Source organism: Janthinobacterium sp. GW821-FHT03A03, assembly GCF_059421435.1.
This window is the reverse complement of record NZ_JBWKUZ010000026.1, coordinates 1-56,708: the sequence shown is the minus strand read 5'-3', so window position 1 is coordinate 56,708 and position 56,708 is coordinate 1. Positions and strand designations below refer to the sequence as shown.

General features: G+C 63.7%; 50 protein-coding genes and 2 tRNA genes (1 of these 52 running past the window's edge). 32 read left to right on the top strand and 20 right to left on the bottom strand.

From position 1 onward, the window contains the following. On the bottom strand, positions 1-539 hold the 5' portion of the coding sequence (locus tag AC07VI_RS27100; protein WP_086146197.1) for an AraC family transcriptional regulator. It extends 529 nt beyond the left edge of the window; only the first 539 of its 1,068 coding nucleotides appear in the window; it begins with the start codon at positions 537-539; the stop codon falls past the left edge of the window. Between the two features lie 126 nt (positions 540-665). On the opposite strand from AC07VI_RS27100, the gene AC07VI_RS27095 reads away from it, so the two are divergent. From AC07VI_RS27095 to AC07VI_RS27075, 5 genes are all read left to right on the top strand, one after another. Continuing rightward, on the top strand, positions 666-2,276 hold the full coding sequence (locus AC07VI_RS27095) for an FAD-binding oxidoreductase (protein ID WP_492993335.1): 1,611 nt from the start codon (positions 666-668) through the stop codon (positions 2,274-2,276). Continuing rightward, on the top strand, positions 2,273-3,841 hold the full coding sequence (locus AC07VI_RS27090) for a glycerol-3-phosphate dehydrogenase/oxidase (RefSeq protein WP_492993337.1): 1,569 nt from the start codon (positions 2,273-2,275) through the stop codon (positions 3,839-3,841). Before AC07VI_RS27095 ends, AC07VI_RS27090 begins: the two co-directional genes overlap by 4 nt. Further along, positions 3,765-4,190, top strand: a complete 426-nt coding sequence (locus tag AC07VI_RS27085; RefSeq protein ID WP_492993339.1) for a hypothetical protein — start codon at positions 3,765-3,767, stop codon at positions 4,188-4,190. The genes AC07VI_RS27090 and AC07VI_RS27085 overlap by 77 nt, the downstream gene beginning before the upstream one ends. 3 nt (positions 4,191-4,193) lie before the next feature. After that, the gene (locus AC07VI_RS27080; protein ID WP_099420903.1) at positions 4,194-5,771 is read left to right on the top strand and encodes an FGGY-family carbohydrate kinase; all 1,578 of its coding nucleotides are present in this window, start codon (positions 4,194-4,196) and stop codon (positions 5,769-5,771) included. A gap of 249 nt (positions 5,772-6,020) precedes the next feature. Next, positions 6,021-8,285 carry a TonB-dependent hemoglobin/transferrin/lactoferrin family receptor gene (locus AC07VI_RS27075; protein WP_492993341.1) on the top strand — a complete coding sequence of 755 codons (2,265 nt, stop codon included), beginning with the start codon at positions 6,021-6,023 and terminating at the stop codon, positions 8,283-8,285. 210 nt (positions 8,286-8,495) lie between these two features. Here AC07VI_RS27075 and AC07VI_RS27070 read toward each other — a convergent pair whose 3' ends face one another. From AC07VI_RS27070 to AC07VI_RS27060, 3 genes are all read right to left on the bottom strand, one after another. Further along, on the bottom strand, positions 8,496-9,854 hold the full coding sequence (locus AC07VI_RS27070; RefSeq protein ID WP_086146192.1) for a diguanylate cyclase: 1,359 nt from the start codon (positions 9,852-9,854) through the stop codon (positions 8,496-8,498). A 409-nt stretch (positions 9,855-10,263) separates the two neighbouring features. Further along, a complete protein-coding gene (locus AC07VI_RS27065; RefSeq protein ID WP_086146191.1) occupies positions 10,264-11,457 on the bottom strand; it encodes an aminotransferase-like domain-containing protein in 1,194 nt (397 codons plus the stop codon). Between the two features lie 191 nt (positions 11,458-11,648). After that, complete coding sequence (locus tag AC07VI_RS27060; protein ID WP_492993344.1) at positions 11,649-12,566, bottom strand: DMT family transporter; 918 nt, start codon at positions 12,564-12,566, stop codon at positions 11,649-11,651. A 127-nt stretch (positions 12,567-12,693) separates the two neighbouring features. Between AC07VI_RS27060 and AC07VI_RS27055 the strand changes: the two genes are divergently transcribed. Beyond that, positions 12,694-14,133, top strand: a complete 1,440-nt coding sequence (locus tag AC07VI_RS27055; protein ID WP_492993346.1) for an aminotransferase-like domain-containing protein — start codon at positions 12,694-12,696, stop codon at positions 14,131-14,133. Positions 14,134-14,207: 74 nt separating this feature from the next. On the opposite strand, the gene AC07VI_RS27050 is transcribed toward AC07VI_RS27055, so the two are convergent. Next, positions 14,208-15,041 (bottom strand): PEP-CTERM sorting domain-containing protein, encoded by an 834-nt coding sequence (locus AC07VI_RS27050; RefSeq protein WP_139842516.1) that lies wholly within the window; start codon positions 15,039-15,041, stop codon positions 14,208-14,210. Positions 15,042-15,266: 225 nt separating this feature from the next. Here AC07VI_RS27050 and htpG point away from each other — a divergent pair, with 225 nt between their 5' ends. The 3 genes from htpG to AC07VI_RS27035 all read left to right on the top strand — a co-directional run bounded on the left by htpG (position 15,267) and on the right by AC07VI_RS27035 (position 18,086). Further along, positions 15,267-17,186, top strand: a complete 1,920-nt coding sequence (gene htpG / locus AC07VI_RS27045; RefSeq protein ID WP_099420954.1) for a molecular chaperone HtpG — start codon at positions 15,267-15,269, stop codon at positions 17,184-17,186. Between the two features lie 100 nt (positions 17,187-17,286). Further along, positions 17,287-17,724 (top strand): hypothetical protein, encoded by a 438-nt coding sequence (locus AC07VI_RS27040; protein ID WP_139842515.1) that lies wholly within the window; start codon positions 17,287-17,289, stop codon positions 17,722-17,724. After that, complete coding sequence (locus tag AC07VI_RS27035; protein ID WP_086146185.1) at positions 17,721-18,086, top strand: hypothetical protein; 366 nt, start codon at positions 17,721-17,723, stop codon at positions 18,084-18,086. Before AC07VI_RS27040 ends, AC07VI_RS27035 begins: the two co-directional genes overlap by 4 nt. Here AC07VI_RS27035 and AC07VI_RS27030 read toward each other — a convergent pair. Continuing rightward, positions 18,063-18,794, bottom strand: a complete 732-nt coding sequence (locus tag AC07VI_RS27030; protein WP_226936421.1) for an alpha/beta fold hydrolase — start codon at positions 18,792-18,794, stop codon at positions 18,063-18,065. The two genes, AC07VI_RS27035 and AC07VI_RS27030, sit on opposite strands and share 24 nt — an antisense overlap. A gap of 141 nt (positions 18,795-18,935) precedes the next feature. Here AC07VI_RS27030 and AC07VI_RS27025 point away from each other — a divergent pair, with 141 nt between their 5' ends. Beyond that, positions 18,936-19,973, top strand: coding sequence for a hypothetical protein (locus tag AC07VI_RS27025; protein ID WP_086146184.1), 1,038 nt, complete (start codon positions 18,936-18,938; stop codon positions 19,971-19,973). A gap of 28 nt (positions 19,974-20,001) precedes the next feature. Here AC07VI_RS27025 and AC07VI_RS27020 read toward each other — a convergent pair whose 3' ends face one another. The 6 genes from AC07VI_RS27020 to kynU form a co-directional block, all read right to left on the bottom strand. Then, positions 20,002-21,027 carry a hypothetical protein gene (locus AC07VI_RS27020; RefSeq protein WP_492993350.1) on the bottom strand — a complete coding sequence of 342 codons (1,026 nt, stop codon included), beginning with the start codon at positions 21,025-21,027 and terminating at the stop codon, positions 20,002-20,004. A 44-nt stretch (positions 21,028-21,071) separates the two neighbouring features. Beyond that, positions 21,072-22,091, bottom strand: a complete 1,020-nt coding sequence (locus AC07VI_RS27015; protein ID WP_099375529.1) for a leucine-rich repeat domain-containing protein — start codon at positions 22,089-22,091, stop codon at positions 21,072-21,074. Between the two features lie 2 nt (positions 22,092-22,093). Next, on the bottom strand, positions 22,094-24,160 hold the full coding sequence (locus tag AC07VI_RS27010) for a toxin-antitoxin system YwqK family antitoxin (RefSeq protein ID WP_139842513.1): 2,067 nt from the start codon (positions 24,158-24,160) through the stop codon (positions 22,094-22,096). Positions 24,161-24,268: 108 nt separating this feature from the next. Beyond that, the gene (locus tag AC07VI_RS27005) at positions 24,269-24,814 is read right to left on the bottom strand and encodes an RBBP9/YdeN family alpha/beta hydrolase (RefSeq protein WP_099420304.1); all 546 of its coding nucleotides are present in this window, start codon (positions 24,812-24,814) and stop codon (positions 24,269-24,271) included. A gap of 136 nt (positions 24,815-24,950) precedes the next feature. Further along, positions 24,951-25,838 carry a tryptophan 2,3-dioxygenase gene (gene kynA / locus AC07VI_RS27000; protein ID WP_099375531.1) on the bottom strand — a complete coding sequence of 296 codons (888 nt, stop codon included), beginning with the start codon at positions 25,836-25,838 and terminating at the stop codon, positions 24,951-24,953. Positions 25,839-25,846: 8 nt separating this feature from the next. Beyond that, positions 25,847-27,097, bottom strand: coding sequence for a kynureninase (kynU, locus tag AC07VI_RS26995; protein ID WP_099420297.1), 1,251 nt, complete (start codon positions 27,095-27,097; stop codon positions 25,847-25,849). 604 nt (positions 27,098-27,701) lie between these two features. Here kynU and flhD point away from each other — a divergent pair. The 14 genes from flhD (at position 27,702) to cheY (ending at position 40,737) form a co-directional block, all read left to right on the top strand. Next, positions 27,702-28,019, top strand: coding sequence for a flagellar transcriptional regulator FlhD (flhD, locus tag AC07VI_RS26990; RefSeq protein ID WP_076570756.1), 318 nt, complete (start codon positions 27,702-27,704; stop codon positions 28,017-28,019). 147 nt (positions 28,020-28,166) lie between these two features. Next, positions 28,167-28,727 (top strand): flagellar transcriptional regulator FlhC, encoded by a 561-nt coding sequence (gene flhC, locus AC07VI_RS26985; protein WP_086146180.1) that lies wholly within the window; start codon positions 28,167-28,169, stop codon positions 28,725-28,727. 113 nt (positions 28,728-28,840) lie between these two features. Beyond that, on the top strand, positions 28,841-29,602 hold the full coding sequence (locus tag AC07VI_RS26980; protein ID WP_099420303.1) for a class I SAM-dependent methyltransferase: 762 nt from the start codon (positions 28,841-28,843) through the stop codon (positions 29,600-29,602). A gap of 219 nt (positions 29,603-29,821) precedes the next feature. Continuing rightward, the gene (gene motA, locus AC07VI_RS26975) at positions 29,822-30,682 is read left to right on the top strand and encodes a flagellar motor stator protein MotA (protein ID WP_076570761.1); all 861 of its coding nucleotides are present in this window, start codon (positions 29,822-29,824) and stop codon (positions 30,680-30,682) included. 58 nt (positions 30,683-30,740) lie between these two features. Then, a complete protein-coding gene (gene motB / locus AC07VI_RS26970) occupies positions 30,741-31,718 on the top strand; it encodes a flagellar motor protein MotB (protein ID WP_492993355.1) in 978 nt (325 codons plus the stop codon). Between the two features lie 47 nt (positions 31,719-31,765). After that, on the top strand, positions 31,766-32,314 hold the full coding sequence (locus tag AC07VI_RS26965; protein WP_086146178.1) for a chemotaxis protein: 549 nt from the start codon (positions 31,766-31,768) through the stop codon (positions 32,312-32,314). An 83-nt stretch (positions 32,315-32,397) separates the two neighbouring features. Next, a complete protein-coding gene (locus AC07VI_RS26960; protein ID WP_034758362.1) occupies positions 32,398-32,763 on the top strand; it encodes a response regulator in 366 nt (121 codons plus the stop codon). 43 nt (positions 32,764-32,806) lie between these two features. Then, the gene (cheA, locus tag AC07VI_RS26955) at positions 32,807-35,032 is read left to right on the top strand and encodes a chemotaxis protein CheA (protein WP_086146177.1); all 2,226 of its coding nucleotides are present in this window, start codon (positions 32,807-32,809) and stop codon (positions 35,030-35,032) included. A gap of 17 nt (positions 35,033-35,049) precedes the next feature. Beyond that, on the top strand, positions 35,050-35,556 hold the full coding sequence (locus AC07VI_RS26950; protein WP_071324468.1) for a chemotaxis protein CheW: 507 nt from the start codon (positions 35,050-35,052) through the stop codon (positions 35,554-35,556). Positions 35,557-35,733: 177 nt separating this feature from the next. Next, positions 35,734-37,449 carry a methyl-accepting chemotaxis protein gene (locus AC07VI_RS26945; protein ID WP_492993358.1) on the top strand — a complete coding sequence of 572 codons (1,716 nt, stop codon included), beginning with the start codon at positions 35,734-35,736 and terminating at the stop codon, positions 37,447-37,449. A 71-nt stretch (positions 37,450-37,520) separates the two neighbouring features. Then, positions 37,521-38,393, top strand: coding sequence for a CheR family methyltransferase (locus AC07VI_RS26940; protein WP_086146175.1), 873 nt, complete (start codon positions 37,521-37,523; stop codon positions 38,391-38,393). A 9-nt stretch (positions 38,394-38,402) separates the two neighbouring features. Then, positions 38,403-39,011 carry a chemoreceptor glutamine deamidase CheD gene (gene cheD / locus AC07VI_RS26935; protein ID WP_076570770.1) on the top strand — a complete coding sequence of 203 codons (609 nt, stop codon included), beginning with the start codon at positions 38,403-38,405 and terminating at the stop codon, positions 39,009-39,011. Between the two features lie 109 nt (positions 39,012-39,120). Then, positions 39,121-40,191: a protein-glutamate methylesterase/protein-glutamine glutaminase gene (locus tag AC07VI_RS26930; RefSeq protein ID WP_086146174.1), complete on the top strand. Its 1,071-nt coding sequence runs from the start codon at positions 39,121-39,123 to the stop codon at positions 40,189-40,191. Positions 40,192-40,338: 147 nt separating this feature from the next. Next, positions 40,339-40,737 carry a chemotaxis response regulator CheY gene (gene cheY, locus AC07VI_RS26925; RefSeq protein ID WP_026132837.1) on the top strand — a complete coding sequence of 133 codons (399 nt, stop codon included), beginning with the start codon at positions 40,339-40,341 and terminating at the stop codon, positions 40,735-40,737. 76 nt (positions 40,738-40,813) lie between these two features. Here the strand turns inward: cheY and AC07VI_RS26920 are convergent, their stop codons facing one another. Beyond that, positions 40,814-41,566, bottom strand: a complete 753-nt coding sequence (locus AC07VI_RS26920; RefSeq protein WP_099420296.1) for a glucose 1-dehydrogenase — start codon at positions 41,564-41,566, stop codon at positions 40,814-40,816. Positions 41,567-41,907: 341 nt separating this feature from the next. On the opposite strand from AC07VI_RS26920, the gene AC07VI_RS26915 reads away from it, so the two are divergent. Then, the gene (locus tag AC07VI_RS26915; RefSeq protein WP_139842512.1) at positions 41,908-42,384 is read left to right on the top strand and encodes a hypothetical protein; all 477 of its coding nucleotides are present in this window, start codon (positions 41,908-41,910) and stop codon (positions 42,382-42,384) included. A gap of 40 nt (positions 42,385-42,424) precedes the next feature. On the opposite strand, the gene panC is transcribed toward AC07VI_RS26915, so the two are convergent. From panC to metG, 5 genes are all read right to left on the bottom strand, one after another. Then, positions 42,425-43,264 carry a pantoate--beta-alanine ligase gene (gene panC / locus AC07VI_RS26910; RefSeq protein WP_086146171.1) on the bottom strand — a complete coding sequence of 280 codons (840 nt, stop codon included), beginning with the start codon at positions 43,262-43,264 and terminating at the stop codon, positions 42,425-42,427. A gap of 54 nt (positions 43,265-43,318) precedes the next feature. Further along, positions 43,319-44,251 (bottom strand): segregation and condensation protein A, encoded by a 933-nt coding sequence (locus tag AC07VI_RS26905; protein WP_086146170.1) that lies wholly within the window; start codon positions 44,249-44,251, stop codon positions 43,319-43,321. 17 nt (positions 44,252-44,268) lie between these two features. Further along, positions 44,269-44,478 carry a DUF3460 family protein gene (locus AC07VI_RS26900; protein WP_086146169.1) on the bottom strand — a complete coding sequence of 70 codons (210 nt, stop codon included), beginning with the start codon at positions 44,476-44,478 and terminating at the stop codon, positions 44,269-44,271. Positions 44,479-44,585: 107 nt separating this feature from the next. After that, on the bottom strand, positions 44,586-45,065 hold the full coding sequence (locus tag AC07VI_RS26895; RefSeq protein ID WP_086146208.1) for a GNAT family N-acetyltransferase: 480 nt from the start codon (positions 45,063-45,065) through the stop codon (positions 44,586-44,588). A gap of 18 nt (positions 45,066-45,083) precedes the next feature. Then, positions 45,084-47,237, bottom strand: coding sequence for a methionine--tRNA ligase (gene metG / locus AC07VI_RS26890; protein ID WP_099375534.1), 2,154 nt, complete (start codon positions 47,235-47,237; stop codon positions 45,084-45,086). Positions 47,238-47,397: 160 nt separating this feature from the next. On the opposite strand from metG, the gene apbC reads away from it, so the two are divergent. The 3 genes from apbC to AC07VI_RS26875 all read left to right on the top strand — a co-directional run bounded on the left by apbC (position 47,398) and on the right by AC07VI_RS26875 (position 50,882). Continuing rightward, positions 47,398-48,486: an iron-sulfur cluster carrier protein ApbC gene (apbC, locus tag AC07VI_RS26885; RefSeq protein WP_086146167.1), complete on the top strand. Its 1,089-nt coding sequence runs from the start codon at positions 47,398-47,400 to the stop codon at positions 48,484-48,486. A gap of 136 nt (positions 48,487-48,622) precedes the next feature. After that, complete coding sequence (locus AC07VI_RS26880) at positions 48,623-49,030, top strand: DUF4399 domain-containing protein (protein WP_099375535.1); 408 nt, start codon at positions 48,623-48,625, stop codon at positions 49,028-49,030. Between the two features lie 175 nt (positions 49,031-49,205). Beyond that, positions 49,206-50,882 carry an alkaline phosphatase family protein gene (locus AC07VI_RS26875; protein ID WP_086146165.1) on the top strand — a complete coding sequence of 559 codons (1,677 nt, stop codon included), beginning with the start codon at positions 49,206-49,208 and terminating at the stop codon, positions 50,880-50,882. Positions 50,883-50,936: 54 nt separating this feature from the next. Here the strand turns inward: AC07VI_RS26875 and AC07VI_RS26870 are convergent, their stop codons facing one another. Both AC07VI_RS26870 and lysA read right to left on the bottom strand, forming a co-directional pair. Beyond that, complete coding sequence (locus AC07VI_RS26870; RefSeq protein ID WP_086146164.1) at positions 50,937-52,499, bottom strand: phospholipase D family protein; 1,563 nt, start codon at positions 52,497-52,499, stop codon at positions 50,937-50,939. Between the two features lie 62 nt (positions 52,500-52,561). Then, on the bottom strand, positions 52,562-53,812 hold the full coding sequence (gene lysA / locus AC07VI_RS26865) for a diaminopimelate decarboxylase (RefSeq protein WP_492993364.1): 1,251 nt from the start codon (positions 53,810-53,812) through the stop codon (positions 52,562-52,564). A gap of 144 nt (positions 53,813-53,956) precedes the next feature. On the opposite strand from lysA, the gene AC07VI_RS26860 reads away from it, so the two are divergent. The 4 genes from AC07VI_RS26860 to AC07VI_RS26845 all read left to right on the top strand — a co-directional run bounded on the left by AC07VI_RS26860 (position 53,957) and on the right by AC07VI_RS26845 (position 56,707). Beyond that, positions 53,957-54,868, top strand: coding sequence for a LysR family transcriptional regulator (locus AC07VI_RS26860; protein ID WP_086146162.1), 912 nt, complete (start codon positions 53,957-53,959; stop codon positions 54,866-54,868). A gap of 90 nt (positions 54,869-54,958) precedes the next feature. Continuing rightward, entirely contained in the window at positions 54,959-56,365 is a 1,407-nt protein-coding gene (gltX, locus tag AC07VI_RS26855) for a glutamate--tRNA ligase (protein WP_492993366.1), read from the top strand. Positions 56,366-56,489: 124 nt separating this feature from the next. Beyond that, positions 56,490-56,565, top strand: a tRNA-Ala gene (locus tag AC07VI_RS26850). Positions 56,566-56,631: 66 nt separating this feature from the next. Continuing rightward, positions 56,632-56,707, top strand: a tRNA-Glu gene (locus AC07VI_RS26845). Position 56,708: the final 1 nt, after the last annotated feature.

Genomic DNA, 56,708 nt, shown 5'->3' with positions numbered 1-56,708 from the left:
AGCAGCTCGCCGCCGCCGTCATGGGCAAATGCCAGCCGGGCCGGCGGCAGCGGCATGCCGGCCAGCCATTCGCCGCACACCTTGACGCCGGCAAAGACGCTGTCGACCAGGTGCCGGCTGGCGCCCGGGTAGTTGCTGGCCCAGCGGTAATGCGCGACGGCGCCGTCACGCTGCAGGGTCGAGCGTCCCAGGTCGTGCGCCAGCCGCTCGTAGCGGGCCGTCTGTTCCAGCGCCTGGCCCACGTTCTGGCAACTGAGCAAAATCAAGCCATACGCGCTGTACGTGCCCATGCGCACGCGCTGGCCCACGTGCAGGCCGAAATGCGCGTCGCCCGCCAGGCTGGCGCCCGCATCGAGCAGGCGCACGTAGTCGCGCGCGGCCAGGCCGGGCGCTGTCGCTTCCAGGCTGTGCGGCGGCACGCCGGCCGCCCGCGCCAGGGCGGCGGCAGCGATGCCGTGCGCGCCGGCCGCTTCCAGCAGCGGCTGCAGATAGGCGCCGGCGACCCGGCCGTCCGCGTGGTGGCTGTCAGTGCTTGTCATGATGGAACAATGCGATTGTCATGAAAAACCAATACCCGTCGTTTCTGGCGGCATATGCTGTTGAACAGGCAAGAACAGTATAGCAAGCCGCCGTGGCGCGCAACTGGCCCAACACAGGGGATGTCGATGCAACGCTGGAATGGCTGGGGTGACGAAAGCATCGTGTATGCGCTGGGCGCGGAGGCGCTGGCCTTCCTGGGCGAACGGCTGGGGCCGGGCACCGCCATTGCTGACGCCAGCTTCGAGGATGCCTGCGCGCAAGTTCCTGCCTCGCGCCTGGCGCCGCATCCGCTCATCGATACTACGCCGGCTGCGCGCGTGCGCCATGCGCTCGGTCAAAGCCTGCCCGACTGGTTCAAATTGCGCCACGGCCGCATCGGCGCGGTGCCCGATGGCGTGGCTTTTCCCGACAGCGGCCTGCAGGTGCGCCAGCTGCTCGATTACGCGCGCCAGGCCTGCGTGGCCGTCATCGCGCATGGCGGCGGCACCAGCGTGGCCGGACACCTGACGGTGGCGCCGGGCCCGCGCCCCGTGCTGTCGATCAACCTCACGCACCTGTGCGCGCTGGGCCACCTGGACGGCGAGGCGCTGCTGGCCACGTTCGGCGCGGGCGTGTACGGCCCTGACCTGGAAGCCCAGCTGCGCGCGCAGGGCTATACCCTGGGCCACTATCCGCAGTCGTTCGAGTATTCCACTTTGGGCGGCTGGATCGCCACGCGCTCGTCGGGCCAGCAATCGCTGCGCTATGGCCGCATCGAGCAGCTGTTCGCCGGCGGCGTGGTGGAAACGCCGGCCGGCACCCTGACGATTCCAACTTTCCCCGCGTCGGCGGCCGGCATCGACCTGCGCGAAATGGTGCTCGGCTCGGAGGGCCGCATCGGCATCGTGACGCAGGCCACCGTGCGCATTTCTCCGCTGCCGCCGTACGAAGCGTTCCACGCCGTGTTCTTCGCCGCCTGGGAAGAGGCGCAGGCCGCCGTGCGCGCGCTGGCGCAGGCAAAACTGCCGCTGTCGCTGCTGCGCCTGTCGAACGGACCGGAAACGCAAACCATGCTGACCCTGGCCGGGCACAAGAAACTGGTGGGATTATTGGAACGCTATCTGTCCCTGCGCGGCTGCGGGGAAGGCAAGTGCATGCTGATGGTGGGCGTCAGCGGAGAGGAAAAGCCGGCGCGCGCGGCCCTGCGCGGCGCCCTGGCGCTGGCGCGGCGGCACAAGGGCGTGCACGTGGGACGGCACATGGGCGAAAAATGGAAGCAGGGACGCTTTCGCAATGTCTACCTGCGCAACGGCGCCTGGGAACACGGCTATGTCATCGACACGGTGGAGACGGCCGTCGACTGGCCCCGCGTGGCGCCCATGATGGCGGCGCTGGAGCAGGCGGGCCGCACCGCGCTGGCCGCGCACGGCGAGCAGGTGCACGCCTACACGCATTTGTCGCACCTGTACCCGCAGGGCGCCAGCGTCTACACCACGTATGTGTACCGGCTGGCGCCCACGTTCGAGGAAAACATGGCGCGCTGGCGTACCTTGAAAGACGCGGCCGGCGCCGCCATCGTCGCCAACGGCGGCACCATCAGCCACCAGCACGGCGTCGGCACGGACCACGCGCCGTGGCTGATGGCCGAAAAGGGGGAACTGGGCATCGCCGCCATGCGCGCGCTGCTGCGCCAGATGGACCCGCAGGGCATGATGAATCCCGGTAAACTGCTGCCCGACGCCGGCGGTCCGTCATGAACAGGGCAGAGCTGCCTGGCCTCCTGGCGCGCGAGTGGGATGTGCTGATCGTCGGCGGCGGCATCACGGGCGCCGGCATCCTGCTCGAAGCATCGCGGCGCGGCTTGACGGCGCTGCTGGTGGAGCAGCGCGATTTCGCCTGGGGCACGTCGAGCCGTTCGTCGAAGCTGGTGCACGGCGGCTTGCGCTACCTCAAGCAGGGACAGTTCGCGCTGACGCGCGAGTCGGTGCATGAGCGGCAAGCCTTGCTGACGGATGCGGCGGGGCTGGTCGAGCCGCAGGGCTTTGCCTTTGGCGACTACGTAGGCCGCCGGCCGGGGCGGCGCCAGTTCATGCTGGGCCTGGCCATCTACGACGTGATGGCGGGCAAGCGCGCGCGCCGCTATGTCGCCGCAGACGATTTTGCCATGCTGGCGCCGCACGTCCGGCGCGACGGCCTGCGCGGCGGCATGCTGTACCAGGACGCCAAGACCGATGATGCGCGCCTGGTGCTGCGGGTGCTGCAGGAGGCGCGGCGCCATGGCGGCGTGGCCGTCAATTACCTGGGCGTGGCATCGCTGCTGCGTGAAAATGAACAGGTCGTCGGCGCCACGCTGAAGGATGCCGTCGGCGGCGGCACGCCGGCCGTGCGCGCGCGCCTGGTGATCAGCGCCACGGGCGCCTGGGCCGACGCCTTGCGCGGCCAGGTGGGCGAGCAGCCGAAACTGCGGCCCCTGCGCGGCAGCCATCTGCTGCTGCCCGCCTGGCGTTTGCCGCTGGCGCAGGCCGTCAGCCTGATGCACCCGCACGATGGCCGCCCCGTCTTCGCCTATCCGTGGGAGGGCGTAACCCTGGTCGGCACCACCGATGTCGACCACGCCGGCGGCCTGGAAAGCGAGGCGGCCATCACGCGCGGCGAGCTCGATTACCTGCTGGCCGCGCTGCGCTGGCAGTTCCCGCAGCTGGCGCTGGGCGAAGACGACGTGCTGGCCACGTTTGCCGGCGTGCGTCCCGTCATCGACAGCGGCCAGCTTGACCCGTCGAAGGAAGCGCGCGAACATGCGCTGTGGCTGGAAAACGGCTTGCTGACGGTGGCGGGCGGCAAGCTGACGACGTTTCGCGTGATCGCCCTCGATGCGTTGCGCCGCGCGGCGCCGCTGCTGCCGGGCTGGCAGGCGGACCTGCGCCCGCTGCCTGTTTTTGACGCAGTGCCGGCCCTGTCGGGCAAGGCCTTGCGGCTCGATGGCGAACAGCGCGCGCGCCTGCTGGGCCGCCACGGCGCGGCCGCGCAGGCGCTGTGCGATGCGGCGCTGGACGGCGAACTGGCGCCGGTGCCCGGCACGCAGACCCTGTGGGCGCAGCTGCGCTGGGGCGCGCGCAGCGAGGACGTACAGCACCTGGACGACCTGCTGCTGCGGCGCACGCGCCTCGGTTTGCAGCTGGCCGGCGGCGCGCTTGCTATCATGCCGCGCTTGCGCGCCATCTGCCAGCATGAGCTGGGGTGGAGTGATGCGCGCTGGGAGGAAGAACAGCAGCGCTACCTGGCCCTGTGGCGCCGCCATTACAGCGTGCCGCAGGGCGATTGAAAACCATAAGAATAAACAAGAGGAGAGCATCATCGACACCACCCTGTTTGGCCAGCCTCTGGCGCTGGGCGACGCGCGCATCACCTACGACAGCCTGTCGCCGCTGGACCTGCGCCAGCCGTTGGCTACCCTCGTCGACGAGCTGGGCGAAGACCTGCTGCAAATCACGTGCGCAAACGGCGCTATCGTCGACCTGGGCTGGTATCCGGCATGGAGCGTAGAGGGGCGCCTGCGCGTGGTGGCCGTGCGGGATCAGGACTGGGAAGCGCCCGTCTTCAGCGCCCGGCCGGAGCTGACGCCGCAAGCGCTGCTGCATGCGCTGCGCGCCGCGCTGGCCAGCGTGGCGTAAGCCATGGCCTCCGCGGCGGGCAATGGCCCGTATATCCTCGCCATCGACAATGGCACGCAAAGCGTGCGCGCGCTGCTGTTCGACCGCGAGGGGACGCTGGCGGCCAAGGCGCAGGTTTTCCTGGAAGCGTATTATTCCGACCACCCCGGCTGGGCCGAGCACGACGCCGACGGCTACTGGCTAGCCGTGTGCGCAGCGTGCCAGCAGCTGTGGCGCGGCACGGACATTGCCAAATCCGCGGTGGCCGGCGTGGCCGTCACCACGCAGCGCGGCACGGTGGTCAACGTGGATGCACACGGCGCGCCGCTGCGCCCCGCCATCACCTGGCTGGACCAGCGCAGCACGCGCGATATTCCCCGCCTGGCGCCGTGGTGGCGCGCCCTGTTCCGCGCCACGCGCCTCGATGGCACGATCACGTACTTCCGCCGCGAGGCCGAGATCAACTGGATTGCGGCGCAACAGCCCGACATCTGGCGCCGCACGCACAAATTCCTGCTGCTGTCGGGCTTTTTGAATCACCGCCTCTGCGGAAAATACATCGATTCAACGGGCTCGCAAGTGGCCTACATCCCGTTCGACTACAAGCGCCACGCCTGGGCCGGGCGCTTCGACTGGAAATGGCAGGCGCTGGCGATACGACGTTCCATGCTGCCCGAGCTGGTGGCGCCGGGCGCGCGCATGGGCGCCATCACGGCATCGGCCGCCGCGGCGACGGGCATCCCGGAGGGCACGCCGCTGCTGGCGGCGGCCGCCGACAAGGCGTGCGAGGTGCTGGGCGCCGGCTGCGTCGAGCCGCACGTGGCGTGCCTGAGCTACGGCACCACGGCCACCATCAACACGACCAGCCGCAAATACGTGGAAGTGACGCGTTTTATCCCGCCGTACCCGGCCGCCATGCCGGGCGCCTACAGCACGGAAGTGCAGATTTTCCGCGGCTACTGGATGGTCAACTGGTTCAAGGAGCAGTTCGGCGACCGCGAACGGGCGGCGGCCGCCGAGGATGGCACGGGCCTCTCGGCCGAAGCGCTGTTCGACCGCCTGGTCGACGCCGTGCCGCCCGGCTCCATGGGCCTGATGCTGCAGCCGTACTGGAGTCCCGGCATCAAGGTGCCGGGGCCGGAAGCGAAGGGCGCCATGATCGGCTTTGGCGACGTGCATACGCGCGCGCACATCTACCGCGCCATCCTCGAAGGCCTGGCGTATGCGCTGCGCGAAGGCAAGGAGCGCATCGAGCAGCGCAGCGGCGTGGCGATTACGGAGCTGCGCATCGCGGGCGGCGGCTCGCAAAGCGACGCCGCCATGCAGCTGACGGCCGATATCTTCGGCTTGCCGGCCGCGCGCGCCCACGTGTATGAAAGCTCGGGCCTGGGCGCGGCCATCGCCGCCGCCGTGGGCCTGGGCTGGCATGCGGACTTTCCCGCCGCCGTGCAAGCCATGACGCGCAAGGGCAAGGTGTTCCAGCCCCATCCCGAGCACCGCAAAATCTATGAACAGCTGTACCGGCGCGTCTACCGCAAGATGTATGCGCGGCTGCAGCCCTTGTACCGCGAGATCGCCGACATCACCGGCTATCCGGAATAGCTACTCCTTAAATGCTATTGCGAATCATTCGCATCTAATATATGATGTGTTCCGCATTTCACTAAGGCAACTTATCCCGGTGACTGCAGCGTGCCGCCGGCCATGCGCCGGCGGCACGTTCGTGCGGGCAGAGCTCCGCCGCAACGCTTCCGTCAACGCCGCCGCTTGATCGTGCGCCGCCTGTCCTCTGCCCTGCGTTTTTTCATTCCAGCAGCATCAAGTTGCAAGCAAACCCAGGCAAGGATAGCGATGAAGAGCAGCAGCAAACAAGGATTGACCCCGCTGGCCGCCGCGCTGGCGCTGGCATTGGGGGGCGCGCAGGGCCATGCGTGGGCGGCAGCGAAGGCGGACAAGGCCGATGCGGTACAGATGCCGGCCATCAGCGTCTTTGGCGACGCCATCAGCGCCGGCACGGCCGGCCGCTCGTATATCAACAGCGCCGACATCGAACGCCAGCAGGCCGACAATGTCGCCTCCTTGCTCGACACCTTGCCCGGCGTGGACCTGGCCGGCACGGCCCGTCCCAGCGGCCAGAGCCTCAATATCTGGGGCTTCAATAAAGTGCAGGACGTGAAAGTCATCCTCGACGGCGTGCCCAAGGGCTTCGAGAAGTACCGCCAGGGTTCCATCTTCATCGAGCCGGAGCTGATCAAGCAGATCGAAGTGAACAAGGGCGCGCATACGAGCTTGTACGGCAATGGCGGCTTCGGCGGCGTCATCACGGTCGAGACCAAGGATGCGCAGGACTTGCTGGAAGGCGGCGAGAGCGCGGGCGCCATGCTCAAGTATTCGCGCCACTCGAACAATGGCGAAAACGACGCCACCGTGGCCGTCTACGGCCGCACGCAAGACGGTCGCTTCGACGCCATGGCTTTCACCACGCAGCGCAAGTCGGACGACTTGCGCAAACCCGATGGCAAGCCATTCCGCTTTTCCGCCATCGACGCGCCATCGAGCCTGGCCAAGCTGAATATCCGGCTGACGCCGGAGCAGCTGCTGACCCTGACGGCGATGAAGAGCGGTAGTTCGGGCTGGGGGCCGTTCGCCGCCATGGGCGAGGACGTGCCCACGCCGACCGAGGCGGAAATCAAAAAATATGGACTGGAGGAGGCGTGGCAGCGCAAGGCCGTGTACCGCGACCAGGACGACGACACCTATTCCGTGAAGTGGCAGTACGCGCCGCAGGATAATCCATGGATCAAGCTGACGGCCAGCGCCGGCTACTCGCACACGGACCAGCATGACAAGCGTCTGCCATCGGCTTCGCCGGGTTCCTACCTGGGCTCCCTGGGCAACGAGAGCTGGGCCTCGTACGTCGACCGCATTGCCGAGGTGCGCAACGAGAGCGTGTTTGTCACGGGCGCCGTGTCGCACGTGCTGCAAACGGGCCTGCAATGGCACAAGAACGTGCGCGACACCCTGATGTACTACCCGTCGTCGACGGCGCTGAAGGACCCCAGCTACAACTACGGCTACTTCCAGCCCTACTACATGCCGGCCGGGCGCCAGGAAACCACGGGGTTGTATCTGCAGGATGCCATCACCTATGGCAGCGTGACGCTGACGGCGGCGCTGCGCCACGACCGCGTCGTCTCCGAGGGCGTGCCGAACAAGGCGTCGCGCTACAACAGCCCGCTGCCGGCCGCAGGCCACGATTTCAGCGAAAAGGTGCACGCGGACTGGTCGCCCCGGCTGGGGCTGTTCTGGAAGGCGTCGGACAGCATGGCGCTGTTCGGCGACTTGAGCCGTACGTGGCGCGCGCCGACCATCGACGAGATGTATTCGAATGAATACTATATGTCGCCGCGCGTCGGTTCATCGACGCCGGCCACCAGCCGCACCCTGGCCGTCGAGCGCGTGACGGCCGTGCGCGCCGGCGCCATGCTGCACCGCCAGAACGTGTTCATGGAGCGCGACGACGCGCAGCTGCGCCTGACGGTCTACCGCAACCGCGTCAGCGACAATATCGGCCCGCGCCTGGGCGTGCTGGTCGAAGGCTACGAGCCGGGATCAGGCAAGGTGCCGCCGGCCCTGTCCGACTACCGCAACCTGGCCGGTTTCCATACGCAGGGCGTGGAAGTGGAGTCCTATTACAACTCGCCGCGCCTGTTTGCCAGCGCCTCGCTGTCGAAGCAGCGCGGCACCCGCACGGGATCGCAGCGCGACCCGTGGGGCGCGGATGAACCCGTGTCGACCATTGCGCCGGACAAGCTGATGGCGGGACTGGGCTGGCGCTTCCCCGACCTGGGCGCCAGCGTGGGCTGGCAGGGCCGTTTCGTGGCGAAGCAGGAGCGCGTGCTGCCGGTGGGGAGCGTGTACCGCTTGCCGCCGTCGAAGGGCTATGCGCTGCACACGCTGTTCGCATCGTGGAATGGCAGGCAAGGCGTCTGGCGCGGCACGGAAGTGCGCCTGACGGTCGATAATGTCTTCAACCGCAATTACATGCCTTACCTGAGCGAGGCGGTCACCGGCGTGGGGCGCAATGCGAAGTTGAGCGTGTCGAGAAAGTTCTGATTCACTTTAAGAACGGCGGGCCGGAGACGCGGGCCTGAGAAAATGCCGATGGCGGCGTTGCAGCTTCCTTGCCGTACATGCGTACTGTCTGCGTCGCTGCGCCTTGCCCTCGACATTTTTCAGGCCCGCTTGGCCCGGAGTGCCTTTTTTTTGTGACTTGGGCCTACTCCCGGTCCGTTGCATGTTCCGTTGAACTTCCAACTTCAAACGTCAACGTAAAATGATCGCCTTGACCGTTTCCCAGGCCGCGCTGCCCGACTGCGTGGCGCGCACCTGGTTGCGGCCCCCTTCCTTGGCCACGTACAGGGCGCGGTCGGCGGCGACGAACAGCGCTTCGCGGTCGTCCAGCTGGTGCGGGTGGATGGTTGCCACGCCGATGCTGACGGTAATCCACGGCGAGGTGCTTGACCGCGGATGCGGCAGTTGCAGCGCTTCGATGCTGGCGCGAATGGCCTCGGCCAGGTGCAGGGCGCTGTCGGCATCCGTGTCGGCAAACAGCAGGACGAATTCCTCGCCGCCGTAGCGGGCCGCCAGGTCGCCGGAGCGGCTGGCGTGCGCATCGATGGCTTGCGCCACCCGCTGCAGGCAGCTGTCGCCGGCGGGGTGTCCCAGGCTGTCGTTGTACAGTTTGAAATGGTCGACGTCGAGTACTACCAGCGACAGGGCGCCGCCGCCGCGCACGGCGCGTTGCCACTCTTTTTCCAGGAAACTGTCGAAATGCCGGCGGTTGGCGATTTTCGTCAGCGGATCGAGGTAGGCGGCGCGCTGCAATGCGTCTTCCGACTGCTTGTGGTGCGTGATGTCGTGCAGCAGGCCGATATACAGGGGCTGGCGCAGATACATGGGCGTCAGGGTCAGATCCATGCTCAGCGTCGCGCCGTTGCGGTGGCGGATCGCCACTTCGCGCGTGCCGTGGTTGTGCGCCGTCTCCGGATTGGCCGCGTACATGGCGAAGTAATCGAGGTATTCCTGTGTCACCAGGGGGCTGAGCAGCTCGCCGATGGAGCGCCCGGCCAGCTCGTTTTCGCGGTAGCCCAGGTACTGGTCGCAGGCGGGATTGGTGTACTGGATGCGGCCGTCGGCCTCGATGATCAGCAGGCCTTCGGCCATGTTGTTGACGATGGTGCGCAGGCGTTCGGCCTGTTCCTGCTGGGTTTCATTGTTGCTGCGGATTTGCAGCTGGGCGCGCACGCGCGCGCACACTTCGGCCATGCGCAGCGGCTTGCTGATGTAATCGACGGCGCCGCAGTCGAAGCCGGCCACCACGTCTTCCGTTTCCGTCTTGGCGCTCATGAAGATGACGGGGATGCGCTGCGTCAGCGGATGCTGCTTGAGGCGGCGGCAGGTTTCGATGCCGTCCATGTCGGGCATCAGCACGTCGAGCAGGATCAGGTCGGGATGGGCGCGCTGGGCGATCGCCAGCGCCCGTTCGCCGGACGTGGCGACATAGGTTTGATACCCCTGTTCGCTCATCAGCTTGCGCAGCAGCTCAAGATTGGCCGGCGCATCATCGACAATCAAAATGGCGGCTTCATGCCGCTGGGAATATCCCACACTGCCTGGACTCATTGCTACCGGCCTTCTCGGATGTGCTGCGCGAGGCCAGCGTTTGCTGCACTTTCGGCGGCGCCGAAGCCCGCCAAGCCGCTGCCGCCACGCCTGATGGGCGGGCAGGGGCGTGCCGGGAGTGTTGTCCTGGCCGCCAACTGCGGACCCTGGGCGCGACACGTGTAGTCAAAGGCTGACCGGAGTCAAAACTGACGCTGTGGGCGAATCATACCGCCTTGTTAATTTATTGGGTAAAAAATGATGGTCGACGAGCGGGTAAAATATTATTTTTATGATACTTTTAAAAATAAATACACGAAGTTGCCGCCGTAAACGCTGTTTTTGGAAGACGAAGACGCGTGCCCGGCAGTGGGGTGCTGGGGCGGTGTGGCGGAAACGCCCCGCGCAAGGCGGGGCGTGAAGCGCGGATTTATACTTTGGCGGCGATCAGCTTGCCCAGAATGGCGATGCCCTCGCGGATGCGTTCCGGCGGCACCGTCACGAAGGACAGGCGCAGGGTGTGCGTGTCCGGCGTGTTGGCGTAGAACGGCGCGCCCGGCACGAAGGCCACCTTGTTGGCGATGGCTTCATCGAGCAGTTGCATGGCGTCGATGTGCTTCGGCAGGGTGACCCAGATGAACATGCCGCCTTCCGGCCTGGTCCAGGTGACGCCGGCCGGAAAGTGCTCTTCCAGGGCCGACAGCATGGCCTGGCACTGGTTGCCGTACAGGCTGCGGATGCTGGGGATATGCCGCTCCAGGAAGCCATCCTTGATCACTTCATGCACGACCATCTGCGTCAGCTGCGAGGTGTGCAGGTCGGCTGCCTGCTTGGCCAGCTCCAGGCGGCGCACCAGCGGCATCGGCGCCACCACGTAGCCGAGGCGGATGCCGGGCGTGAGCACCTTGGAGAACGAACCCATGTAGATGACGCCGTCCGGATTCATGTTGATCATCTTCGGGTACGGTTCGCCGCTGTAGCTGAGGGCGCCGTACGGATCATCCTCGATCAGCGGCAGGCCGTGGCGGGCGCAGGTTTCCACCAGTTCCACGCGGCGCGCCACGGACAGGCTGCGTCCCGTCGGGTTCTGGAAGTTCGGCAGCGCGTACAGCAGGCGCGCGCCGTCGGCGACGGGGTTGATCGACGACGGCACCAGGCCTTCGTCATCGGTATCGACGGACACGAATTGGGGGCGGTAGACGGAGAACGCCTGCAGCGCGCCCAGGTAGCTGGGGGTTTCCACCAATACCTTGCTGCCTTCGTCGATGAGGACCTTGCCCAGCAAGTCCAGCGCCTGCTGCGAGCCGGACGTCATCAGCACCTGTTCCGGCAGGATGGTGCTGCCATTGCCGGAGAGTGAGTCGGCGATCCACTGGCGCAGCGGCAGGTAGCCGTCGGTGGGGCCGTACTGCAGGGCCACTTTGCCATTGCTGGACAGGACCTTGTCGAAGGCCGTCTTCATTTCCTCGACGGGGAAGGTGGCGGGCGAGGGCAGGCCGCCGGCAAACGAAATGATCTCAGGGCGCTGCGTGATCTTCAGGATTTCGCGGATGAACGAGCTTTGCAGCTGTTCCGCGCGTTCGGCAAAGCGCCATTGGATCGGATTCGGATTTTCAATTTTCATACGAGTCTCACGGAAGATGCCGAGCTGCGCCGGCTGGATTTGTTGGCCCGCTTGTGGCGGTGCTTGAGCAAGCGGCGCCGGGTAGGCGCCGCCAAAGTGCTGCTGTATTGTACGGCTTGTACGCCACTCTGCCCATCCGCACGCGGCGCGGCGTTGCAAACGGGCCTCAGCAGCGCCGTATTCATGGCGCTTTATTTCAGCTTGCGCCCGGCCGCCACCACGGCGATCACGGCGCCGGCAAACAGCAGGCTGGAACCCGTCAGTGGCTCGCCCAGCAGCACGGCGGCGCCCAGCAGGGTGAGGAAGGGCTGCAGCAGCTGCGTCTGTCCGACGCGGGCCACGCCGCCCAGCGCCATGCCCCGGTACCAGAAAAAGAAGCCGATGAACATGGAAATCACGGAAATATAGGCAAAGCCCAGCCAGGCGGCGGCGCTGGCCTGCGCCATCAGCGCGCGCTGCGGCCAGGCGCTCCACAGCACCACGGGCAGGACAAAGGGCACGGCCAGCAGCAGGGCCCAGGAAATGACGTGCTGGCCCGGCATGGCTTGCGCCAGGCGCCCCCCTTCCGCATAGCCGAGTGCGCCGAGCAGCACGGCGGCGAACATCAGCACGTCGGCCAGGTGAAAGCTGCCGCCGCCCTGGCGTAGCGCGAACACCACCACCAGCGCCGTGCCGAGCAGGGCCATCAGCCAGAAGCCCGCAGACGGACGTTCCTTGCCGCGCAGCACGGCAAACGCGGCCGTCGCCAGCGGCAGGATGCCGACCAGGACGGCGCCGTGCGAGGCGGGCAGGCTGCGCATGGCGATCGACGTCAGCCAGGGAAAGCCCAGCACGCAGCCCAGCGACACCAGGGCCAGCGGCAGCCATTGTTCACGGCGCGGCAACGGCGCCCGCGCATGCCATAGCCACAGGCCGGCCAGGCCGGCGGCCACCAGTGCGCGGCCCAGGGCGACAAAGGTGGGATCGAGTTCGGCTACGGCCAGGCGCGTGAAGGGCAGGGTCAGGCTGAACAGGGCGACGGCGATCAGGCCCAGCAGCAAGCCCTTGCGGTCGTCGCGAAGGCGGGGCGGGTGGGCGGTAGGGGCGGCGGTGCTTGTGTGTGAAGACATGGGTTTCCTGGTGCGTGCGGTAAGGGAAAGGCATGGATTTGTATGCTCCATACTGCTATCCTAGGCGGGAATAGCAGTACAGTACAAATACACTTCAACGCATAATTTCACATACTGTAATGGTCATATGAGTAATACACCGGCCACACCAGCGCTGCCCTTGCTGTCGCGCGCCTCGGGCGAAACCCTGATCGACCAGATCGTCCGCTCGGTAGCGGCGCGCATCGACGACAAGCTGCTGCGCGGCGGCGCGCGCATGCCCTCGATCCGCCAGTGCGCGGCCAGCCTGAACGTGTCGTGCGCCACGGTGGTGGCCAGCTACGACAAGCTGGTGGCGCGCGACTATCTGGAATCGCGGCGCGGCGCCGGATTTTTCGTGCGCGAGCGCTCGCCGCTCAATGCCCTTGTGCCGCAGTCGCGTGGCGCGCAGGAAGACGCGGGCGCGCAAAAGTTCGATGTGGTATGGCTGATCCGCAATATGTTCCGCCAGACGCCAGCGATCCCCGCGCCAGGCTCCGGCATGCTGCCGCCGGAATGGCTGGACGGTGAACTCGTGGCGCGCGCCTTGCGCGATGTCAGCCGTCAGCCGAGCGCGCACATGCTCAGCTACGGCGCGCCGCAGGGTTTCTTGCCGTTGAGGCAACAGTTGCAGCTGAAACTGGCGAGTCTCGAAATCGCCTGCCCGCCCGAGCAGATCGTCACCACGGTGGGCGTGATGCAGGCGCTGGACCTGGTGGCGCGCGAATTCACGCGTCCCGGCGACACCATCCTGGTCGACGACCCCGCCTACTGGCTGATGTTCGGCGCCTTCGCCGCCATGGGCATGAAGGTGGTCGGCGTGCCGCGCCTGGGCGACGGTCCCGACATCGCCGTGCTGGCCGAAATGGCGGCGCTGCACCGGCCCAAGCTGTACGTGATCAATTCGGTGCTGCACAATCCCGGCTCCGGCTCGCTGTCGGCGGCCAAGGCCTTCCAGGTGCTGCGCCTGGCCGAGCAGCACGACTTCCTGGTGGTCGAGGACGACATCTATTGCGACATGCATCCGGGCGGCAGCGTGCAGGCGGCCACGCGCCTGGCCGCGCTGGACCAGCTGCGCCGCGTGATTTACCTGGGCGGCTTTTCCAAGAGCCTGTCGGCCAACCTGCGCGTGGGCTTCATCGCCACCTCGCCTGAATGGGCGCAGCGGCTGGCCGACCGCAAGATGCTGGCCACGCTCACCACCAGCGACATCGGCGAACGCGTGGTGTATAAAATCCTCTCGCAGGGCCTGTACCGCAAGCATGCGGAGCGCCTGCGCGCTCGCCTGGACAAGGTGCGCGAGGGCACGTACCGCCGCGCCGAGCGGGCGGGCCTGCGCTTCGATCCCGCGCCGGCCGGGATGTTCATCTGGGCCGACGCGGGCTGCGACACGAATGTGCTGGCCGAAAGAGCGCTGGCCGAAGGCCTGGTGCTCGGTCCCGGCAGCCTGTTTTCGCCGCGCCAGCTGCCGTCGACCTGCATGCGCCTGAACCTGGCCACGGTGCAGGACGAGCGGGTGTGGGCATTTTTCGACCGCGCGCTGGGATAGGCTGGCGCCGCTGTCTCATCGGCATGCGCCAGCCAGCAACGCGGCGCCTGGCTTCGTGCCGCGCGCGCCGTTGTTCAGGCGCGTCGGCGCTGGCGGCCTGTCACAGCCGCCAGCAGCGCCGCGCCGGCCAGCAGCATGCCGGCCTGCGCGGGTTCCGGCACCTCGACGACTCGCCACAGGGCGTAGGTGCCGGTGCCGACGAAATTGGTCTTGCCGACGTAAGGGCCATGGTCGTCCGGATAGCGCGGAGTTGTATATGTCAGCTGGAATTCGGCACTGTAGCCCCAGGGGTCGAAGAAATCCTTGAATTCGATGCGCTGTTCAAACTCCGCGGTGTCAAAGTAAGGCGTTAAGCCGCCGGTGGACACGTCGAGCATGGACGACACATTGTACTGTCCATAGCTGTCGCTGTAGCCACCGGAACTGAGCATCAAGATATTGCTTGGCGGTCGCAAATACGTGCTGGCGTGACTGGTGGGATCCGGGGTCCAGTTGTAGCGGCGGCTGCCCATCGTGATCTCGCCGGAAAAATACGCGGGAGCGCCATTGCTTGAGTTACTGGCGCCATGGATGTTCCCGGACTGACTCTCGGCGAGCGTCGACGTGTCGAGCAGGAACTTCATCGTATACGGCTTGCCGACTATCGACTCCCCCGTGGAGAACAGGAGCAAGTGGTCCTCGCCTTTGGCGACGATGCCGCTGACGCTGAATTCGATTATGGTCGCGTGCACCATCGCAGGCAGCGCCAGCATGCCGGCCAGCACACCGGAGCACAGGACCCGCGCGAATGCGTTGTGCTGGCGGGTGGGATTTTCTCGAGGGCGTGAAATCGCTGTTTGCATGCAACCCGGCGCAGCCCAGGACAGCGGTATGCGCGTATCAGCGGACATCTTCGACAGGCATTTCATGACTATCCCCTTCTTTATTTATAATGATGGAAAGTCAATATTAATGTCGGTGCTGCCTGCAAGGCGCTCAATTGATCAGATTGCTTTGTTATCGTTTTTGCTATTACTGTTGCGGAACAGGCGCACGCCATCCCGTCTGCACATTTGTGCAGGGACGCCTTGAAATCGCCTGTACCATCCCCAACTCCGTAAAATCCGTCCCATCCACAAGACTATGAGGTAAAAATGGCTGTCTCCGAAAAGCAAACCCTGGGTTTTCAGACCGAAGTGAAGCAAATGCTGCACCTGATGATCCATTCCCTGTACTCGAACAAGGAAATCTTCCTGCGCGAATTGATCTCGAACGCGTCCGACGCGGCCGATAAATTGCGCTTCGAAGCGATCGATAACGACGCCCTGTACGGCAACGATCACGAATTGAAGATCAAGGTCAGCTTCGACAAGGATGCGCGCACCATCACCATTTCCGACAACGGCATCGGCATGACCCGCGACGAGGCGATCTCGCACCTGGGCACCATCGCCAAGTCGGGCACCAAGGAATTCTTCGGCAAGCTGTCGGGCGACCAGCAGCAGGACGCGGCCCTGATCGGCCAGTTCGGCGTGGGCTTCTATTCCGGCTTCATCGTCGCCGACAAGATCACCGTCGAAACGCGCCGCGCCGGCGTGGACGCTGCCGAAGGCGTGCGCTGGGAGTCGGCGGGCGAAGGCGACTACAGCATCGAAACCATCGACAAGCCGTCGCGCGGCACGGACATCATCCTGCACCTGCGCGAAGGCGAGGACGAATTGCTGTCGAGCTGGAAGATCAAGTCCATCATCCGCAAGTACTCGGACCATATCTCGCTGCCGATCGTGATGCGGAAGGAAGAGTGGGACGACGAGAAGAAAGAAACCGTCCTGAAGGACGAATTCGAAACCGTCAACCAGGCCAGTGCCCTGTGGGCCCGCAACAAGGCCGACATCACGCCGGAACAGTACGACGAATTCTACAAGCACGTGTCGCACGACTTCCAGTCGCCGCTGACGCACACGCACAACCGCGTGGAAGGCCGCAGCGAATACACGCAGCTGCTGTACATCCCGGCCAAGGCGCCGTTCGACATGTGGGACCGCAACAAGCGCGGCGGCATCAAGCTGTACGTCAAGCGCGTCTTCATCATGGACGATGCCGAGCAGCTGATGCCAACGTACCTGCGCTTCGTGCGCGGGGTGATCGATTCGGCCGACCTGCCGCTGAACGTGTCGCGCGAAATCCTGCAGGAGTCGCGCGACGTCAAGGTTATCCGCGAAGGCTCGACCAAGCGCGTGCTGGGCATGCTGGAAGAACTGGCGAATGCGGACGAGCAGGATAAAAAAGACAAGTACGCCGTCTTCTGGAAGGAATTCGGCCAGGTGCTGAAAGAGGGCATCGGCGAGGACGCGGCCAACAAGGAACGCCTGGCCAAGCTGCTGCGCTTTGCCTCGACGGCCAACGACAGCGACGAGCAAGTCACCTCGTTCGCCGACTACGTGGCGCGCATGAAGGAAGGCCAGGACAAGATCTACTACGTCACGGCCGACAACTACGCCGCCGCGAAAAACAGCCCGCACCTGGAAATCTTCCGCAAGAAGGGCGTCGAAGTGCTGCTGCTGACGGACCGCGTCGATGAATGGATGCTGTCCTTCCTGCAGGATGTCGAAGGCAAGGAACTGGTCTCCGTCGCCAAGGGCGGCCTGGACCTGGGCGCGTTGGAAGACGAAGCGGAAAAGAAAGAGCACGAAGAAACGGAAACCTCGTACGCCGACCTGGTGGGCAAGATGAAGACCGTGCTGGCCGACAAGGCCAAGGACGTGCGCGTCACGTTCCGCCTGACCGATTCGCCAGCCTGCCTGGTGGCCGATGAAAACGAATTGTCGGGCAACCTGCTGCGCATGCTCAAAGCTGCTGGCCAGAGCGCGCCGGAATCGAAGCCGATTTTGGAAATCAACCCGAACCATCCGCTGGTGACGCGTTTGAAGTATGAAGACGCGGAAGGCGGCAAGTTCGGCGACTGGGCCAACATCCTGTTCGACCAGGCCATGCTGGCCGAAGGCGGTTCGCTGGCCGACCCGGCCAGTTTCGTCAAGCGCCTGAACGAATTGCTGCTCAATACGGCGAAGTAATCGCTTAGCTGCAAACGTCATCAAGCCGGCCCTTTCTGCGCGAAAGGGCCGGCTTTTTTTATGCTACAGTGCGCGATTATTTTATTTTATGGAAATAGCAATGGCGCATTGCCCGGCATGTGACAGTTCCAATATTCAACGTCTCTCGATGGTGCATGCCTCCGGCATTTCCGGCACCTCTACCCATATCTCGGGCAGGATCGATGGTGATTTCATCCACGGTCATGCGCATACGCGCAGCCAGACCTTGTTGTCGCGCCAGACCGCCGGGCCGACGATGCAGACCCACCAGAAGGTAGGGCTGATCGTGTTGGGCATGATCATTTTTGTCATCGCCGCCGTCATCTTTTACCAGGCTGGCGCAAATGGCCTGTTCTGGATCTTCGTGGCAGGGGGTGTCGTCTCCGTCGCCTTGTCGCAAACGTCCTTCGTCGCCAATTGGGACAAGGAGGCCGCCGCCTTGCAGGATAAATATGCGCGTACCTTCATGTGCCATGCCTGCGGCCACCGCTTCATTCCTGTACTCAAGCAACCGTGAAAATCCGCCTGATGGCCGGCCTGGGCGCGCATGCGCTGGGCTGCCTGCTGTTTATCGCATTGAGCTGGCTGGGGTTTTATCTGTACACGCAGCTGTTCGGCAGCCTTGGCTCGCGCGGCGTGGCCGGCGGCCTGGCCTTGCTGCTGGTGTTTTACGTGTATGCGGGCACGAATCTGCTGCTGGCGCTGCTGCCGCCTGGCCGGTGGAAGCCTGTGCTGTGCGGTCTGCTGTGCGCGGCGGTGCTGGCCTATCTGCTGCCGCAGCATCCGCTGCGGGCCATCTACTTCAGCGTGCTCTCGGGCGGCTTGAGCTGGCTGGCCGTGCTGGCCAGCGCGCGGTTAGTTGAGCGCCTGCGGGTCTGACAGGCCGTCGATAAAGGCGGCAACGGCGTCGGCGGCCGCTGCCGGCGCCGCCTGCAGCAGCATGTGCGGCGCGGCGATATCTGCCAGTTGCGCGCCCGGCGCCAATCGCTGTACCTGCATGGCGTTCGCCGGCGGCACCAGACGGTCATGGCGGGCGCGCAGATACAGCACGGGCAGGCTGCCGCGCGCGAAGCTGGGCGAAGCGTCCGTTTCCAGCACGGCGCGCAAGCGTCGGCGCAGCACGCTCGGCGGCACTTGCGCCAGCGCCGCTGCCAGTTCCGCCTGCAGTGCCGGCGTCGCATACGGCGCCAGCAGCGCCTGGCGCAGGACGAAGCCGGGCAGGGCGCCAAAGGGGACCAGGTCCAGCAGGTGGCGCAGCGGCGCCAGCAGCGGGCGCGGATTGCGCACAAACGAACAGCACAGGATCAGGGCGCGCATGCCGGGCGGCGGATCGGCGCGCAGGGCGGCGCCCAGCGGTCCCGAAAACGATTCAGCCAGCACGACGAAAGGGCTGTCCTGCGGCAAGCGCTCGCGCACAAACGCTTCCAGCGCCGCATAGTCCAGCGGTGCCGCGGGATAGGCGATGGCCTGGGTAATGATGGCCGTCTGCGCGCGCAAGGCGGCGTCAAAATGCCGGAACAGCCGTGCCGTGCCGTCCATGCCGGGCAGGAGGACAAGCAGCGTCGGGGCGGGGGAGAGGATCATCATCGCGGCCATCATACCAGCCCGCCGGTGTGCGCGCCGTCCGCCAGCCGCACGGCATGGGCGCTGGCGCCATGCTAGAATCGCCGGCGCGCCATGCGTGGCCGGTGGCCACGGTAGCGGCCAAATCTCCCGACAGACAGAATCATGCATATCACCTTTTCGAACTACCGCACCCTGGGCGGCGCCTTGCTGGCGGCGGCCTGCGTCCTTTGCCAGCCCGCCCGCGCCACTGCGGCGCCATCGGCGCCGGCCGGGACAAGCCTGTCTTCCCTGCTGGCCGGCGGCCCCTTGCCGCGCCTGAGCGACGATGCGCAGGTGCGCGCCGCCCTGTTCGATTTCTTCGGCTATGCGCGCGGCAGCTACACGGAAGACGATGAACTGCTGCTGGAGCAGGCGCTCGAGGCGATCAGCGAAAAGCGCGACGCCACGCGTACGCCGCTGCCGGACGGGCGCCAGCTGCTGGCGTCGATGAATGACCGCAAGCAGGGGCGTGAACGGGGCGCCATGCTGCTCGACAAGCGCGGCGCGATCATCGCCTTTGGCCTGGTCAACGGCCATTGCCGCCTGGAGGGCCGGCCGCTGGCCAAGGTGTGCAATCCCGACCCGAACGCCGTGTTGACGGTTTTTCACCGCAAGGGCATGCTGGTCGGCGAGGCGGCGCCCCTGCTGGCCTGGGCCAGGCAGCTGCCGCCCATGCTGGCGCTGATCGCCGCCGACAAGGAGGCGGGCGCCGGCGGGCAAAAGATCGCCAGCGTCGAATATGTGCTGGCGCAGCCGGCGCTGCCGGGCTGGAACCGCGCCCAGCTGCCGCCAGCGTATCCGCCGGCGCTGCTGCCGCTGCTGCTCGACAAATCGACGGTGCTCACGTCGGCCGGCGCCGGGGTGTTTGCCTATCCGCTCACGCTCAAGGGCAAGAAGCAGAACAATGTGCTGGACCAGGCCGAAGGCCGCCCTCCGCGCGACCTGGAGGTGGCGCTGCGCAGCTTTGCCAGTTTCGATACGGTGGTCGAGCGCTACCGCCGGCTGGCCAAGGGTGCCCGGCTGCAGCGCAACGAGCGCACGGCCTACCTCGATGGCGACATGGGGCAGGGCAGCTACCGCGTCTACATCCGCAACACGGGCGCGGACGGCGTGATGATCGACGTGGCGCTATGGCAACGCAGGCTGGCGGCCAGCCGCTGATTTCAGCGTCGTTTTCAAAACGCTGTTTTCAATAGTAGGGCGCCTTGGCGTAACCGAGTTGCGTCAATTGCGCGCGGATTGCGTCGTCGCGCTTTTTTGCTCCCGTCGAAAAACTCAGCTGCTTTAATGCGGCCGGCATGGTCGCGGCCAGCAGCGCATCGATATCGAGCCGCGTCATGTGCACGGCCAGCGCCTGTAGCGCAGGCAAGCCCGCGAGGCCGCTCAGGTGCTCGATGGCCTTGCAATTGCGCAGAACCAGCCATGCCAGCGCCGGATTGGCGCCCAGCCGTACTTCCTTCACCTGACTCTGGTCTTCCACCGACAGCCGCTCGAGGTGCGGAAAGCGGCCGATGTCGCCCAGGTCTTCCAGTCCGCGCACGCGCGCCACTTCAAGCTCCCGCAGCCGCGGCGCCGTGACGTGGGCGATCGATGTCCGCCCTCCCAGGATAAAGCACAGCCGCTCCAGCGCCGGCATGGCGCCGATGAAGTCCACGTCATCCTTGCTTTTGATCTGCGCCAGCGTCAACTTTGCCAGCGTTGGCACGGCGGTGATCGCCTCGATGTTTTTCGCGTGGCCGGCAGTATGCAGCTGCGTCAGCCGCTTCCAGTGCCGCAGCGGCGCCAGGTCGATATGCGCCCTGGCCGTTGGCTCCAGGCTCAGGGATTCCAGGCCGCGCAGGTTGTCCAGCGCCAGGATGTCGCCTTCGGCCAGGTGATGCACGCCCAGGCACAGGCGCTTCAAGTGGCTCAGGCCGCCCAGCTGCTCCAGGTGGATGGCGCGCATGTGGCAATCGAGCGATAGGTTGACGGCATGCGGCAGCGCGCGCAGCACGCGGGCGTCGAAAGGCAGGGTACTGGCGCCAAAGAAGCGGATCTCCAGCGCCGTTCCGCAAGTGGAGGCCAGCGCATCGAGGCTGGCCAGCAGTGGCGCCGGCAGGCGCTCCTGCGTGAATTGAATGACCACCTGTTCGCCCTGGTCTATGCACGCGCGGATGGCGGCGGCATCGATGTGGGCCGGTTGATGGATGCGTTCCTGCACGGGTGGCTGGTACATGGGCGGGTTCCGGGGGGGGGGGGGGGGGGGGAATGGAATGCTGCTTACGGGCGGGGCGTGTCGTAGCCATGCTCCGCCAGCTGCGCCGCGATGGCGTCGTCGCGCGTTTTCCTGCCGGTGCGCAGGCGCGCATGCGTCAGCGACGCGGGCAGATCCTGCAGCAGTGCGTCCACGTCGAGCAGGGTTTCCGACGCCGACAGCTGGCGCAGGGCGGGCAAGGCGGCCAGGCCGGGCAGGCTGTCGAGCGTCTTGCAGGTATGCAGGTTCAGGCGTTCGAGCACGGGATTGGGCCCCAGCGCGATCTGCCGCAGCTTGATCTGGTCTTCCACCCATAGCGCCTGCAGCAGCGGGAAACGGCCGATATCGCCCAGCGTTTCCAGGCCGCGCACGCGTATCACTTCCAGCTGTTCCAGCAAAGGCGCTTCAATGTCCGCCAGCGATTCGCGGCCGCCCAGCTGCAGTTTCAGTTGCCGCAGGCGCTCCATGCCAGACACAAAATCCAGCGCCACCTTGTTCTTGATGCGGTACAGCGACAGCTCGTGCAGCGCCGGCAGGCTGGCCAGGGTGTCGATGTGCTGGCTGTGGCCTTCGATGACGAGGCTGGCCAGGTGCGCATACTGGCGCAGGGGCGCCAGGTCGATATTGTTCCTGGCCGATTCGCCCAGGTTCAGGTATTCGAGGGCGCGCAAATTGTCCAGTTGCAGGATGTCGCCTTGCGCCAGCTCGTACACGCCCAGGCTCAGGCGCTTCAGGTGCCGCAGTTCGCCCAGCGCTTCCAGATGGATGGCTTGTCGGTGGCAGTCGATGGACAGGCTGGCCACATGCGGCAGTGCGCGCAGGATGCGGGCATCGAACACTCTCGGGTCGTAGCCGTAGATGCGGATGGTCAGCGCCGTGCCGCAAGTGGCGGCCAGGGCGTCGAGGTCGGCCAGCAGCGGCGCCGGCTCGGCCAGGGTATTGAACTGCACCAGCACCTCTTGGCCGCCCGCGATGGCGGCGCGGATCGCCCCGGCATCGATGCGCTCGGGATTCTGGATGCGCTGCGGCTGTCTTGTTTGCGTCATGGTCACAGTCCTATCGGGTAGTCGACTTTCCTGGGGGGAGGGCAGCCTTCCGGCCCCGGGAACGTCTGCTTGCCCGTGTCATCGTAGCGCTTGCCGCAATCGACGAGCACGCGCTTGCGGAAGGTATAGATGCTGGCCACCTTGCCGTTCGGGTGGTAGCAGATATTGTCGCCATCGCGGTCGGCCGAAGCGTAGCTGATCATGGTCTGGCCGTTGACCGTGCGCGTGCTGTGGCCGCTGCGCGGCTCCGTGCATTTGAGCTGGCCGCTTTCGTAATACGCATTGACGACGGAAGTGTCGGTGGCGCGGTCGACCAGCAGTTCATCCTTGCGCTTGCCGTTCGGGTAGTTCGAATAGCCTTCCTGGCGCTGGCCGTACTGGAAGGCGTAGTAGTACTGGGGCTTGCCGTCCGGGTAGTACATGTGGTGGTACTCGCACACGTCGTCGCGCGTGCTGCCGTATTCCTTGAAGGTGCAGCGGTGGATGTCGTTGAGCAGTTGGCCGTCTTCATAGTACTCGCGCAGGTGCGTGAGCAGGCGCCCCTGGTCGACGACGGCCAGGCGTTCCGGCTTGCCGTTCGGGTAGTAGCGCGCGTCCAGGCCCTGCTTCTTGCCGTTGTCCCACAGCGTATCGAGGCGCAGGATCTTGCCGCTGTCGTCAAACGCCTGTTCACGCCCATCGAGCTGGCCGTTGCGGTAGGTGGCCGTGTAGACCACGTATTCCTTGCCGGCCGGGCCCAGATAGCGCGTGCGGCTGCCGTCGAGCACGCCCGCCTGGTAGTGGTCGCGCACGCGCAGCGCGCCTTGCGCATCCGTGTCGAGGGCCTCGCCCTGTTTCTTGCCCTTGACGAAAGTGACACTTTGCGTGACCTTGTCCTTGAGCCTGAGCTTCCACGGCCCGTCGCGCAAGCCGTCGACAAAGCTGCCGTCGCCGTCTTCCGTGATCCACGGCCCGTGGCGCGAACCGTTGACGTAGTTGCCGCGTGTGCGCACTTTGCCGCCCATGCTGCGCTCGTGCGGGCCGTTCAGCTGGCCGCCGGCGTAGGTGTCGAAACCCGTCACCTCGTCTTCGTCGGCATAGTTGGTGACCGTCCAGCGGCCCTCGCGCTTGCCGGCGCGGTACATGCCGCTCTCGCTCTGTTTGGGATAATTGAAGTACCACATGCCTTCTTGCAGGCCGTTGACGAAATGGCCTTTTTCGCTGCCTTCGTGCATGCCCTCGCGCAGCCACAGGCCCTGGCGCTTGCCTTTCACGTACTGGCCCCGCTCGACCACCGAGCCATCGTCCCAGGCCAGGCTGTAGATGACGGACGGACCGTCTGCGCTGCCGGTGAATTGCTGCGGCGCCGTCTCCCACGTCACTTGCCACAGGCGGTAATTGGGCAGGATGCCGGCGCCCGCATCGCTGTACAGGGTGTAGCTGGCCGTGAGAAAGCGCCCGCCCTTCTTCTGGAAGGTCTTCTTATAGGTGATGATGTCCTTGCCGCCGGCCGCCATGGGCTCGCCGTCGACGCCGTAGTAGCCAACGATGCTGCCTTGCGTATGGTCGATGGCGTCGAAGTCCGCATTGCCGCTCTTGCCGCGCGGGACGCTGTAGTCCATGGGCGCCAGTTTCGCCAGCGCCGCCTTGACCTGGCCCGCATTGGGCAAGGTGGTTTGCGCCGCGATGCGGTTCAGTGCCGGCTGCAAGCCGTCGAGGCGCCGGTACTTGCCGGAACTGCGGTGGTAGCGGTAGGCGCGCAGACCGTTTTTGTCACCCTGGCGGAACAGCACCAGCATGGTTTGCACGCTGGTGTCCGATTCCTTGTCCAGTGACGCGTAGAAGACGGAGCGGATGACGGCATTGCCGAACTGGTCGAGCAGGAAGGTTTTCGAACTGGCGCTCGTGCATTCGCAGTAATAGCCGTTGACGCCGTCTTTTTCCTTGAGGAAGGCGATGTCGAGGCCGCTATCCTGCGAGGCGCTGATGGCGGGATGGGCGAGGCTCTTGCCTTCGTAGAAGGGCGCGCCGTGGGCGAGGGCGGAGCAGAGCAGCAAGGGCAGGAGAACTGGCAAGAGCGGACGTTTCATCGTGAGGCTGGCGCCAGGGCGCCGCAATGGAAAGGCCACGATTCTGCCTGCGTTCTTACTTGCGGGCAAATGCGGGCGCGTCTATCGTGCGCGCGCGTACGCCCCGGTTCAGGGCTGGTGCGCGGCGCAGAAGTCCAGCAGCAGCTGTTCGCCTTCCGGCCAGGGACCGTAACCGGCGTCGCCGTTGATGTGACCGGCGTCGCCGATCATGGTGAAATCGCTGCCCCAGGCGGCGGCAAACGCGCGTGCGCGCGTGAAGCTGACGTAGGGATCATTGCCGCTGGCCACCACCAGACTGGGGAAGGGCAAGGCTTGCAGCGGCATGGGAGAGAAACCCGTGGTGCCAGACGGGTAGGACGGGGCCTCCACGTCGCTGGGGGCGACGAGGAAGGCGCCGGCGATCCGGTGCGGCGAGCCGCTGGCGGCCCAGTGGGCGACCAGCGCGCAAGCCAGGCTGTGCGCGGCCAGCACGGGCGCTCGCTCGCAGGCGGCGATGGCGCGGTCCAGCTCCGCCACCCATTCGTCCTTGTCCGGCGTCTGCCATTCCCGGTGCTGCGCGCGCGACCATTGCGGGTGGCGCGCTTCCCAATGGGTTTGCCAGTGCTGCGGCCCGGAATTCCACAGGCCGGCCAGGGTCAGGACGAGAGGCGACATCATTTCTCCTTGTAGAATGCCCGGCAAAATCGTAGCGGGCGGCAGTGGATTGCGGCCGAGACGCGCAGCTGTGCGCATGCACAGTGAGCATCGCAGGCCGCAAGGCGCGCCGCGCAGTCAATTTGGTCTGGCATTTTTATAGCTCGGTGCGCAGGGCGAACAACTCGGGGAACAATACCACGTCGAGCATCTTGCGCAAATAGCTCACGCCCGCCGTGCCGCCCGTGCCCGTCTTGAAGCCGATGATGCGTTCGACCGTCGTCACGTGGCGGAAGCGCCAGAAGCGGAAGGCCGTTTCCAGGTCGACCAGCTTTTCGGCCAGCTCGTACAGGGCCCAGTGTTTCGACGGGTCGCGGTAGACTTCCAGCCACGCCGCCTTGACGGACGCGTCGGAGGCGGTCGGCAGGGTCCAGTCGGCGTCCAGGCGCTCGGGAGCGATGGGCAGGCCGCTGCGCGCCAGCAGCTTGATGGCTTCATCGTAGACGGACGGCGCGCGCAGGGCGGCATCGAGCGTCTTGTAGGTGTCGGGGGCCGTCGCATGCACGTTGAGCAGGGCGGCGTTCTTGTTCCCCAGGATGAATTCGATCTCGCGGTACTGGAAGGACTGGAAGCCGGACGAGGCGCCCAGGTAGGGGCGGATGGCCGTGTATTCGGGCGGCGTCATGGTGGCCAGCACGTCCCAGGCATGCACCAATTGATCCATGATGCGCGCCACGCGGGCCAGCATTTTAAACGCGGGCGCCAGGTCGCCGCTTTGCAGGTTGGCGCGCACGGCGTGCATTTCGTGCAGCATCAGCTTCATCCACAATTCGCTGGTCTGGTGCTGCACGATGAACAGCATCTCGTTGTGGTTGGGGGAGAGCGGATGCTGGGCCGTGAGGATGCGGTCCAGCGCCAGGTAGTTGCCATAGCTCATCGATTCGCTGAAATCCATCTGCGCGCCGTGCCACTGCGCATCCTGGCCGCCGGCATGCATGGGGCAGCCGCTGGTGTTTTCCTTGTTCATATTCTTGTCGTCGCTCATGGGATGGTTCAGGTGACTGCGTCGCGCTTGGCGGCGATGTCGTAGGCTAGTGTGTCGAGGATGTCGCGCAAAATTTCTACCGCATCCCACACATCGGCAAAGCTCGTGTACAGGGGCGTAAAGCCAAAGCGCATGATGGCCGGTTCGCGGTAGTCGCCGATCACGCCGCGCGCGATCAGCGCCTGCATCACGGCATAGCCGTGCGGGTGCGTGAAGCTGACCTGGCTGCCGCGGCGCGCATGCTCGCGCGGCGTGACGAGGCCCAGCGGATGGCTGGCGCAGCGCTGTTCCACCAGCGCGATGAACAAATCCGTCAGGGCCAGCGACTTGCGACGGATGGCTTCCATGCTCGTTTGCGCAAAGATGTCGAGGCCGCATTCGACCAGGGCCAGCGAGATGACGGGCTGCGTGCCGCACAGGGCGCGCGCGATGCCGTCGGCGGGCGCGAAGCCCGGGTCCATGGCGAACGGCGCGGCGTGGCCCCACCAGCCGGACAAGGGCTGGCGGAAGCGCGCCTGGTGCTTTTCCGGCACCCAGATGAAGGCGGGCGAACCGGGGCCGCCGTTCAGGTATTTATAGGTGCAGCCGACGGCCAGGTCGGCACCGGCGCCGTTCAGGTCCAGCGGTACGGCGCCGGCCGAATGGGCCAGGTCCCACAGCGCCAGTGCGCCTTGCGCGTGGCAGTGGCTGCTGACGGCGGCCATGTCGTGCTGGTAGCCGGTGCGGTAATTGACGTGCGTGAGCATGGCGACGGCGCAATCGGCATCGATGGCTTGCGCCAGTTCGTCCGGGCTGTCGACCAGGTGCAACTGGTAGCCGCGGTCCAGCCAGGCGGACAGGCCTTGCGCCATGTACAGGTCGGTGGGGAAGTTGCTGCGCTCGCTGACGATGATGCGCCGCGCGGCGCGCGCGGGATCGCTGGCCTGCATCTGCAGGGCGGCGGCCAGGGCCTTGAACAGATTGACGGAGGTGGTGTCGGTGATGACGACTTCACCCGCCTGCGCGCCCAGCAGCGGTGCCAGGCGGTTACCCAGGCGCTTGGGCAGGTCGAACCAGCCGGCCGTATTCCAGCTGCGGATCAGGTCCTTGCCCCATTCGGCGGTGATGACCTGGCAGGCGCGCTCCAGCGCCGCCTTCGGCCGCGCGCCCAGCGAGTTGCCGTCGAGGTAAATCACGCCAGCGGGCAGGTCGAACTGCAGGCGCAGTGGCGCCAGGGGATCGTCGAGGTCGCGCGCACGGCAGTCATGTTGAGAAATCATGGTGGCTTTCATGTTGAGACTTATCAGGATGGCACGATATTGCTTGAGGCTTAAAGTATCGTGCGGTTGCGGCAGTGTAGCAAATCCCTGCCTCCAAGCGTGTTTGCCAGCATGAAAATGTGACGGGAAAATGCGTGCTTGAGGGGCGTCAACGAAAAAAATCACGATTTTTTGAAATATTTTTCAAGCAGCCCTAAAGTTCTGCAAATTGCCGCCGTCAACGATTACATGAAGGGTGGAACTCCGTCGGGCATGCAACGTACTTTTTAAATATTTTAAAAAAAGAGCCTAAAGTTCCCGCCGAAGCTGCCGTTACCTCAGTTAGTGGGCTTGATTAAGGTCAAGTTGTTGTAAAAAAGTGATTTCATTGCAAGCGAAAAGTCAGGCAAATCCGGCTCCTTGCACATCTCTACAATCCGCGCCCTTACTGGCGTGCGACCATGGTCGAGCAGTGTTTGTCAGACAAACACCTACGACCCTATCCGCAATTCCCCGACCAAAAATACAGCGCTAGGCCTCTGTTGCGTTTGATGTTGCTCCTGCAGAATGTATCTCACTGGCAACACACAAGGCCAGCTGAATTCAACGGATTGAGGAGATGGAAATGACTGCTAACGATATGATGGCTGAGATTCGCGACGCTAACCTGAGCTACCTGATGCTGGCTCAGCAAATGATTCGTGCGGACAAGGTAACGGCCATCTTCCGTCTGGGTATCTCCGCTGAAATCGCAGAATTGATCGAAGGCATGAGCAATGCGCAGATCCTGAAGTTGGCTGGTGGCAACATGATGCTGGCCCGCTTCCGCTTCGACGACAGTGCCATCCTTGGCATGCTGACGAATTACAATAAAGACCGCTCGCTGGCCCAGTCGCACGCCGCCATCCTCATGGCCGGCCAGGGCGTCGAAGAAATCGCTTAAGGTTTCCGTCAAAACGTCCATGGCTGCGTTGCATTGCCTCGCCGTACATTCGCAACGCGCCTTGCCCTGAACGTTTTGCTGGCAGCCCTTTAGTCAGTAGCAGTCAGTATCAGTTAGTCAGCATCAGTCAGTCGTGGAGCACACAGCATGGCCAAGAAAAGTGTCGTATCGGAAGCGCAGGAAATCCAGCTGGCCATCGAATTGATACAGCTTGGCGCCCGCCTGCAACTGCTGGAGACCGAAGTCTCGCTGTCGCGCGAGCGCCTGTTGAATTTGTACAAGGAATTGAAGGGCGTCTCCCCGCCCAAGGGCATGCTGCCGTTTTCCACCGACTGGTTCCTCACCTGGCAGCCGAATATCCATTCCTCGCTGTTCATCAATATCCACAAGTTCCTCGTCGACCACGCCGGTGCGACCGGCATCGAGGCGGTGATGAAGGCGTACAAGTTGTACCTGGAGCAGATGCCGCCGGAGGCGGGCGAAGAGCCGCTGCTGTCGCTGACCCGCGCCTGGACGCTGGTGCGTTTCTTCAGCAGCAAGATGCTGGACATGGCGCCCTGCGGCAAATGCGGCGGCAAGTTTGTCGTCAACTGCCTCGACCTGAACGCCGATTATGTCTGCGGCCTGTGCCACATGCCTTCGCGTGCCGGCAAGACCAAGAAGGCGCGCGATGTGGCGGCGGCAATGCCTTCCGGCCTGGCCGTCTGACGCATCCGTCCCTATCATCTTCATAGTGAAAGCCGGAGCCGGTCGCCAGACCGGTCTCCGGTTTTTTCATGGTGCTTTCGCTTACACTGGCGTTTTTCTTCCCCTGCCTGCCCATGCTGCGACAAATCCTGCGCGCGCCCGCGCTCAAGGCCCTGCTGATCCAGGTGCTGGCCGTACCCCTGATGCTGCTGCTCGTCTATGGCCTGGCGCGCGCCGGCGTGCGCATGTCGCTGCCGGTGGTGGCGTTGCTGCAAGGCGTGCTGGCGGCGCTCATCACGTGGCGCGCGGGGCTGGCGCGCTGGTGGTGCGCGATCGGCTTGCTGTTCGCGCCGGCCCTGCTGGGCGCCAGCTTGCTGGCCTTGCCGCCGGTCTTTTTTCTGCTGGTGTTTGTCTTCTTGCTGAGCCTGTACTGGTCCACGTTTCGCACGCAAGTGCCGTTTTATCCATCGGGACCGGCCGTGTGGCAGGCCGTGGCGCAGCTGATTGCCGATAGGCCCGGCGTGCGCTTCGTCGACATCGGCAGCGGCCTGGGCGGCCTGGTGCTGGACCTGGCGCGGCGCCGCCCCGATGGGCAATGCTGCGGTATCGAGCTGGCGCCCCTGCCTTGGTTGCTGAGCCGGCTGCGCGCACTGGCGAGCGGCAGCCGCGCGCGCTTTCTGCGCGGCGACTACGAGACGCTCGATTTCGGCCACTACGATGTGGTGTTTGCCTACCTGTCGCCAGCCGCGATGCAAGCCCTGTGGATCAAGGCTGAAAGGGAAATGTTGCCCGGTGGCATGCTTCTTAGTTACGAATTCAAGATTGCGGCGCGCGAGCCCGATAAGACCATTGCCGCCACAGAGGGTGGCCCCTTGCTCTACTTATGGTGCTTTTAAGCAATTGTCTGCGTTATTTGCTTGCCCGGAGGACAATCTCACGTTATTGTAGTTCCACACGGCATTTTGTTGAAATTGTGTTGAAATGCAGGCCATTTCAATTAACTTTTGGTTACTTTCTTGTCGCTGTTCCCCGCCGGTGGCACAGCCGCCGGCTGCCGGGAACTGGTTTGAGCATGCCGGGCGCGCGAGCCCGGCCCTAATTGGGAGTCAGGGCACTTGTTAGTCATAATCGGATACATCATCGTCTGCGCCTCGGTCTTTGGCGGCTTTGCGCTGGCGGGCGGCCATCTGGCGGCGCTGTTTCAGCCGCTGGAACTGCTGATGATCGGCGGCGCGGCCCTGGGCGCCTTCCTTGTTGGTAACAATAACAAGGCGATCAAGGCGACGATCGCAGCCTTGCCCAGCCTGTTCAAGGGCTCGCGCTACACCAAGGAACTGTACATGGAGCTGATGTCGCTGTTGTTCGAAGTGCTCAGCAAGGTGCGCAAGGAAGGCTTGATGTCGATCGAAGGCGATATCGACAAGCCGGAGGAGAGCCCGCTGTTTTCCAAGTATCCGGCCGTGCTGGCCGATCACCATATCGTCGAATTCATGACTGACTACCTGCGCCTGATGGTATCGGGCAATATGGATGCGTTCCAGATCGAAAACCTGATGGATAACGAGATCGAGACGCACCATCACGAAGGCGCCGTGCCGGCCCACGTGATCGCCAAGGTGGGCGACGGCTTGCCCGCTTTCGGTATCGTCGCCGCCGTCATGGGGGTGGTGCACACGATGGAATCGGTGGGCATACCGCCGGCCGAGCTGGGCATGCTGATCGCGCACGCGCTGGTTGGCACCTTTCTCGGCATTCTGCTGGCTTATGGTTTCGTGGGGCCGCTGGCCAGCCTGCTGGAGCAGAAGCTGGAAGAGTCGAGCAAGATGTTCCAGTGCGTGAAAGTGACCCTGCTGGCCAGCCTGAATGGTTATGCGCCGGCGCTGGCCGTGGAGTTCGGCCGCAAGGTGCTGTTCTCGACCGAGCGCCCGACGTTCAACGAGCTGGAAGAGCACATCAAGAAATCGAAAACGAAGTAAGCAGTGAAGGCACGCCTGGATATCATGAGTCAATTGCAGCACAGGGAAGGGGAACGCCATGGCCGATGAAGGAATGCGCCCGATTATCGTCAAGCGCATCAAGAAGACGGCTGGCGGGCACCATGGCGGGGCGTGGAAAATCGCCTATGCCGACTTTGTCACGGCCATGATGGCCTTCTTCCTTCTGATGTGGCTGCTGGGCTCGACCTCGAAGGGCGACTTGAACGGCATCTCCGAATTCTTCAAGACGCCGCTGAAGGTGGCGATGGCCGGCGGCTCCGGCAGCGGCGAGAGCAATTCCGTGATCCAGGGCGGCGGCCAGGATCTGTCGCGCCAGGACGGCCAGGTGCGCAAGGCGCAGGAAGAGCAGCAGCGCAAATCCTTCGACCTCAATTCGGCCAAGGCCGCGCTCGAGCGCGAGGAAGGCCGGCGCCTGCAGGCGCTGAAAGCGCGCATCGAGGCGACCATTGACGCCAATCCGCTGCTGAAAAAATACAAGAACCAGCTGCTGCTCGATATCACCAGCGAAGGCTTGCGCATCCAGATTGTCGACGAGCAGAACCGCCCCATGTTCGCGCTGGCCAACGCCAATCTGCAACCGTACACCAAGGAAATCCTGCACGCCATCGGCTTTGTGCTCAACGAGGTGCCAAACCGCATCGGCCTGTCAGGCCATACGGATTCGACGCCTTACATGAGCGATGCCGGCTACAGCAACTGGGAGCTGTCGGCCGACCGCGCGAATGCGTCGCGGCGCGAACTGGTTATCGGCGGCATGAATGAAGACAAGGTATTGCGCGTCGTGGGACTCGGCTCGGCCGCCCACCTGGACAAGCTGGACCCGTTCAACCCGATCAACCGGCGCATCAGCATCATCGTCATGAACAAGCGCACGGAGGAAAACGTCCTGCGCGATGGTTCGGCGATCGAGTTGCCGGTGACCGATGCGGCCAGTGCCGCAGTCGCCTCCGGGCTGGCGGCCGGCGCGCCGCCCCCCGCGGCGGCCGTTCACGGCCCGGCTGCGGCAAAAAAATAGCGCGCATGGCTGGTCAGCGCGTGGTGTATTGAAACAATGAGACCTTTATGACAAGAAAGAAAATACTTGGCTCGCATGTAAAGCGCCTGCTGTCTGGCGTGTCGGACCATGGCCGCAAGCACTTGACGGAGGTAGAAACCGACCTGGTGCAGACTGGCATCTTGCTGGAAGAGGCGATTGAGAAGCTGTCCTTCAATTTCATGGCCATCCATGCGGCCGTCGCGGCGCAGCAAGACACCATCGCCCTGCTGCTGGAAGGCGGCGTGCCGGCGGAAGAGCAGCGGGAAAAATTGCTGGCGCTGCAGGACGAGGTGGGCGGCTACGTGAACGCGGCCATCACCAGCATGCAGTTTCAGGACATGACGAGCCAGCTGATCGAGCGCACCCTGAAACGGGTGACGGGCTTGCGCGAGTTTCTCGGTACCCTGGGGTCGCACGGCGCTGAGATGCTGCCGGAAAGCGACAACGAAGAAATTGTCGCCTTGCTGGGGCGGGTCAGCATGGCGCTGGCGATTCAAAGCCTGGAGTTGCGCAGCGTGCTGCGCAAGGCTGTCAGTCAACAGCATTTGGAAAGCGGCGACATCGAGCTGTTCTAGCATGAGGATGCGGAACGCTTGCGGTTACATGGATTGATTAATCAAATACTCGGGCAGGATGCCCGGAATAAGTGGGAGCAAAGATGGCCAAAACGATACTTGCAGTGGACGATTCCAGCTCATTGCGCCAGATGGTGGCGTTCAGTCTGAAAGCCGCCGGTTACCAGGTAGTGGAGGCCGTTGACGGCCAGGACGGACTGGAAAAAGCCAAGCTGCAAACCGTGGACCTGGTGCTGACCGACCAGAACATGCCGCGCATGGACGGCCTGGAGTTGATCAAGCTGCTGCGCGAGCTGCCGACCTACCAGAAGGTGCCTATCCTGATGCTGACGACCGAGTCGTCGGACGAAATGAAGTCGAAGGGACGTGCCGCCGGTGCCAATGGCTGGCTGGTCAAACCGTTCGATCCGCAACGCCTGATCGAGGTGGTCAAGAAGGTGATCGGCTGATGCCAGCCGCGGAGCGTAACGATGCAATTGACGGAGTCACCCTATGACCATCGATATTAGCCAGTTTTTCCAGGTCTTTTTCGATGAGGCCGAGGAACTGCTGGCTGAAAAGGAACGGCTGCTGCTGGCCGTCGATATTGCGGCGCCGGACGCCGAAGACCTGAATGCGATTTTCCGCACCGCCCATTCGATCAAGGGCGGCGCGTCGACGTTCGGCCTCTCCGACATGAGCGAGGTGACGCACATCCTCGAGTCGCTGCTCGACCGCATCCGCCAGGGCCAGATGGCCCTGACGGCCGAACACGTCGACGCCTTTTTGGCCGCCAAGGACATTCTCAAGATGCAGCTCGACGGCCATCGCCTGGGCAGCGCCGTCGACCAGGACGCCGTGGCCAACGTGCGCATGATGCTGCAGTCGTTCTCGCAGGACGTGCCCGTGGCGGCGCTCACGCCCGTCGCGCCGGCATTCCATACTGCCGACAAGGAAACCGTCAGCCATGCCGGCGGCCAGCGCTTCCGCCTGGAGCTGCCGGCCATGGAGCAGCGCGAAGTCGATGCGCTGGCGGCTGAACTGGGCCTGCTGGGCGACGTGGCGGTGTCGACGCTGCCTGACGCGCGCAAGGTGCTGGAAGTGACGACGCATGAAAGCCTGGACGATATCCTGGCCATCTGCTCGTTCGTACTCAATCCCGACGACATGGTCATCACGCAGGCGCCACCACTGGCGCCAGGCGAGGCCGAGGCGGCTCGCGCGGCGCAGGAAAAGGCGCAGGGCTACGGCTTCTTCGACCCCTTGCCTGGTTCGCCCGCGGCGGCGAAAGCCGAAGCGGACCCCGGCTATGGCTTCTTCCAGCCGATCGAGGAAATCCGCGCCGCGGCGCAGGGCGAGCAAAGCGATGCCCAGCGCGGCTACGGCTTCTTCCAGCCGCTCGAACAGATTCGCGCCGACGCCGCCAAGGCTGGCGCCTCCACCGGCGCGGCCGCCGTGCAAGCCGTGGTGCACGCCGTGGCAGAAGTGGAGCAGGACAAGAAACCGTCGAAGAAAGAGGGCGACAAGGCCGGCGCCGAATCGTCGTCGATCCGCGTATCGATCGAAAAGGTCGACCAGTTGATCAATCTGGTGGGCGAACTGGTGATCACGCAGGCGATGATCGAGCAGCGCGCCAGCGCGCTTGATCCGATGCTGCATGAAAAACTGCTCGACAGCGTCAGTCACCTGACGCGCAACACGCGCGACCTGCAGGAAGCGGTGATGTCGATCCGCATGATGCCGATGGATTTCGTCTTCTCGCGCTTCCCGCGCATGGTGCGCGACCTGGCCACCAAACTGGGCAAGAAGGTCGATTTCATCACGAATGGCGCGGCCACGGAGCTGGACAAGGGCCTCATCGAGCGCATCGTCGATCCGCTGACGCACCTGGTGCGCAACAGCATCGACCATGGCGTGGAAATGCCGGCCGCCCGCGTCGCCGCCGGCAAGACGGAAGCGGGCCGGCTGTTCCTGTCGGCCAGCCACCAGGGCGGCAATATCATCATTGAAGTGTCCGATGACGGCGCTGGCCTGAACCGCGAGCGCATCCTGGCCAAGGCCATGCAGCAGGGGCTGGACGTAGCGGAAACGATGAGCGACGCCGAGGTGTGGCAGCTGATCTTCGCGCCCGGCTTTTCCACCGCTGAGGCGGTCACCGACGTGTCGGGCCGTGGCGTGGGCATGGATGTCGTCAAGCGCAATATCAGCGCCATGGGCGGCGTCGTCGACATCCGCTCGGCGAAAGGCTTCGGCACGACGATTTCCATCTCGTTGCCCCTGACCCTGGCCATCCTGGACGGCATGTCGATCCGCGTCGGCGATGAGGTGTATATTTTACCGCTGGGCTTTGTCATCGAATCGCTGCAGCCAGCCGTTGAGGATGTCAAGGACATCAGTGGCAAAGGCCAGGTGGTGAAGGTGCGCGGCGAATACCTGCCTTTGATCCCGCTGTACCAGATGTTCGACATCGCGCCGCGCTTTACCAGCCCGTCCGAAGGCATCTGCGTGATCCTCGAGACGGAAGGGCGCAAGGCGGCCCTGTTTGTCGACGATCTGGTGGGGCAGCAGCAGGTCGTGGTGAAAAACCTCGAATCGAATTACCGCAAGGTGGTGGGTATTTCCGGCGCCACCATCCTGGGCGATGGCGGCGTGTCGCTGATTCTTGACGTCGCAGCCCTGATCCGTTCTTCTCGTCAGTTGGCTGACGAGTCCCTTTTCGCAACACAGATAGATAAATAACAGATAGGAAATTCATCATGTCAGATACTCAACAAACATCCGGCAGCAAACCTGGCGACGGCAAGGATATCGCCGGCCGTGAATTCCTGGCCTTTACCCTGGGCTCCGAAGAGTACGGCATCGATATCCTGAAAGTGCAGGAAATCCGCGGCTATGAAGCGGTGACCCGCATCGCCAACGCGCCTGAGTTCATCAAGGGCGTGATCAACCTGCGCGGCATCATCATTCCCGTGGTCGACATGCGCATCAAGTTCAACCTGGGCACGCCCGTGTACGACCAGTTCACGGTGGTGATCATCCTGAATATCGGCGGACGCATCGTCGGCATGGTGGTCGACAGCGTGTCGGACGTGACCACCTTGACGCCGGAGCAGGTGAAGCCGGCGCCGGAAATGGGCACCGCGTTCTCGACCGACTACATGATCGGCCTGGGGACCATCGATGAGCGTATGCTGATCCTGGTCGACATCGACAAGCTGATGTCGAGCAGCGAGATGGGCCTGATCGACAAGCTGGCGGCGTAAGGCCGGCAGGCGGCGCCAGGGGCGCCGCAGTTTTACCGCAAGTATCACTACAGATATGCATGTACCGGCGTGACCAGAGGCGCGCCGGCAGGCTGCAAGGTCCGACAGAGGCCTGGCCACAATACGGCGCCGTTTGGTTGAGCGCGCGCCGTTCACACATCTATATTGGAGACTGTAATGAGTTTGCGCGATTTTAAGATAGGCACGCGGCTGGGATATGCTTTTGGCAGCATTTTGCTCATTCTGGTGGTGGTCGTCGTGGCGGCCAACGCCCTGAATTACCGTAACAAGGCGGAGCTGCTGGATGGCCTGGCGCTGGCAGGCGAGAAAAACACGCAGGCATCGCTGATGAAGAGCGCGATGCTGGAAACCGGCATCGCCATGCGCAATATCGGCTTGCAGGGCGACGTGGCCCTGATGCAGACAGAGGAGGGCAAGGTGCGCCAGCACCGCAAATTGTATGACGGCGCGCGCGACAAGCTGGCCACCCTGGGCTTGTCCGGCAGCGAGAAAGCGCTGCTGGCCGATATTGCCAAGGTCGACGGCGAAGTCGATGCGGCCTTCAAGGAGGCGATGGGGCAGGTGCTGGCGTTTAACAGCGAGGGTGCGGCCAAGGTGATTGCCACGCGCATCGATCCGCTGAACCGCAAGACCCTGGCCGACATCAACAAGCTGCTGGAATTGCAGCATGTGGCGCAGCAAAGCTTCATGGATGGCTCGCTGGCGGCCGATGCGCGCCTGATGACGGTATTGCTGGTCCTGGGCGGTGTGGCGTTGGCGCTTGGCGCCTGGTGCGCCGTCTTCATCACGCGCTCGATCACGGTGCCGCTGTCGGGGGCCCTGGCCGTGGCACAGAAGGTGGCGGCGGGCGAGCTGACGTCGCACGTGGTGGTCGAAGGCAAGGATGAAACGAGCGCGCTGCAGCGGGCACTGAAGGATATGAACGACAGCCTGGTGAAGACTGTCAGCGACGTGCGCAGCGGCACGGAAACCATCACCATCGCTTCGCGCGAGATCGCCAGCGGCAATGCCGACCTGTCGGCGCGCACGGAAACGCAGGCCAGTTCGCTCGAAGAGACGGCGTCGTCGATGGAGGAGCTGACCTCGACCGTGAAGCAGAACGCGGACAATGCGCGCCAGGCCAATCAATTGGCCGTGTCGGCATCGTCGGTGGCCGAGCAGGGCGGCAGCGTGGTGGCGCAGGTGGTCAATACCATGGGTTCGATCAAGGACAGTTCGCGCAAGATCGTCGATATCATCGGGGTCATTGACGGCATTGCGTTCCAGACGAATATCCTGGCCTTGAATGCGGCCGTCGAGGCGGCGCGGGCGGGCGAGCAGGGGCGCGGTTTTGCGGTGGTGGCGTCGGAAGTGCGTAATCTTGCCCAAAGGTCCGCTGGCGCAGCCAAAGAGATCAAGGGCCTGATCGGCGACTCGGTCGACAAGGTCGACGCGGGCAGTCGCCTGGTGGACGAGGCGGGCCAGACCATGGGGCTGATCGTCACGTCGATCCGCCAGGTGGCCGATATCATGGGCGAGATCACGGCGGCGACGCAGGAGCAGAGCCATGGGATCGAGGAAGTAAACCAGGCCATCGCGCAGATGGACCAGATGACGCAGCAGAATGCGGCGCTGGTGGAAGAAGCGGCAGCGGCCGCCGAAAGCATGCAGGACCAGGCGCAAAAGCTGGCCGATGCGGTCAGCATCTTCAAGCTGGGCGGCGAACAGATGGCGCCTGCCGTCCGTGCGCCGGTCATGCCGGTGCGGGCCGCTGTTCCTGCGGCGAAGGCGCCAGTGGCGCGCGTGGCTGTGGCGAAGTCGGAATACAAGACGGCGCCACCGCCCGCCAAAAAGCTGGCGGCAGCCAGCGGCGACGATTGGGAAGAGTTCTGACGCCAACCCGGTCCCGCTAGTTATACTTGCAAAGGCATTGGTCAGAGTAGTCATAGAGAGGTAAAAACAAAATGCCGCAAACTAAAACGGATTCGGTCAAGGAGTTTGACTTCACGGGCAAGGACTTCGAACGGGTCCGTGCCATGATTTACAAGCGGGCCGGCATTGCGCTGGCCGACAGCAAGCAGGAAATGGTGTACAGCCGCCTGGCGCGGCGCCTGCGCGCGACCGGCATTTCCTCGTTCGTCCGTTATCTGGACGACCTGGAAGCGGGCCGCATGGGCGACGAGTGGGAAGCCTTCACGAATGCGCTGACGACGAACCTGACGTCGTTCTTCCGTGAGGCGCATCACTTCCCGCTGCTCGCCGAGCACGTGAAAAAACTGAGCGGGCCGATCACCATCTGGTGTTCGGCCAGTTCCACCGGCGAGGAGCCGTATTCGATCGCCATGACGGTGTGCGAGGCGTTCAATACGCTCACGCCGCCGGTGACCATCGTCGCTACCGATATCGACACCAACGTGCTGGCCACGGCCGCCAATGGCGTCTATAACTTGGACCGGCTCGACAAGATGCCGGCCGACCGTGCGCGGCGCTTTTTCTTGCGCGGCAAGGGCGATCGCGAGGGACAGGTGCGGGTACGCCCGGAACTGCGCCAGATGATCACCTTCAAGCCGCTCAACCTGCTGGCCGACAGCTGGCCCGTGACGGGTCAGTTCGACGTCATCTTCTGCCGTAACGTGATGATTTATTTTGACAAGGCGACGCAGCGCAAGATTCTGTCCCGCTTTGTGCCGTTGATGAAGCCGGATGCCCTGCTGTTTGCGGGCCATTCGGAGAATTTTCTGTACGTGTCGGATTCATTGAAGCTGCGCGGTAAAACAGTCTATGAGCTCGATCAGCCTCGGGGCAGCGCACCCAAGGCATCGTCGCATCGTACATGAGAGTGAAATATGAGCCTGGAATCCAAAGAGCAATTCGCCACTAACGTCTATTACGACCGGACGTTCAATTGTGATGCAGCCAAGATCCTGCCTGGGGAGTATTATTTCACCAACAAGGACATGCTGATCGTCACCGTGCTGGGCTCCTGCGTATCGGCCTGCATCCGCGACCGTGTCACGGGCCTGGGCGGCATGAATCACTTCATGCTGCCCGACGGCGGCAGCGACACCAACAGCCCGATCTCTGCATCGATGCGCTATGGCACTTACGCCATGGAGATATTGATCAATGATCTGCTGAAGGCGGGAGCGCGGCGCGAGAACATGGAAGCGAAGGTGTTCGGCGGCGGCGCCGTGCTGCGCGGCTTCACGGCGATCAACGTCGGCGAGCGCAATGCGGCTTTCGTCATCAACTACCTGAAGGCGGAAAAGATGCGCGTGGTGGCTGAAGACCTCAACGACATCCACCCGCGCAAGGTGTACTTCTTCCCGCGCAGCGGCAAGGTGCTGGTGAAAAAGCTGATGCAGACGCATAACGACACGCTGGTACGCCGCGAACTCGATTACGCAAGCCGTCTCAAGGTCGCCCCGGTCGGCGGAGAGATTGAGCTGTTTTAATAAACACCGGACCAAACCTGCTGCGCGTCGCGCATTGCGCGCCTGCGGCGGTTTTTCAGGTGTACTGGTTTAATAAAGAATAAGGGCCGCAAGGCCTGGAAGGATAGATATGAAGATCAAAGTATTGATCGTGGATGATTCGGCCTTGATTCGTAGCGTGATGACGGAAATTGTGAACAGCCAGCCCGACATGGAAGTGGTGGGCGCGGCGCCCGATCCGCTGGTGGCGCGCGAGATGATCAAGCAGACCAATCCCGATGTGCTGACCCTGGACGTCGAGATGCCGAAGATGGATGGCCTGGACTTTCTGGAAAAGCTGATGCGTTTGCGCCCCATGCCGGTGCTGATGGTGTCGTCGCTGACCGAGCGCGGTTCGGAAATCACCATGCGCGCGCTGGAACTGGGCGCCGTCGATTTCGTCACCAAGCCGAAGATTTCGATCCAGAGCGGCATGCGCGAGTACACGGACATGATCGCCGACAAGATCCGCGCGGCCTCCAAGGCGCGCATCCGTGCGCGCACCCTGCCGTCGGCAGGCGACAAGACGACAGCACCGCTGCCGGCGCTGCGCAGTCCATTGACGTCGAGCGAAAAGCTGATCATCGTTGGCGCCTCCACGGGCGGCACGGAAGCGATCCGCGAATTCCTCATGCAGATGCCGTCCGATTGCCCCGGCATCCTGATTACGCAGCACATGCCCGAAGGGTTTACGCGCTCGTTTGCGCGGCGCCTCGATTCCTTGTGCAAGATTTCGGTGCAGGAAGCGGCCGGCGGCGAACGCGTGCTGCCAGGCCACGCCTACATCGCGCCCGGTCATTCGCACCTGACCTTGACGCGCAGCGGCGCCAACTACATGACCAAGATCGACCAGGGCGAGCCCGTCAACCGCCACCGTCCGTCCGTGGACGTGCTGTTCCGTTCGGCTGCGCAATCGGCAGGTAAAAATGCCGTCGGCGTGATCCTGACCGGCATGGGCAAGGATGGCGCACAAGGCATGCTGGAGATGAAGGCCGCAGGAGCGTATAATTTTGCTCAGGACGAAGCCAGTTGCGTCGTGTTCGGCATGCCGCGCGAGGCGATCGCCATCGGTGCCACGCATGAGGTTGGCGCTCTGACGGCCTTGCCTGGCATGGTGCTGGGCCACCTGGCTGCGCATGGCATGCGCGCTTTGCGCGTGTAAGCCACGTTTTATATGATCTGAGGCAAGTTTGTTCGCCTAAAAGCAACGAAAATGCTATCCTACGACTTGCTGCCGTAGTGTCGACCATAATGTCGGCATTCATGTCGATATTATTAACAAACCGCTACAGAAACAACGGAGTTATTCATGGCTGATCCAAAGATGAAATTTTTAGTCGTTGACGATTTTTCGACGATGCGCCGCATTGTCCGGAATCTGTTGAAGGAACTGGGTTATGCCAACGTCGATGAGGCGGAAGACGGCGTGATGGGCCTGGCCAAGCTGCGCGCGGAATCGTTCGATTTCGTCGTGTCGGACTGGAACATGCCGAATATGGATGGCCTGACGATGCTGCAGCATATCCGCGCCGATCCCGCGCTGGCCAAGCTGCCCGTGCTGATGGTTACGGCTGAAGCGAAGAAGGAAAACATCATTGCCGCCGCGCAAGCGGGCGCCAGCGGTTATGTTGTCAAGCCGTTCACGGCCGCGACCCTCGATGAAAAGCTGAACAAGATTTTCGAGAAGCTGGAAAAAGCCGGCGCCTGATCACGGCTTGATACCGATCAAGAAAAACGCTGCCCGTGCAAACCGGCAGCGTTTTTTTCGTTGGCCTGCAACTGGCTTACACCAGGCCGCCATTCGCGCGCAGGGTCTGGCCATTGATCCAGCGGCCATCGGGGCCGGCCAGGAAGGCCACGGCGGCGGCGATGTCGTCGGGCGTGCCCAGGCGTTCCAGTGGCGCCATCTTGCTCATGCGCTCTATCGTTTCGCCTGATTTTCCGTTCAAAAACAGGGCCGTGGCCGTGGGGCCGGGGGCGACGGCGTTGACGGTGATGTTTTTGCCGCGTAGTTCCCTGGCGAAGATATTCGTCATCGTCTCGATGGCCGCCTTGCTGGCGCCGTAGACGGAGTAACCTGGCAGGGCCAGGCCTATCACACTCGTCGAGAAATTGACCACGCTGCCGCCGTGGCGCAGGCGCCTCGCCGCCTGGCGCATGGTATTGAAGCTGCCCTTCACATTGATGGCGAACAGCCTGTCGAAGGCGGCGTCGTCCGTGTCGGCCAGGCTGGGCAGCTCGGGCGGCAGGACGCCGGCGTTATTGACGAGCACGTCGACGCCGCCAAAGGCCGCTTCGGCCGCGTCGAACAGGGCTTGCACGTCTGCCGCATCGGCCACGTCGGCCCTCACCGCAATGGCAGCGCCGCCATCGCCGACGATGGCCGCCGCCAGCTGCTCCGCTGCCGCCTTGCCGCTGGCATAGTTGACGACGACCTGCATGCCGTCGCGCGCCAGACGGCGGGCAACGGCGGCGCCGATGCCGCGCGAGGCGCCCGTGACGATGGCGACGCGCGATGGGGGGACTGCTGTATTCATGGCGTTTCTCCTGTAGTGACCGGAAGCCCGCGGTGTTGCCGACGAGCCAGTACAGGCATTCTGGTCTTTATCTTTGACTGGATAAAGATGGCGCTATTGCTTTGATTGTGCAAGTTAAATCAATAATGATGTCGGCGCGCGTTCGCGTCGCACGACGCCGCTGCCATGCCGGCGGCCGAGGATGTATTTCGCACGGCTATTGCGCGATTGCAAGCCATGGAAACGAATTGCGCAAAGGAATGAAATATTTCCTAAAGTTAACTTTACACGTCAACTGATTTGGCCCATGATCGCTGCACCATTCGACCTTTGTCCCCGACCCCGACAAGAAGGAGCGCAGCATGCGCCGAACATCCGTTTTAGTGTTAGCCCTGAGCACGGCCTTGCTGGCGGCCTGCGGCGCCAGTATCGAGCAGGCCATCGCACCGGCAGCCGTTTCGACCGCGTTCGTGGAGGCACAGCCGCCTGAGACGCCGCCGGCGCCAGTACACCTGGCCGTCGAGGGCGATGGCCGGCATGCGTATCTGCACCGCGTCGGCGGCAGTGATTATGTTTCCCTGAGCCAGGAAAATGCGCCAGGTGATGTGGCGCCCCTGAAGGCAGCGCAGCGCGATGGGCACGCCATCCGCCTGCTGGCGGCGGACCCGGCCCAGGCGCGCGCGATGCTGCGCAGCCTGAAGCTGCCGGCCAGCCAGCGCAAATTGTGGGCAGGCGAGGAAATCGTGCTCGATGCGGCCAGTTATGACATGCTGCAGGCTGCGCGCAGCAAGGGCAAGCCGCTGTTTGCAGAGCTCAGGCTGGTACGCCTGGAGAAGTAGGGGCGGCGGAGCCGGCCGGCCCCGCCGGCGTGCGGCGCTGTCAGATTTCCAGGTTGTCGATCAAGCGCGTCTGGCCCAGCCTGGCGGCGGCCAGCACCACCAGCGGTTCGCCAGCGGCCAGTTCGGCAGCGCTTGGCGCTTGCAGGTTGGCGCGCTTGCGCACGGCGATGTAATCGGACTTCCAGCCGCGTCCGTCCAGCAGCCGCATGGCGGCCTGTTCCAGCTCGCCCACGGCCAGGTTGCCCTTGCGCACTTCCTCGGCCACGAATGTGAGTCCCTTGAACAGTTCCGGCGCTTCCGCCCGTTCGCTTTCCGACAAGTACATATTGCGCGAGGACAAGGCCAGGCCATCGTCGGCCCGGTAGGTTTCTGCGGCGATGATTTCCGTCGGCAGCGCAAACTGGCGCGCCATGTTACGGATGATCATCAGCTGCTGGTAATCCTTCTTGCCGAACACGGCCACTCGCGGGCCCACGCACGAGAACAGCTTGGTGACGACCGTGCACACGCCTTCGAAGAAGCCGGGGCGGAATTCCCCTTCCAGGGTATTGCCCAGGTCATCGGGCGGACGCACGCGGTATTCCTGCGGTTCCGGATACAGTTCCTTTTCCGTCGGCGCGAACAGCACATACACGCCTTCCTTCTCCAGCTTGGCAATATCGGCGGCCATGGTGCGTGGATATTTTTCAAAGTCTTCGTTCGGGCCGAATTGCAGGCGGTTGACGAAGATCGAGGCGACGACGGGGTCGCCGTGCTTGCGCGCCAGGCGCATCAGCGACAGATGGCCTTCATGCAGGTTGCCCATGGTGGGGACGAACGCCGTGCGCAGCTGTCCGCTGAGCTGGTCGCGCAATTCTTCGATGTCGGAAATAATTTTCATGGATTGCTTTCGCTAAAACCCCGTTGTACGGTGGTCAGTGACAAAGGGAAGGGGTCAGGCGGGCGAATACGCCAGCCGGACGTAGATGGGGGCAAACGGTTCTGCCTGCGTGATTTCGATCAGGGTTTCCTTGGCCAGTTCCAGCAGGGCCACGAAGTTAACCACCACCACGGGCACGCCGCCGGCAATGTCGAACAGCTCGCTGAATTCGACGAAGCGCGACGATTGCAGATGGCGCAGGATGCTCGACATGTGCTCGCGCACGGACAGTTCCTGGCGGCTGATGCGGTGATGCTGGGTCAGCTTGGCGCGCTTCAGCACGTCGAGCCATGCCTGCTGCAAGTCCACCGGCTCCACGTCGGGCCAGGTGGGCGTCAGGCTTTGCTCGATGAAGATCTGCGTGCGCACGAAATCGCGCTCGAATTGCGGGATGGCGTTCAGGTCGTAGGCGGCCAGCTTGATCTGCTCGTACTCGAGCAGGCGGCGCACCAGTTCGGCACGGGGGTCGCCGCCGTCTTCCTCGACGTCGCTCTTGCGCGATGGCAAGAGCATGCGTGACTTGATCTCGATCAACATGGCGGCCATCAACAGGTACTCGGCGGCCAGTTCCAGGTTGCGCACGCGGATCTGGTCCACGTATTTCAGATATTGCAGGGTGACCTGCGCCATCGGGATATCGAGAATGTTGAAGTTTTGCTTGCGGATCAGGTAGAGCAGCAAGTCGAGCGGGCCTTCGAAGGCTTCGAGGAAGATTTCCAGCGCGTCCGGCGGAATGTACAAATCGGTCGGCATGCGCATCATCGGCTCGCCGTACAGGCGGGCGATGCCCAGCGGGTCGGCGGCGGGCGCCGCGTCCGTGACCGCTGTTGCAGATGCTGCAGGGTCGCCGCCGCCGTCGCCGCCAGCGACGGGTTCGGGCAACTCGATGACCGCGTTCACGTCCTGGGCGTCTTGCCCCGGCGTGCCCGCCGACTCTTCAGGCAACATCGTGCCGGTTCCAGGTCTTAGTTCTTGTTCTGGTAAACGTAGGCCTGCTGCTTGACGGCCGACGCCATCTGGCGTTCCTGCTCATCGATGCTGACGGGTGGCTTGTCCCACAGCAGGGCGCGGCCCGCTTGCTGGCCCGCTTCCATGCCAGGATTCTTGGCCTTCAGTTCGGCGATGAACAAGGTGTGGTCGGATACGTAGTTGTTGTGTTTTGCAGGCAGTTTCATATTCTCTTCTGAGTGTCTTATAAGTAAGGTCAGCCGGCCGTATTTTACCGCGCCGGGCGAGCCGGCGGGTTGTTGTATGGACAAGCCAGGGGCAAAAATGCTAAAAATCAATACCTTAGCAGGCGGCGCATCACCATAGGCGCCGGTTCGGCGGGGTTGGCGTGCGAATATTCCAGTTCCTCGGCCAGGTCGAATTCGAAGGCCGCGTAAAAATCGATCAGCTTGCGCTGGTCGCGCCGCACGGCCAGGCGCAATTCCTCGGCCTGGCACGACAGGCCGTGATGAATGATGGCTTCGAGCAAGTGCTGCGAGATGTGGCTGCCCCGGTAGGCGGGCAGCACGCCCATGCGCGAAATCTTCCAGATGGCGGGATCGCTGTCGAGCGGCATCCAGCGCAGCGAGCCGGCCGGCACGTCGTCGACCAGCAGCACGAAGCCGCCGCCGTGGCGCAGTTGCTCCGCCACTTGCTCGGCCGTCTCGTGGTGTCCGCTGGAGGAAGGAGCCACCTTGCCGGCCCACGCGGCGCGGGTCAGCTCGGCAATCAGTTGTGCATCGGCATTCGTTGCTTCGCGCACCACGATATTCATCATCGGTCCTTGTCGTCCTTAGCGGATGCGCATGCCAGGTTCGGCGCCCGGCCACGGGTTCAGGATGTAGATGCCCGGATTGGCCTTCTCGTCGGCGGCGGAGGCGGCCATGACCATGCCTTCCGAAATGCCGAACTTCATCTTGCGCGGCGCCAAATTGGCCACCAGCACCGTCAGCTTGCCGATCAGCTCTTCCGGCTGGTAAGCCGAACGGATGCCCGAGAACACGTTGCGCAAACGGCCTTCGCCCGCGTCCAGCGTCAGGCGCAGCAGCTTGTCGGAGCCGTCGACCAGCTCGCAGTTGACGATTTTCGCGATGCGCAAGTCGACCTTGAGGAAATCGTCGATCTTGATTTCCGGCGCCAGTTCCTCGATGGCGGAGGCTGGGGCGGCCACGGCGGCGTCGCTTGCGGCGTCGATGGCGGGCGCGGCAGCTGCCGCTTGCGGCGCGTCAAACAACGCTTCGATCATCTTTGCATCCATGCGCGTCATCAAATGGTTGTAGGTGCCGATGGTGCGGCCCAGCATGCTGGCCGAGACGGCGTCCACTTGCGTATCGGCCCAGGTAAATTGTTCGTCGTTGAGGAAGCTGGCCACGTTCTTCGCCACGCCCGGCAATACCGGCGACAGCAAGATGGTCAGCTGGCGGAACAGGATCAGGGCCGTGGTGCACACGTCGTGCAGCTCGGCCGTTTTGTCCGCATCCTTGGCCAGGATCCACGGCTTGTTTTCATCGACATACTGGTTGGTGATGTCGGCAATTTCCATGATCTCGCGCAAGGCCTTGCCGAATTCGCGATTTTCGTAGTGGGCCGCGATGCTGGCCTGGCGTTCCTTGCTCAGGACCTCGTCGCCGGACGGCACCTTGTACGTGAGCGCGCGCCAGATATAGCCCTGCGCCGTCGACGACAGGGTAGTGGCCAGCTTGCCGTCGAACTTCTTGGCGATGAAACCGGCGCAGCGGCTGGCGATGTTCACGTACTTGCCGATCAGGTCGCTGTTCACGCGGGCGACAAAATCTTCGCCGTTGAAGTCCAGGTCTTCCACTTTCGAGTTCAGCTTGAAGGCGATGTAGTAGCGCAGCCATTCCGGGTTCATGCCCAGGTCCAGGTAGCGCAGCGGCGAGATGCCGGTGCCGCGCGACTTCGACATCTTTTCGTTATTAACCGTCAGGAAGCCGTGGACATTGACTTTCAGTTTGTCGATCACCGGGTGATTGGCAAATTTCAGCATGGCAGGCCAGAACAGCAGGTGGAAGGAAACGATGTCCTTGCCGATGAAATGGATCTGTTCCGTCGTCGGGTCGTTCAGGAAGGCGTCGAAATCGATGCCTTTCTTGTCGCAATAGTTTTTCAGGCTGGCCAGGTAGCCGACGGGCGCGTCCATCCACACATAGAAGAACTTGCCCGGCGCATCGGGAATCGGGATGCCGAAGTAGGGCGCGTCGCGCGAGATATCCCAGTCGGCCAGCTTTTCGCCCGCCTCGCCCAGCCATTCGCTGACCTTGTTGACCATTTCCGGCTGCAAGCGGCCTGGCGTGTTCAGCCAGCTTTTCAGGAATTCGAAGCAGCGCGGGTCGGACAGCTTGAAGAAATACTGCTCCGACGGCTTCATCACGGGCGTCGCGTTGGTGAAGACCGAGAACGGGTTGACCAGGTCGGTCGGCTGGTAGGCGGCGCCGCATACTTCGCAATTGTCGCCGTACTGGTTCTTGGCGCCGCATTTCGGGCATTCGCCCTTGATGTTGCGGTCGGCCAGGAACATGCCTTTGACCGGGTCGAAGAAGCGGTCGACGGTTTTCGTGACGATCAGGCCCGTATCGCGCAGCTTGCGGTAGATCGATTGCGACAGATCAACGTTCTCCGGCGAATCGGTCGAATACCAGTTGTCGAAGGCGATGTGGAAGCCATCGAGGTACTGGGCGCGGCCGGCGGCGATGTTGGCGACGAATTGCTGCGGCGTAATGCCTTCCTTTTCGGCGGCGATCATGATGGGCGTGCCATGCGTGTCGTCGGCGCCCACAAAGTGCACTTCACGGCCGGCCGCGCCATCGCGTTGCATTCGCTGGAACCGGACCCAGATATCAGCCTGGATGTATTCCATGATGTGGCCAATGTGAAAAGCGGCGTTTGCGTAAGGCAGGGCAGTGGTGACGAACAGCTTGCGAGTCATGATTGATGCACTTTTGGGATGGATAATAGGACATTTTAACAGCGGAAAGGCAATATGAGCAGATGCAGCGCCGGCAAGTGATGCTTTTGCCGCCATCGCACCATGCAAATTTGCGCTAGACTGCGCGTATTGCACATATGTAGTACACACGGAGATTTACATGAGCATCACAGTAGAAGACGTCAAGGCCGCGCTGGCCCAGGTTATTGATCCAAATACACATAAAGATTTCGTTTCCAGCAAAACCGTCAAGAATCTGAAGGTCGATGGCGCCGATATTTCGCTCGACATCGAGCTGGGCTACCCCGCCAAGAGCCAGATCGACCTGATCCGCAAGTCCGTGCTGGCCGCGCTGCGCGTGCTGCCGGGCGTGGGCAACGTCAGCGTGGGCGTGTCGTCGAAAATCATTTCGCACACGGTGCAGCGCGGCTTGAAGCCGATGAGCAACGTGAAAAACATCATTGCCGTCGCTTCCGGCAAGGGCGGTGTTGGCAAATCGACCACGGCCGTCAACCTGGCCCTGGCCCTGGCGGCCGAAGGCGCCACCGTCGGCATGCTCGACGCCGACATCTATGGCCCGTCGCAACCGATGATGCTGGGCATCAGCGGCCAGCCGAAGACCCTGGACGGCAAGAGCATGGAGCCGATGGAAAACCACGGCCTGCAAGTGTCGTCGATCGGCTTCATGATCGATCCGGACGAGCCGATGGTGTGGCGCGGCCCCATGGTCACGCAAGCCTTGCAGCAGCTGCTGGACCAGACCAACTGGCGCGACCTCGATTATCTGATCGTCGACATGCCGCCAGGCACGGGCGACATCCAGCTGACCCTGTCGCAGAAAGTGCCCGTCACGGGCGCCGTCATCGTCACGACGCCGCAGGACATCGCGCTGCTCGACGCGCGCAAGGGCTTGAAAATGTTCGAGAAAGTCGGCATCCCGATCCTCGGCGTGGTGGAAAACATGAGCACGCACATCTGCTCGAACTGCGGTCATGCGGAAGAAATCTTCGGCGCCGGCGGCGGCGCGAAGATGTGCGCGGACTTCGGCGTGGAATTCCTCGGCGCCTTGCCGCTGACCATGGCGATTCGCCAGCAGACGGATTCCGGCACGCCGACCGTCGTGGCCGAGCCGGAAGGCCCCGTCGCCGTGATCTACAAGCAGATCGCCCGCACCATCGCCATCAAGGTGGCGGAAAAGGCGAAGGATATGACAAGTAAATTCCCGTCGATCGTCATCAAGAACGACTAGTGGCTGGGCGGCCTTGCAAACCTGGTTTTCAAGGCCGCCGTGGTGTTGTTGGATTTATATAATCTTCCCCGTCGCCACGACCGCCAGGAATATGGTTTCATGCAGTCCGTGTTGTTATTAAACAAGAGGAGACATCATGCAATTGACTACCGTATTCCTGCGCCAGGCCGCAATCCTGGTTGCCGGCAGCCTGCTGGCCGCCAGCGCCTTTGCCCAATCCGTGTCATTCGTCGAGCCTGTTGACGGCGCGACAGTGACCAGCCCGTTCAAAGTGAAATTTGCCGTCAGCGGCATGGACGTCAAGCCGGCCGGCGACATGACGGCCAAGACGGGCCACCATCATCTGCTCATCGATACGGGGCCGATGAAGGCGGGCGAGATGATCCCCATGGATGACAAGCATTTGCATTTCGGTAAAGGACAGACGGAAACGGACGTCACCTTGCCGCCGGGCCAGTACACCCTCACCATGCAGTTCGCCAATGGCGCGCACCAGTCGTATGGGCCGGAGTTGAGCAAAAGCATCAAAGTGACGGTCAAGTAAGCGCCAGTCCGTTTCAGCGCACCTCGCAAGAGCCGGCTTCCTGCAGGAGTCCGGCTTTTTTCATAACATTGCCTATTGTCATCAATGCGTCATATAGTCTGTGTATGCTGCCGGGCGGCCAGTCTTATGGCCTCCCGATGGCATTCCTATAATGTGTACTGATAAACGAGCGGATATGACGAAACATTTCTCCCTTTCCCGGCAACTGGCGCAGGCGCTGCTGCTGGCCGCTGGCGTGGCGGCGTGCCAGGCGCATGCGGCCAAGGCGCTTCCCGCGACTGCGGCGCAGCCGAAGCTGGTCGTGGTGCTGGTGGTCGACGGCTTGCCGCAAGAGCAGGTAACGCGCTACCGCGACCAGTTCGGCCAGGGCGGCTTGCGCCGCCTGCTGGAGCAGGGCGCGTGGTTCAGCGATGCGCACCAGGCGCATGGCATCACGGTCACCGCCATCGGCCACTCGGCCGTGCTGTCGGGCGCCTACCCGTACCAGCATGGCGTGATCGGCAATAACTGGATCGATCCCGTCACGAAGAAATCCGTGTACTGCACCGAGGATGGCAATTTCCACTACATCGGCGAAGAGACGCAACCGGACGACGGCACGGCGCCGACGAAACTGCGCGTGAGCACCCTGGGCGACGAACTGCGTTACGCCACGGGCGACAAGGCCAAGGTCGTCACCGTGTCGGGCAAGGACCGCGGCGCCATCCTGCTGGCCGGGAAAACGGGCACGGCCTATATGTACATGGAAAAGACGGGCAATTTCGCCAGCAGCACATACTATATGCAGCAGCACCCGCAATGGGTGCAGCGCTACCAGGCGGCCAAACCGCAGGACCGCTATTACGGCAAGAGCTGGACGCCGCTGCTTGCCGATGCTGCCTATGCGCGCGACGCCCGTGATGATCTGGTGGCGGCCAAGCCAGGCACGCGCAACACCTTCCCCTTCGCCTATTACAGCGACAGCGGCAAGCTTGATGGCGAGTATTACAGCCGCTTGAAGTCCGGTCCCTTCCTCGATGAACTGACCCTGGAATTTGCCCGTGCCGCCGTCGATGGCGAAAACCTGGGCCGCAATCCGGCCGGCGTGCCCGATATCCTCGGCGTGAGCCTGTCTGCGCACGACTACGTGAACCATGCCTACGGCCCGGAAAGCAGGATGTCGCACGACCATCTGCAGCGCCTGGACCGCATGCTGGCCGGCTTCTTTCTTGATCTCGATAAAAAAGTCGGCATGGACAATGTGCTGGTGGTGCTGACGGCCGACCATGGCTTTGCCAACGTGCCGGAATTTGCCGAAACGCGCGGCTTTTCCGCCAAACGCATCGACGGCGCCAAGCTGGTCGATGCCTTGAACCAGCACCTGGCAACCAGCCTGGGCATCGATAAACTGGTGACGGCGTCGTCGCTGCCGAATATCTATCTCGACTACGCGCTGGCGGAAAAGAGCGGCATCCATCGCGCCGCCCTGGAAGAGGCGGCGGCCCGCTTCCTGCTGCAGCAGGACGGCCTGGCGCAGGTCTACACGCGCACGCAGATGGAAACCGGCGCCGTGGCCACGCGCATGGACACCCTGATGCGCCGCGCCTGGAACCGCCAGCTGTCGGGCGACCTGATGCTGGTCACGAAGCCGGCCTGGTATTTCGGCAAGGGCAGCGGCGGCACCTCGCACGGCACGCCGTACACGTATGACACGAACGTGCCGCTGATGGTCTTCGGCCCCCGCTGGATCAAGCCGGGCGCGTATGGCGAATACGCGGAAGTGGTCGACATCGCGCCTACGCTCGCCCACCTGCTGCGTATCCGCCAGCCGTCGGCGTCGGAAGGGCGGATTTTGACGGAAGCGCTGCGCTAAGACGCGTTGGCGCCTGCTTGGGGTCAGACCCGGCGGGTCTGACCCCGGTAAATGTTACAGCAGCCAGTCGATCGGCAGCACCGACAAAATCGCCACGCCCATGCGCTTCCACATGCTGGCGCCCGGTTCCGTGTCGTAGCGTGTGGTCGTGCCGCTGGCATCGCGGGCCAGCCAGTACAGCGAACCGTCGGGGTTCAGCAGCACCTGGTAGGCGCGCTGCGGGATCGTCGTGCGCATGGCTTGCCCCAGCTGGCTTGCCAGCGCGGGGCTGTCGATGACAAGGCCCATTTCCGTGTTCAATTCGATGGAACGGGGGTCGAAATTGAACGAACCGACGAAGACGCGCCGGTCATCGACGGCAAAGGTTTTCGCATGCAGGCTCGATGCGGAGCTGCCGAAGCGGCCCGTTTGTTCGCGCGCGTCGCCGGCTTCCCACGAGCGGCGCGATTCATACAGCAGCACGCCCGCTTCCAGCAGCGGTTTGCGCCACTTCGCATAGCCCGCATGCACGGCCGCCACGTCGGTCGCTTCCAGCGCATTCGTCAGGATGCGCACGCCCACGCCTTTTTGTGCCAGGTCGGCAAAGGCTTGCGTGCCGGCCTTGCCGGGCACAAAATACGGCGACACCAGGTCTACTTCCTTTTGCGGCGCGCCCAGCAGGTCTTGCAGCTTGTCCGCCACGCCCGTGCCTGGCCGGGCCTTGTCCAGCACCTTGGCCGGGTCGTCGCTGACCATGCGCGTCCTGGCCCATTCGAAGGGCAGGGTGCGTTCCATCATCTGCTTGACGAAGGGCGAGGTGCGCAGCGCCTGCACGTATTCCTCTGCTGCCCTGGTGTCGTCGATGCGGTCCGCCTCGGCGGCGATGGTGGCCGCGTCGCCATCGACAGGGCTGGTCAGCAGCAGTGCGGCCGGGTAGGCCGAGGCGCTGTTCCAGTAGCGGTCGAATTCCTGCGACACCTCGCCGACGACAGGGCCGACGGCCAGCACGTCAAGGTCGGCGAACAGCACGTCGCCGGCCGCGCCAAAATATTCATCGCCCACGTTGCGCCCGCCAACGATGGTGGCCTGGTTATCGGCCGTGAACGATTTATTGTGCATGCGCCGGTTCAGGCGCGAAAAATCCGTGGCAAAGGCCAGCGCGCGCGGCGCGCGGGGCACGAAGGGATTGAACAGGCGGATTTCCAGATTCCGCTGCTTGCCCAGCATGGACAGGGTCTGGTCCAGGCCCGCCGTGTTGTTATCGTCAAGCAGCAGGCGCACGCGCACGCCCCGTTCGGCCGCCTGGCGCAGGGCGTCGAACAGCAGGGTGCCGGTGATGTCCTTGTGCCAGATGTAGTACTGCACGTCCAGGCTGCGCTGGGCGGCGGCGGCCAGCAGCGCCCGCGCGGCAAACGCGTCGCGCCCGTCGGCCAGCGGATAGATGCCGGATACGCCCGGGTGCTGCGCCGCCAGCGGCGCGATGGCCGCGCCCAGCCGCGTGTCGGCCGTATCGGTGATGACGCTGGAGGCGCTGCGGCCCTCCAGCGAAGGCAGTGTAGCGCAGCCGGCAAGGATGGCGCAGAGCAGCAGGGGCAGCAGCCGGCTGGCGCTGCGGAAGGGGGGTACTTGGGCGGGCATGGCAAGCTTTCATCGAGTTGCCCCGATGTTAGCAGATGCGCATGCCCGCACAGGGCGCGGTGTTACAGTTGTTCCAGCGCGATCAACTCGGCAACCGTCTGGCGGCGGCGGATCAGTCGCGACGGGTGTTGCTCATCCGCGCCATCGACCAGGTATTCGGCCGCATGCGGGCGGCTGTTGTAGTTCGACGACATCGACGCGCCATACGCGCCCGCGCCTTCGAAGACCACATAGTCGCCCACCTGCGCTTCGGCTAGCTGCCGCGTTTCCACCACGCCGCCATCGCGCTGGGTAAACACATCGCCCGATTCGCACAGGGGGCCGCCGACCACGGTGGCGCGCTGGGCGTCCAGGGTGCGGCCGTCATGCGCGATCACGGACATTTCATGGTAGCTGCCGTACATGGCCGGGCGCATCAGTTCATTGAAGCCCGTATCGAGCAAGGTGAAGTGATTGCCGCCCATTTGCTTGGTGGCGCGCACTTCGGCCACCAGCAGGCCGGCGTCGGCCACGAGAAAGCGGCCCGGTTCGATTTCCAGGTGCACGCGATGGCCCAGGTGCGCCTCGATCTGCTTGCGCGCCGCATCCCACAGCTGGAAGTAGTGGTCCGTGTCGACCGGCTGCTCGCCTGCGCGGTAGGGCACGGACAGGCCGCCGCCCGTGGAAATGGCTTCCAGGTCGTGGCCCATGTTCTTGACCAGGTCGACCATGGTGCCGCAGACGGTTTCCAGGTGGCTGTAGTCGACGCCCGAGCCGATATGCATGTGCAGGCCCACCAGGTGCAGTCCATGCGCGCGGATGACGGCCAGCGCCTCCGGCAACTCCTCATGCCAGATGCCGTGCTTGCTGTTTTCGCCGCCCGTGTTGGTCTTGTTGCTGTGGCCATGGCCATAGCCGGGATTGATGCGCAGCCAGACGCGGTGGCCGGGCGATACGGGGCCCAGCTGGCGCAGCATGTCGACGGAGCCGCAATTGACCTCGATCTTCGCTTCCACCACGCGCGCCAGCGTGGCGCGGTCGAACAGGTCGCAGGTGAAGACCAGGCCGGCGGCGGCGTTCGTTTGCGCCGGCGCAAAGCCCGCCTGCAGCGCGCGCTCGATTTCGCCCAGCGAGACGGCGTCCACGTGCACGCCCGCTTCGCGCATCACGGCGAGCAGATGGATGTTCGAATTGGCCTTTTGTGCAAAGCGCACGGTGTCGAACTGCGCCAGCTGGGCTACGCGCGCGCGGATGGTGGCCGCGTCGTAGACCCACAGGGGCGTGCCGTGTTCCTGGGCGAGTTGGGCGAGGGTGGCGTCTGGCACTGGTTTCATGGTGGTTGTCTTTGTCATGTAATGAGGGGGCGGATAGCGCGGGCTAGGCCTGATAATCCGATTTACGTGCCGATCATGATGCGGGTTTTCTGTGTAAACATAAAATATCCAATTAAGCTGACCTTATTCATTTATGATATACCCATGACCATCTCCTTGCGCCATATCGAGGTTTTCCGCGCCATCATGACGACGGGCAGCGTGACGGGCGCCGCCGCCATGCTGCATACGTCGCAGCCCACCGTCAGCCGCGAGCTGGCGCGCCTCGAGCACTTGACGGGCTTGATCCTGTTCGAGCGCGAGCGGGGGCGGCTGCGCCCCACGGCCCAGGCGCTGCAGCTGTTCGAGGAAGTGCAGCGCGCGTATTTCGGCCTGGAGCGCATCGTCAGCACGGCGGCGGCCCTGCGCCAGTTCGACCAGGGGCAGCTGTCGATCGCCTGCCTGCCCGTGTTTTCCCAGTCGCTGCTGCCGCAGGCGTGCAAGCGCTTCGTCGCCGACTTTCCCAAGGTGAGCATCAGCATCACGCCGCAGGAGTCGCCGCTGCTGGAAGAGTGGCTGTCGGCGCAGCGCCACGATATCGGGCTGACGGAGGTGGGCAATGCGCCGCCCGGCACGGCGCTCGATCCCCTGATGTCCGTCGATGAAGTATGCGTGCTGCCGGACGGCCACCCGCTGTCCGGCAAGGCCGTGCTGGCGCCGACGGACTTCGCCGGCCAGTCTTTCATCAGCCTGGCCGCCGTCGACCCCTACCGCCAGCAGATCGACGCCATCTTCGCGCAGGCCGGCGTGGAGCGGCGCATGGCGCTCGACACGCACAGCGCCGCCTCCGTGTGCGCCATGGTGCGCGAAGGCGTTGGGCTGGCCATTGTCAATCCGCTCACGGCGCTCGATTTTGCGGGGCAGGGCTTGCAGATCCGCCGCTTTGCCGTGTCCCTGCCGTTCACCGTGAACGTCGTCAAGCCGCTGCACCGGCCCCTGTCTCAATTGGTCGCCCTGTTCGAGCAGGCGCTGCAGGCCCAGGCGGACGAGGTGAAAAGGCGCTTGCTGGCCCTATAAGGCAAACCCCAGCGCTCGTGGCGGGGTTTGCCTTTGGGGTTTGCTTAGGTAGTAAAATGGCGTTTTACTTATTCAGGCCTGATTACTTCGATGACCACAACCGCTACTCCCGTCCGCACCCGTTTCGCTCCCAGCCCGACCGGCTATCTGCACCTGGGCGGCGCCCGCACCGCTTTATACAGCTGGGCGTACGCCCGCCACTTCGGCGGCACCTTCGTGTTGCGCATCGAAGACACGGACGTGGAGCGTTCCACGCCGGAAGCCGTGCAAGCGATTATCGAAGGCATGCAGTGGCTGGGCCTGGACCACGACGAAGGCCCGTTCTATCAGATGGCCCGCATGGACCGCTACCGCGAAGTGGTGGCGCAGATGCTGGCAGAAGGCACGGCCTACCATTGCTACTCGTCGCCGGAAGAAGTTGAAGCGATGCGCGAGCGCATGCGCGCCGCCGGCGAAAAGCCCCGCTACGACGGCACCTGGCGTCCGGAACCGGGCAAGACCCTGCCTGCCGTGCCGGCGGACCGCAAGCCCGTCGTGCGCTTCAAGAATCCGCTTGATGGCGACGTGACGTGGGACGATGTGGTCAAGGGCACGATCACGATCTCGAACCGCGAACTGGACGACCTGGTGATCGCCCGCCCGGACGGCACGCCAACCTATAACTTCTGCGTCGCCGTCGATGACTGGGACATGGGCATCACCCATGTGCTGCGCGGCGATGACCACGTCAACAATACGCCGCGCCAGATCAACATCCTGCGCGCCATCGGCGCGCCGCTGCCGCTGTATGGTCACCTGCCGATGATTTTGGGTTCGGACGGCCAGAAGATGTCCAAGCGCCGCGACGCCGTCAGCGTGATGGATTATCCGGCACAGGGCTTCCTGCCTGAATCGATGCTGAACTACCTGGCGCGCCTGGGCTGGAGCCACGGCGACGATGAAGTGTTCTCGGTGGAACAGTTCTGCGAATGGTTCAACCTCGACCACCTGACCAAGTCGGCCGCGCAGTTCGACCTGGAAAAGCTCAAATGGCTCAATAACCAGTACATCAAGCAGGCCGACAACACCCGCCTGGCCGGCCTGGCCCGCCCGCAAATGATCGCCGCCGGCGCCGTCTTCGAAGGCGCGCCGGATCTGGCGCTGGTGCTGGGCATGATGAAAGAGCGCGCCAACACGGTCAATGAACTGGCTGACGCTTCGATGCTGTTCTTCCGCGAGCCGCGGCCGGAAGCGGAACTGGCAGCGCAGCACATCACGGATGCCATCAGGCCCGTGCTGGCGCAGTTTGCCGAGCGCATCGCCACGGTGGAGTGGAGTAAGGAAGCCGTGGCCGCCATGATCAAGGAAGTGCTGGCGGCCCACGCCATCAAGATGCCGCTGCTGGCCATGCCTTTGCGCCTGATTCTGACGGGCCAGCTGCAGACGCCGGCCATCGACCAGGTGGTGGTGATGTTCGGCCGCGACACCGTGCTGGCGCGCCTGGCAAAGTGGCTGTAATTGCCGCGCTGAATTGAGCGTGTAAATGCGGTGCAGAAACCGCCCCTATGAAAAGTTGCTCATAGACGAAAAAGGGTATTTGCAGAGTGAAACTTCTTTGCTATACTCTTGTTTCTGCACCAACGGGGGTATAGCTCAGCTGGGAGAGCGCTTGCATGGCATGCAAGAGGTCAGCGGTTCGATCCCGCTTACCTCCACCAGCAGCAAAATCGCAGTCAGGTTTTGTTAGTCGTTGAAGTGGTGCAGTAGTTGTTGGAAGTTCCGCGGTCCCCATCGTCTAGAGGCCTAGGACATCACCCTTTCACGGTGAGTACAGGGGTTCGAATCCCCTTGGGGACGCCAG

Excerpts from the sequence above, each read along its gene's own strand:
- AC07VI_RS26920 (WP_099420296.1), bottom strand. The coding sequence starts at position 41,566 with ATGAATACAGCAGTCCCCCCATCGCGCGTCGCCATCGTCACGGGCGCC.
- AC07VI_RS26880 (WP_099375535.1), top strand. The coding sequence starts at position 48,623 with ATGCAATTGACTACCGTATTCCTGCGCCAGGCCGCAATCCTGGTTGCC.
- AC07VI_RS26960 (WP_034758362.1), top strand. The coding sequence starts at position 32,398 with ATGGCCAAAACGATACTTGCAGTGGACGATTCCAGCTCATTGCGCCAG.
- AC07VI_RS27020 (WP_492993350.1), bottom strand. The coding sequence starts at position 21,027 with ATGTACCAGCCACCCGTGCAGGAACGCATCCATCAACCGGCCCACATC.
- cheY (WP_026132837.1), top strand. The coding sequence starts at position 40,339 with ATGGCTGATCCAAAGATGAAATTTTTAGTCGTTGACGATTTTTCGACG.
- AC07VI_RS26915 (WP_139842512.1), top strand. The coding sequence starts at position 41,908 with ATGCGCCGAACATCCGTTTTAGTGTTAGCCCTGAGCACGGCCTTGCTG.
- htpG (WP_099420954.1), top strand. The coding sequence starts at position 15,267 with ATGGCTGTCTCCGAAAAGCAAACCCTGGGTTTTCAGACCGAAGTGAAG.
- AC07VI_RS26875 (WP_086146165.1), top strand. The coding sequence starts at position 49,206 with ATGACGAAACATTTCTCCCTTTCCCGGCAACTGGCGCAGGCGCTGCTG.
- flhD (WP_076570756.1), top strand. The coding sequence starts at position 27,702 with ATGACTGCTAACGATATGATGGCTGAGATTCGCGACGCTAACCTGAGC.
- AC07VI_RS26965 (WP_086146178.1), top strand. The coding sequence starts at position 31,766 with ATGACAAGAAAGAAAATACTTGGCTCGCATGTAAAGCGCCTGCTGTCT.
- kynA (WP_099375531.1), bottom strand. The coding sequence starts at position 25,838 with ATGAGCGACGACAAGAATATGAACAAGGAAAACACCAGCGGCTGCCCC.
- AC07VI_RS26905 (WP_086146170.1), bottom strand. The coding sequence starts at position 44,251 with ATGTTGCCTGAAGAGTCGGCGGGCACGCCGGGGCAAGACGCCCAGGAC.
- AC07VI_RS27025 (WP_086146184.1), top strand. The coding sequence starts at position 18,936 with ATGCATATCACCTTTTCGAACTACCGCACCCTGGGCGGCGCCTTGCTG.
- lysA (WP_492993364.1), bottom strand. The coding sequence starts at position 53,812 with ATGAAACCAGTGCCAGACGCCACCCTCGCCCAACTCGCCCAGGAACAC.
- AC07VI_RS27040 (WP_139842515.1), top strand. The coding sequence starts at position 17,287 with ATGGCGCATTGCCCGGCATGTGACAGTTCCAATATTCAACGTCTCTCG.
- AC07VI_RS27085 (WP_492993339.1), top strand. The coding sequence starts at position 3,765 with ATGCGCGCTGGGAGGAAGAACAGCAGCGCTACCTGGCCCTGTGGCGCC.
- AC07VI_RS26860 (WP_086146162.1), top strand. The coding sequence starts at position 53,957 with ATGACCATCTCCTTGCGCCATATCGAGGTTTTCCGCGCCATCATGACG.
- AC07VI_RS27005 (WP_099420304.1), bottom strand. The coding sequence starts at position 24,814 with ATGTCGCCTCTCGTCCTGACCCTGGCCGGCCTGTGGAATTCCGGGCCG.
- gltX (WP_492993366.1), top strand. The coding sequence starts at position 54,959 with ATGACCACAACCGCTACTCCCGTCCGCACCCGTTTCGCTCCCAGCCCG.
- AC07VI_RS26940 (WP_086146175.1), top strand. The coding sequence starts at position 37,521 with ATGCCGCAAACTAAAACGGATTCGGTCAAGGAGTTTGACTTCACGGGC.
- cheA (WP_086146177.1), top strand. The coding sequence starts at position 32,807 with ATGACCATCGATATTAGCCAGTTTTTCCAGGTCTTTTTCGATGAGGCC.
- AC07VI_RS27010 (WP_139842513.1), bottom strand. The coding sequence starts at position 24,160 with ATGAAACGTCCGCTCTTGCCAGTTCTCCTGCCCTTGCTGCTCTGCTCC.
- AC07VI_RS27080 (WP_099420903.1), top strand. The coding sequence starts at position 4,194 with ATGGCCTCCGCGGCGGGCAATGGCCCGTATATCCTCGCCATCGACAAT.
- AC07VI_RS27050 (WP_139842516.1), bottom strand. The coding sequence starts at position 15,041 with ATGAAATGCCTGTCGAAGATGTCCGCTGATACGCGCATACCGCTGTCC.
- AC07VI_RS26950 (WP_071324468.1), top strand. The coding sequence starts at position 35,050 with ATGTCAGATACTCAACAAACATCCGGCAGCAAACCTGGCGACGGCAAG.
- apbC (WP_086146167.1), top strand. The coding sequence starts at position 47,398 with ATGAGCATCACAGTAGAAGACGTCAAGGCCGCGCTGGCCCAGGTTATT.
- kynU (WP_099420297.1), bottom strand. The coding sequence starts at position 27,097 with ATGATTTCTCAACATGACTGCCGTGCGCGCGACCTCGACGATCCCCTG.
- AC07VI_RS27060 (WP_492993344.1), bottom strand. The coding sequence starts at position 12,566 with ATGTCTTCACACACAAGCACCGCCGCCCCTACCGCCCACCCGCCCCGC.
- panC (WP_086146171.1), bottom strand. The coding sequence starts at position 43,264 with ATGAAAATTATTTCCGACATCGAAGAATTGCGCGACCAGCTCAGCGGA.
- cheD (WP_076570770.1), top strand. The coding sequence starts at position 38,403 with ATGAGCCTGGAATCCAAAGAGCAATTCGCCACTAACGTCTATTACGAC.
- AC07VI_RS27055 (WP_492993346.1), top strand. The coding sequence starts at position 12,694 with ATGAGTAATACACCGGCCACACCAGCGCTGCCCTTGCTGTCGCGCGCC.
- flhC (WP_086146180.1), top strand. The coding sequence starts at position 28,167 with ATGGCCAAGAAAAGTGTCGTATCGGAAGCGCAGGAAATCCAGCTGGCC.
- AC07VI_RS27070 (WP_086146192.1), bottom strand. The coding sequence starts at position 9,854 with ATGAGTCCAGGCAGTGTGGGATATTCCCAGCGGCATGAAGCCGCCATT.
- AC07VI_RS27030 (WP_226936421.1), bottom strand. The coding sequence starts at position 18,794 with ATGATGATCCTCTCCCCCGCCCCGACGCTGCTTGTCCTCCTGCCCGGC.
- AC07VI_RS27015 (WP_099375529.1), bottom strand. The coding sequence starts at position 22,091 with ATGACGCAAACAAGACAGCCGCAGCGCATCCAGAATCCCGAGCGCATC.
- AC07VI_RS27065 (WP_086146191.1), bottom strand. The coding sequence starts at position 11,457 with ATGAAAATTGAAAATCCGAATCCGATCCAATGGCGCTTTGCCGAACGC.
- metG (WP_099375534.1), bottom strand. The coding sequence starts at position 47,237 with ATGACTCGCAAGCTGTTCGTCACCACTGCCCTGCCTTACGCAAACGCC.
- AC07VI_RS27075 (WP_492993341.1), top strand. The coding sequence starts at position 6,021 with ATGAAGAGCAGCAGCAAACAAGGATTGACCCCGCTGGCCGCCGCGCTG.
- AC07VI_RS26945 (WP_492993358.1), top strand. The coding sequence starts at position 35,734 with ATGAGTTTGCGCGATTTTAAGATAGGCACGCGGCTGGGATATGCTTTT.
- AC07VI_RS26900 (WP_086146169.1), bottom strand. The coding sequence starts at position 44,478 with ATGAAACTGCCTGCAAAACACAACAACTACGTATCCGACCACACCTTG.
- AC07VI_RS26980 (WP_099420303.1), top strand. The coding sequence starts at position 28,841 with ATGCTGCGACAAATCCTGCGCGCGCCCGCGCTCAAGGCCCTGCTGATC.
- AC07VI_RS26870 (WP_086146164.1), bottom strand. The coding sequence starts at position 52,499 with ATGCCCGCCCAAGTACCCCCCTTCCGCAGCGCCAGCCGGCTGCTGCCC.
- AC07VI_RS27095 (WP_492993335.1), top strand. The coding sequence starts at position 666 with ATGCAACGCTGGAATGGCTGGGGTGACGAAAGCATCGTGTATGCGCTG.
- motB (WP_492993355.1), top strand. The coding sequence starts at position 30,741 with ATGGCCGATGAAGGAATGCGCCCGATTATCGTCAAGCGCATCAAGAAG.
- AC07VI_RS27090 (WP_492993337.1), top strand. The coding sequence starts at position 2,273 with ATGAACAGGGCAGAGCTGCCTGGCCTCCTGGCGCGCGAGTGGGATGTG.
- AC07VI_RS26930 (WP_086146174.1), top strand. The coding sequence starts at position 39,121 with ATGAAGATCAAAGTATTGATCGTGGATGATTCGGCCTTGATTCGTAGC.
- AC07VI_RS26895 (WP_086146208.1), bottom strand. The coding sequence starts at position 45,065 with ATGAATATCGTGGTGCGCGAAGCAACGAATGCCGATGCACAACTGATT.